Origin of the sequence: Comamonas sp. MYb396, from assembly GCF_037479555.1 — a bacterium.
GTDB lineage: Bacteria > Pseudomonadota > Gammaproteobacteria > Burkholderiales > Burkholderiaceae_C > Comamonas.
Window position 1 is genome coordinate 1 of the sequence record NZ_JBBGYU010000002.1, and the last position, 56,356, is coordinate 56,356.

Genomic DNA, 56,356 nt, shown 5'->3' on the forward strand with positions numbered 1-56,356 from the left:
GCGCTTGGCTCTTTAAGCATTCCCCCATTATGAAGAAAACCCGCCGTTTTTATGGGCGGGTTTGTCAGCAGTCTGAGGACTGCCAAGGCAGTCCTTTGCGCATCACCTCGGCGCCGCAGCAGGGCAGCGGCAGCCATCGGGATTTAGTTGCGGGTCTGGTCGACCAGCTTGTTCTTGGCGATCCAAGGCATCATGGCACGCAGCTGGCCACCGACTTGCTCGATCTGGTGATCGGCGGTGTTGCGGCGGCGGGCGGTCATCGATGGGTAGCTCAGACGGCCTTCCTGGATGAACATCTTGGCGTAGTCGCCGTTCTGGATGCGCTTCAAAGCGTTGCGCATGGCCTTGCGCGACTCTTCGTTGATCACTTCAGGGCCCGTCACGTACTCGCCGTATTCGGCGTTGTTCGAGATCGAGTAGTTCATGTTGGCAATGCCGCCTTCGTAGATCAGGTCCACGATCAGCTTGAGCTCGTGCAGGCACTCGAAGTAGGCCATTTCAGGCGCGTAGCCGGCTTCCACCAAGGTCTCGAAGCCCATCTTGATCAGCTCGACCGCGCCGCCGCACAGAACGGCTTGCTCGCCGAACAGGTCGGTCTCGGTTTCTTCCTTGAAGTTGGTCTCGATGATGCCGGCCTTGCCGCCACCATTGGCCATCGCGTACGACAGAGCCAGGTCACGGGCCTTGCCGGACTTGTCCTGGTGCACAGCGATCAGGTGGGGCACGCCGCCGCCTTGGCTGTAGGTGTTGCGCACGGTGTGGCCAGGGGCCTTGGGCGCCACCATCCACACGTCCAGATCGGCGCGGGGCACAACTTGGTTGTAGTGCACGTTGAAGCCGTGCGCGAACACCAGCGAAGCGCCTTGCTTGATGTTGTCCTTGACGTTGTCGTTGTACACCTTGGCGATGTCTTCGTCAGGCAGCAAGATCATGACCACGTCAGCGGCCTTGACAGCATCGTTGACTTCCATCACGGTCAGGCCGGCCTTCTCGGCCTTGGGCCAGGAAGCGCCAGACTTGCGCAGACCGACGATGACCTTCACGCCACTGTCGTTCAGGTTCTGCGCGTGCGCATGGCCTTGCGAGCCGTAGCCGATGATGGCGACGGTCTTGCCTTTGATGAGGGACAGGTCACAGTCCTTGTCGTAAAAAACTTTCATGCTTCGCTCCGTTGGTATCAGTCAAAAATTCAGAAATTCAAACAAACATTCTCAAGAATCTGCATCGTCAGGGGGCCTTGCCGCAGGTCCTGAAGCCAGCAAATAAGCTCCCGCTACAAAAGCGCCCAATCCTACTATGAGTACTAGCCAGGGGTTGGTGCGCCTCGAAGCGTTTTCGTCGGGCTCGCCAAAGATGCCATCACACAAGCGCTGCTGTGTGAAAAGGTCCTGGGACAGACTGCAATCGGGGTCATCCGTCTGCACCCAGGCCACCACCAGCACAAGCCCCACCAGCAGCAGCACCACCCCCACCGCCTGGCGGGCATGGCGTCGCAGCCGGTGACACCAGCGCATTACACGCGCAAGATGCGTTCACCGCGCCCGATGCCGCTGGCTCCGGTACGCACGGTCTCCAGGATGGCCGACCGGTCGATCGCGCTCAGGAAGGCATCGTTCTTGGCCTGGTCGCCGGTCACCTCGATGGTGTAGCTCTTCTCGGTCACATCGATGATGCGGCCGCGGAAGATATCGGCCATGCGCTTCATCTCCTCGCGCTCCTTGCCGACCGCCCGCACCTTGATCATCATCAGCTCGCGCTCGGTGTAGGCGCCTTCGGTCAGATCGACCACCTTGACCACTTCAATGAGGCGGTTGAGGTGCTTGGTGATCTGCTCGATGACGTCGTCCGAGCCGGTGGTAGTGATGGTCATGCGCGACAGCGAGGCATCCTCGGTGGGTGCCACGGTGAGCGACTCGATGTTGTAGCCACGGGCCGAAAACAGGCCCACCACGCGCGACAGGGCGCCTGGTTCGTTCTCCAGGAGAACCGCAATGATGTGTTTCATAAGAACAGATTCCTCTTTTCGCTACCCTCCCCCGGCGCCGGTAAGCGCTGGGCTCGGTAGACAATAGATTCGTCAGAAAGGGAAAACCCAAGGGAAGGCTGGACGCGCGCTTGCCACAAGGTGCGCCAAGCCAGAAAGGCGTTTACAGATCGTCCGCGCCCAGCAGCATCTCGGTGATGCCCTTGCCGGCCTGGACCATCGGGAAGACGTTCTCGGTAGGATCGGTGCGGAAATCGAGGAACACGCTCTTGCGCTCTTCGCGGGCAATGCGCCGCGCCTCACGCAGCGCGGGCTCCACATCCTCGGGCTTCTCGATCAGAATGCCCGCATGGCCATAGGCTTCAGCCAGCTTGACGAAGTCAGGCAGCGAATCCATGTAGCTGTGGCTGTAGCGGCCCGAGTATTCGATCTCTTGCCACTGGCGCACCATGCCCAGGAAGCGGTTGTTGAGCGCGCAGATGATGATCGGCGTCTCGTACTGGCGGCAGGTGGCCAGCTCCTGGATGTTCATCTGCACCGAGCCTTCGCCGGTGATGCAGAACACCTCGGCATCGGGTTTGGCCAGCTTGATGCCCATCGCATAGGGGATACCCACGCCCATCGTGCCCAGGCCGCCCGAGTTGATCCAGCGGCGCGATTCCTCAAAGCGGTAGTACTGCGCCGCCCACATCTGGTGCTGGCCCACGTCCGAGGTCACATAGCAGTCCGCATCGCGGGTCATCTGCCACAGCGTCTCGACGACGAACTGGGGCTTGATCACGTCCTTGTTGCCACGGTCATAGCGCAGGCAATCGCGGCTGCGCCAGCCTTCGATGGTCTTCCACCAGTTCTGCAGTGCCTCGGCATCGGGGCTGGCCACGCTCTCGCGCACCATCGCGATCAGCTCGGTCAGCACTTCCTTGCAGTCGCCCACGATGGGCACATCCACCTTGACGCGTTTGGAGATCGACGAAGGGTCGATATCGACATGGATGATCTTGCGCTCCACCGACATGAAGTGCTTGGGGTTGCCGATCACCCGGTCATCAAAGCGCGCACCGACGGCCAGCAGCACATCGCAGTTCTGCATCGCGTTGTTGGCTTCGATCGTGCCGTGCATGCCCAGCATGCCCAGGAATTTCTTGTCGCTGGCCGGGTAGGCGCCCAGGCCCAGCAAGGTGTGGGTCACCGGGTAGCCCAGCAGGTCCACCAGGGTGCGCAGCTCTTGCTCGGCGCCGCTCAGCAGCACGCCGCCACCGGTGTAGATATAGGGGCGCTTGGCCGACAGCAGCAGCTGCAAGGCCTTGCGGATCTGGCCGCTGTGGCCCTTCTTGACGGGGTTGTAGGAGCGCATCTCCACCGTCGAGGGATAGCCGCTGTAGGCCACCTTCTTGAAGGACACGTCCTTGGGGATATCGATCACCACGGGGCCAGGGCGGCCCGTGCGTGCGATATGGAAAGCTTTTTTCATCGTCAGCGCCAGGTCGCGCACATCCTTGACCAGGAAGTTGTGCTTGACGATGGGGCGCGTGATACCGACAGTATCGCATTCCTGGAAGGCATCCGAGCCAATGGCCGTCGTGGATGTCTGACCGGAGATCACGACGATCGGGATGCTGTCTGTGTAAGCAGTGGCAATACCGGTGACGGCATTCGTCAGGCCGGGGCCGGAAGTGACCAGAGCCACGCCCACCTCACCGGTGGCACGGGCAAAGCCGTCTGCCGCATGCACTGCTGCCTGTTCGTGGCGAACCAGCACATGGTTGATGGTGTCTTGTTTGTAGAGCGCGTCGTAGATGTAGAGAACTGCACCGCCGGGGTAGCCCCACAGCTGCTTGACGCCTTCGGCCTGCAGTGCCTTGACCAGCACTTCAGCGCCCATGAGTTCTTGGGATTTCTGCGCGGACTGATGCGCCGCTTGCGCCGAGTTCTGCTCGGCCTTGGACATTTCCATGATCAACCTTTGTGAATTTCTCTAACGAAAAACCTCTGGTGCTCCTCGCCCAGCTCTTGTGGAGCCTACTTGGAACTTGAGGCCAACGGACATGGGCGAGATGCTTGCGACGCCGGACCGTGACCCTTTTGCTTTTTGATGCTTATACATTATCGCACTGCAGCATTGCTTTGCGACAAACCACGGATTTTTTTTCGATAGGATGCGATAATCTAGGGCTTGATGCGGTGTTTTTTGCCACACTTGGTTTATTTGCCCGGGTAAAAAGCGAGAAATCTCTGAATAACCACGGTGTTGGGTACGATTTGGCCACAGAACGAGAACTGTCCGACTTTCTGAAAAGCGTTGAAAAGCGAGCTTTCAAGCGCTCGCTTTTTCATGTGCGCGACCAGGAAGCAGCGCTCGACATCGTGCAGGACAGCATGATGAAGCTGGCCGAGCACTATGGGGACAAGCCGCCCAACGAGCTGCCGATGCTGTTCCAGCGCATCCTGTCCAACAGCACGCTCGACTGGTTTCGCCGGCAAAAGACGCGCAACGCGCTCTTTACGACGATGAGCGACTTCGAAGGCCCGGATGACGAGGGGGAATTCAACCTCCTCGATATCTACAACGCCGACAATGGAGAGGCCGAGCAGAGTGCCGAGGACCACACCAACCGCAAACAAACCCTTGCATTAATAGAAAAAGAGATACAACAGTTGCCAGCGCGTCAACGCGAAGCGTTTCTGATGCGTTATTGGGAAGAGATGGACATCGCAGAGACTGCAGCAGCCATGGGTTGCTCAGAGGGAAGTGTAAAAACCCACTGCTTTCGCGCCATCCAAACCTTGAGTAAAGTGCTTAAGGCCAAAGGAATCGTGCTATGAACCGCTCAAACACCGCCCAAACCGTTGTCAATGCTGAAATTTTTGCCCGCCGCGTCACCGCTCGGCTGAGCGAAGCCGAGGCTGATCTCGACTACGACATCAGCGAACGTTTGCGAGCGGCCCGCGAGCGCGCGCTGTCCCGCCGCAAGGTGGTGGCTGTGCCGGCGATTGCACGCCAGCCCCAGCAGGAGGCTGCACCTTCTGGCAAACGCAACTGGTGGCGCGCCGTGGTGTCGGCCGTGCCGCTGAGCGCGATGGTGGCCGGCCTGGCCTTCTTCAACGGTGTTCAGGCGGACGAAGGCGCCAGCGAAATGGCCGAGTACGATGCCACCTTGCTGGCTGACGAGCTGCCGCCAAGCGCCTATACTGATCCTGGTTTTACCCAGTTTCTGAAGATTGCTGCCCAAAAGCAGCCCACTGACAAGCGTTGAGACACGATTACGATAACGACGAGGTAGCCGGCAGCACGCCCGCCCCTTCGAGCATCCCCGCCCTGGCAGCCAGTATTTTGCTGGCTGCTTTTGCTGTTGTGGGCATCTACGCCGGCAACAAGGCCGCCAACATCTACGGCAGCGCCGCCAGCGATCTGGTGAGCGCCAACAGCGTCACGCGCTCGAGCAGCCCGCGCAATGAAGGCCCGAGCTGGGAAGCGCTCGATGACGACCAGCGCACCGTGCTGGCGCCGCTCGAAGAGCAGTGGAACTGGCTGACCACCCAGCAAAAAAGCCGCTGGACGATGATCGCCGACAGCTTTGACGATTTCTCCCCCGAAGAGCAGCTGCGCATTGCCGAGCACATGAAGGAATGGGCCAAGTTCAGCCTGTCCGACCAAAGCCAGGCGCGGCTCAACTACTCGAACATCAGCAGCCTGTCGGCCGAGGAAAAGCGCAAGCTCTGGGAAGACTACCAGGCACTCAACGCCCGTGAGCGCAAGCGCCTGGCCCAGGGCGGCGTGCTCTACCACGGTGGCGTGGCCCTGGCGCCCCGCCCCACCGCCCGCAGCACCGGGCGCCTGGTCAAGGTGCCCGCTGCCGCCATCAACCCCAACCGCGCCAACCCGCCCAAGATCCTGCCGCCGCCCGAGATCCGTGTGCAGTCGCGCGGCATGGTGACGCCAGTGGAAGTAGGTCCCCTCAGCGGACCTGCCCCGGCCGCTAACGGCGCAGCCCACGCACCAGCGCCCGCGTTGCCACCGGCGCCGCCGCCAGCCTTGCCGCCTGCCCCGGTGGTGGAGACCGCGCCGGTGCAAATGCCCGCGCCTGTTACCTCTTCGCCGCTGCCCCCGCTCGACGCCCCCAGCCGGCCACCAGCGGGCGAATCACAGTCGCGCAACAGCGACAGCCCGGTGCACCCACCGACCTGATACTGTTCGCATGCAGACCCCCTCCAGCACAACAGCGCTCCCCCCGGGCCCTCTCGCCACCAGCGCGCTGTTGCGCGCACCGCGCCTGGCGCGGCGCATGGCCTGCTGGTTGTATGAAGGCATGCTGATGTTTGGCGTGGTCTTCATGTCGGGCTACCTCTACAGCTCGCTGAGCCAGACCCGCAATGCGATGGACAACCGCCATGGCCTGCAGCTGTTCCTGTTCATCATCTTTGGCATCTACTTCACCTGGTTCTGGCACAAGGGCCAGACCCTGGCGATGAAGACCTGGCAGATCCGCATCGTGGATCGAAACGGCCAGCCGCTGACCCAGGGCCGCGCGCTGCTGCGCTATGTCTGCAGCTGGCTGTGGTTTCTGCCGCCGCTGGTCGTCAGCATGCCCTTTGGCCTGCCGGTAGGCGAAATCGTCGTGCTGCTGAGCGGCTGGATCGTGGTCTGGGCGCTGGCCAGCCGGCTGCACCCGCTGCAGCAGTTCTGGCACGATGCGCTCGCGGGTACCCGCCTGGTCAGCGCCGAGCGCCCTGCGCCAAAAAGCACGGCGCCTGGTCCGTCTGACTAGATGCACCCCTGTTGCGCCAGCGATGCTGGGCGCAAGCGCCACGCAGCGCGCCGATCAAATGCTGCAGTGCAATAATATGCTTTGTGTCGCCCGCGCTGTGCCATGATGGGCGACTACCACGCTCCCTATGAACCAGCCCGATCCCCGCCCCCCCTCCGAGCCCGCCGCGCCAGCGCCCAGCCTGGCCGACATCCACGCCGCCAACCCGCAAAAAAGCCGCACGGGCCTGACACGGGTCTGGCATGCCGCTGGTTATTCGCTGCAAGGCCTGCGGGCCGGCTGGGGCGAAAAGGCCTTCCGCATGGAAGCCCTACTCGCGCTGCTGATGCTGCCCGCCTCCGTATGGCTGGCACGCGACTGGCGCGACTGGGCCTTGCTGATCACCCCGGTTTTTCTGGTGCTGATCGCCGAGCTGCTCAACACCGGGATCGAGATGGCGATGGACCGCTTTGGCCCCCAGTGGCATGCACTGGCCAAGAAGGCCAAGGACATGGGCAGTGCTGCCGTGTTCCTGGCGCTGGTGCTGTGCGCGGCGGTGTGGCTGCCTGCCTTGTATGAAAGATTGCTGAAATGACCAACTCCCCAAGCTTTTCGATGTGCGTTTATTGCGGCTCGCGCCCCGGCAAGGCCGACGCCTTTGGCGAGGCCGCCCAGGCCGTGGGCCACTGGATCGGCAGCCATGGCGGCCAGCTGGTCTATGGCGGCGGCAAATCGGGCCTGATGGGCACGGTGGCCCGCGCCACGCGCGAGGCAGGCGGCCGCGTGGTCGGCGTGATCCCCAAGGCGCTGGTGGACCGCGAGCTGGCCAATGAGCTCTGCGACGAGCTGCATGTGGTCACCACGATGCACGAGCGCAAGGCGATGATGGCCGAGCGCAGCAATGCCTTTATCGCCATCCCTGGCGGCATCGGCACCTTCGAAGAGCTGTATGAAATCTGGACCTGGCGCCAGCTGGGCTACCACGACAAGCCCATCGGCATCCTCAACGCCCATGGCTACTACGACGGCATGCTGCAGTTCCTGCAGCAGTGCGTGGGCCAGGGCTTTATGGACGAGTGGCAGATGGGCCTGATCAAGAGCGGCGACGACCATGCCGCACTGCTCGCCCAGCTGGTCGAAGAGGCCGGTCTGTCGCAGCAAAGCGATGCGCTGCGTGCCGTGATCTAAACCGCGCCCCGCAGACACCAAAAAGCGGCCCGTTGAACGGGCCGCTTTGCTTTTGTGGGGTCAACGCCGCCGCTTTGGAATGAAGCGGCAGCGGTGTTGGGGAGCAAACGCTTAGTCGTTGTCCGCCACCGTTTTGGCAAACGCAATGCCGATCAGCGAGATCACTGCGGTGCCCACGATGTACCAGGCCACCGGCACCCAGGAGCCGTTGTATTTGTTGAGCAGCCAGGTGGCGAGCAGGGGCGCAGTGCCGCCGGCCAGCGCCGCGCCAATCTGGTAGCCCAGCGTGATGCCGGTGTAGCGCACACGGGTCGAGAAAATCTCCGAGAACAAGGTGCCCAGCACGGCGGTGATGGGCGCCCAGACGAGACCCAGGCCGACGACGGTGGCGATGACCAGGCTGGTCATCGTGCGCTGCTCGAGCAGCATGAAGTACGGGAAGGTGAAGGCGGCCATTACCAGGGTGCCCGCCACAAACATGCGCTTGCGGCCAATGCTGTCCGACAGCCGCCCCATCAGCGGGATCATCAAGGTGGTGAGCAGGGTGGCGATGGTCACCGCATTGAGCACCGAGATGCGCTCAAAGCCCAAGGTAGCCGTGGCGTAGCTGACGATAAAGGTCGAGAAGATATAGAACGGCGCCGTTTCGACAAACTTGATGGCGACGGCCACCAGCACCGCGCGCCAGTGGTAGCGCAGCGTTTCGACCAGCGGGATCTTGGCCACATTGCCGCTGGCCTTGGCCTGCTTGAACGCAGGGGTCTCATCAATGCCCTTGCGGATCCACAGGCCCAGGAACACCAGGATGGCGCTCAGCAGGAACGGCACGCGCCAGCCCCAGGCCAGGAACTGGTCATCGGGCAGGGTGCTCATCACGGTGATAGCCAAGGTGGCCAGCACCATGCCGATGGTCACGCCCATCTGCGGCACGCTGCCAAACAGGCCCTTGCGGTTCTTGGGCGCGTATTCGTAGGCCAGCAGCAGCGCGCCGCCCCATTCGCCACCAATGCCCAGGCCCTGCACCAGGCGCAGCACGATCAGCAGGATTGGCGCCCATATGCCAATTTGCTCATAGCCCGGCAGCAGGCCGATCAGCACCGTGGCGCCACCCATCAGCGACAAGGTAATCACCAAGGTCTTCTTGCGCCCGATGCGGTCCCCGATGTGCGAGAAGATAAAGCCGCCCAGCGGCCGGATGAAAAAGGTCAGCGAGAAGGTCAGGTAGGACAGCATCAGCCCCACGACCGGGTCGGTGGTTGGGAAGAACACCTTCCCGAACACCAGCGCCGCCGTGGTCGCATAGAGGAAATAGTCAAACCACTCGATGGAGCTGCCCATCAGACTGGCAATCAGTACTCGCTTGTTGGTGGCCGCAGACGCTGCTGGCTCGGTCGAAGATGTGCGCATGGAAGGGATGTGAACAGGTAGCAAAGGAAAGGGGGGAAGAGTGGCCGGGCCCGCACAGGGCCCGGCGCAGCAGATCAGGTGGCCGAGGCGCCCGAGGTACCCGCAGCGCTAAAGGCGTCAAAGGCCAGCGAGGCGGCGGCCAGGTCCTCCAGCGCCGTGCCCACGGCCTTGAACAGCGTGATCTCCTCGGCGCTGCGGCGGCCCGCATGCTGGCTGCGGCACAGCTGCTCCAAGGTGGCAGCCAGGCGGCTGGCCTCCCAGGCGCCGCTGGCGATAGGCGCCAGAATATCGCCCGCCTTCATCAGCGCTTCGGGCGTATCGACAAAGACGGTGGCGCGGGCAAAGCAGGCGTCATCGCTCTCGCGCATCGCCGGGGTAAAGCTGCCGATCAGGTCCAGGTGCACACCCGGCTGCAGCCACTCGCCACGCACCAGGGGCGCGTTGGACAAGGTGGCGCAGCTGATGATGTCGGCCTGGCGCGCCGCCTGCTCCAGGTCGGTGGCGACCGAGGCTTGCAGGCCCTGCGCCTGCAGGCGCGCCACCATCGCTTGTGCGGCCTCGGGGCGGATATCCCAGACCTGCACCTCCTGGATATCGCGCACGCAGCGGTAGGCATCGGGCAGCAGGCTGGCCACGCGGCCGGCGCCCAGCACCAGCAGACGGCGGGCATCGGGACGGCTGAGCCAGCGCGCGGCCAAGGCCGATGCCGCAGCGGTGCGGCGCGAGGTGATGGCATCACCATCGAGCACCGCCAGCGGGGCGCCGGTGGTCGCGTCATACAGGATAAAGACCGAATGCAGACCCGGCAGGCCCCGCGACTGGTTGCCCGGGAAGATGGACACCGTCTTGACCCCCATGCGCTTGCCGGTCTGCCAGGCGGGCATCAGCAGCAGGATGCCGTCGTCGGCGCCCGTCTGGCTGGCGATCTGGTGGTTGTGGCGCAGTGGCACTTCGCAGCCGGCGATGAACATCTGTTCCAGACAGTCGATCAGGGCCGCCATGGGAAGGTGTTGCGTGGTGTGGGTGGAGTCCAGGATCTGCATGTGGCGCAATAAATCTACTAAAGAGAATTAATTTTCGTATACGAAATTTAATGCAGTTTGAGACAATAAATTTCTTAAATCCGTTCTTTCTGTCTAGGGTTTACCCGAGAATTGGGCCTAAAACGCGGCCGCCACGGCTGCGCTGCGCCACGGGCCAGCGCAGCGCCCCCTACACTGGCGAGCACCACAAGAGCCTGCCATGCCCCACGCCCCCCTGCCCCACCACAACGCCGGCGCCGATGCCACCACCGATGTGCTGGCCACCAAGCTGCGCCTGCTGCGGCGCGATGCCGATCTGACCTTGCAGCAGCTGAGCCAGCGCTGCGGCATCTCGGCCTCGGCGCTGTCCAAGATCGAGCACGGCCAGCTCTCGCCCACCTATGAAAAGATTGCGGCGCTCGCGCGCGGGCTGGATGTGGACGTGGGCGAGCTCTTCAGCCCGCTGCAGCAAACGGGCCTGCGCGCGCGGCGCAGCATCACCCGCCAGGGTGATGGCCTGGTGCACCGCACGCCGCAATACGTCTATGAGCTGCTGCATGCCGACCTGGCCAACAAGCGCTTTATTCCGCTGCTCACCACCATCAAGGCCCATGAGCGCAGCGCCTTTCCGCAGTTGCTGAGCCACGATGGCGAGGAGATGCTGTATGTGATGCGCGGCAGCGTGGTCATCCACACCGACAGCTATGCGCCGCTGGAGCTGGCCGCTGGCGACTCCTGCTATTTCGACAGCGTCATGGGCCATGCCTGCATCTCGGGCGGCGATGAGGATGCGCAGGTGCTGTGGATTTGCTCGCACATCACGATCAAGCCCTGAACCCGCTGCCCAGCAACCGTTGGCAGACATGAAAAAAGCGCCTGGCTTGCCAAGGCGCTTGTGCGGATGCGGGTGCGGCCCTGATCAGACCGCCGCTTCGTCCAGATCACCGGTACGGATACGGATCACGCGCTCGACCTCGGTGACGAAAATCTTGCCATCACCGATCTTGCCGGTGCGGGCGGCGTTGACGATCGCGTCCACACAGCGGTCCACATCCTCGTCCTTCACGGCGACTTCGATCTTCACCTTGGGCAGAAAGTCCACGACATATTCCGCACCACGGTAGAGCTCGGTATGGCCCTTCTGGCGGCCAAAGCCCTTGACTTCGCTGACGGTCAGACCGGTCACGCCCACATCCGCCAGAGCTTCACGCACCTCGTCCATCTTGAAAGGTTTGATAACGGCGGTAATCATTTTCATAAAGCTCTCCTGGGATGGGCATATACACGCTGCGCAGGCGATGCGCGCAGCAACTGGGGCTATTGTGCGTCAAGATTCCGGCTTCGGCACCTCCGGGGCCAAATCTCCAGGCAATGGCAGTCCAAGCCCTGGCCCCATCCGGTGTCTAAACGCCGTCCAGCCGCAGGTCCAAACGGGCAGCCAGCGCCTGGCTTTGGGCGTTGAGGCCGGTCACCTGCAAGGCGCTGCCATGCTTGCGCAGCCGCGCGCAGACCTTGGCGAGCGCCTTCACCGCCGTGATGTCCCAAAGATGCGCCTGCGCCATGTCGATGCGCACCGGCCGGCCCTCGATCTCGCGCACATCAAAGGCATCGACCAGCAGATCGGCCGACGCAAAGAACAGCTGGCCGCGCACGGCGTAGACCAGCTCGGCATCGCCGCTGCGCTGCACCTGCAGCAGCCTGGACACCTTGAACATGAAGAATACGCCGCTCAGCAGCACGCCCACCGCCACACCAGCGGCCAGGTTGTGGGTGGCGATGGTGACCACCACGGTGGCAAGCATCACCAGGCTCGACAGCTTGGGATGTTTGAGCAGCGCACGGGCCGATCCCCAGTCCAGGGTCGAGGCCGACACCATGACCATGATCGCGACCAGCGCCACCACCGGCACCTGGGCCACCCAGGGCTTGAGCAGCACCATCAAGCCCAGCAAAAAGGCACCGGCAAACAAGGTGGACAGCCGGCCGCGCCCGCCATAGCGCACATTGCTCACGCTCTGGCCGATCATGCCGCAGCCCGCAATGCCACCAAAGCAGCTGGCCGCTACATTGGCCAGGCCCAGGCCGCTGCATTCGCGGTTCTTCGCGCTCGGGGTATCGGTCTGCTCATCGACCACGCTGGCGGTCATCAAGGATTCGAGCAGACCCACCATCGCAATGGCCAGCGCCGGCAGCGCAATCAGCTGCAGGGTCTGCAGTGAGAACGGCACATCGGGCAGCGCCCAGCTGGGCAAGGTATCGGGCAGGTGGCCCAGGTCGGCCACGGTCTTGAGCGGCAAATCCAGCGCATGGGCTGCGCCCGTCAGCACCAGGATGCAGATCAGCGGCGAGGGGATGGCCGTGCTGATGCGTGGCAGCCCATAGATGACCACCAGGCCCAGCGCCAGCATGGCCCAGGTCGCGCCATTGGCCCCCACCAGGTGCGGCAGCTGGGCCGCAAAAATAAGAATGGCCAGCGCATTGACAAAACCGGTGCGCACCGAGCCCGAGACAAAGCGCAGCAGCACGCCCAGGCGCAGCCAGCCAAACAGCACCTGCATGGCGCCCGCGAGCAGGCCGGCGGCAAACAAATACTGCACGCCATGCGCCTGCACCAGCGGCGCAGCGACCAGGGCCACCGAGCCGGCAGCGGCCGACACCATGGCCGGCCGCCCGCCCGCAAAGGCAATGACGATGCTGATGACAAAGGAGGCGAACAGGCCCACCGATGGATCAACCCCGGCGACAAAGGAAAAGGCGATGACCTCGGGGATCAGCGCAAAGGTGGCGACCGCGCCGGCCATCAGCTCGCGCGGCACGCTCGGCGCCCACTGGGCACGAAAATAATGAACAAAAGGGGACATGGCAAAGCGCGCACCCGGCAGCGCCGGGTACAGCTCCAAAAAGACGAAGGAAGGGCGGCGGCGCAGGCGGGCCGCGCGATGCCGCGATCAAAGGAATTGAGGGACGCGCGCCGCGCTATGGCGGATTGAGCCGCGAAAAGCCTGACTGGCGCGTAGCCACCTGGCGCGCGATGCGTGCACGCACAAAGCTCAGGAAACGCGCAGCCCCCAGCCGCCCCGCGTCAGGCGCGAGGGGTGGGCAGGCGCAGCGCATCAAGGACATGGGCAAGGGGTGGGTCACAGGCACGGGAGTGGCCTGACCGCTCAGCCCCGGAAACCGTTGGTGATGGGGTAGCGCCAGTCGCGGCCAAAACCCCGGGCCGACAGGCGCGGGCCCACGGCGGCCTGGCGGCGCTTGTATTCGTTGATGCGGATCAGGCGCACCACCCGCTCCACATCGGCGCGGGGGTAGCCGGCGGCCACAATGCTGTCGATGTCGGCGTCCTGCTCCATATAGCGCGCAATGATCGCATCCAGCACTTCATAGGGCGGCAGGCTGTCCTGGTCCTTCTGGTCGGGGCGCAGCTCGGCGCTGGGCGGGCGGGTGATGATGCGCTCGGGGATCGGGTTGCGGCCAGTGCCATAGGGGTCATGGGCATTGCGCCAGCGCGCCAGCTCAAACACACGGGTCTTGGGCACATCGCGCAGCACCGCAAAGCCGCCCGCCATGTCGCCGTACAAGGTGCAGTAGCCAGTGGCCATCTCGCTCTTGTTGCCGGTGGTCAGCACAATGGAGCCAAACTTGTTGGACAGCGCCATCAGCAAGGTGCCGCGAATGCGGGCCTGCAGGTTTTCCTCGGTCGTGTCTTCGGCACGGCCGGCAAAATCCTGCGCCAGTGCGGCCTTGAAGGCTTCGAACTGGGGCGCAATCGAGATCTCTTCATAGGCCACCGACAGGCGCTCGGCCATCTCGCGCGCATCGATCCAGCTGATGTCGGCCGTATAGGGCGAGGGCATCATCACCGTGCGGACCTTGTCGGCCCCCAGCGCATCGACCGCAATGGCCAGCACCAGGGCCGAATCGATACCGCCCGACAAACCCAGCACCGCACCGGGGAAACCGGTCTTGCCCAGGTAGTCGCGCACCGCCACCACCAAGGCCTGCCACAGCTGCTGGTTGGTGTCGCCAGGCTGGGCGATGAGGCCGGACAGCTGCAGGCCCGTGGCCGTGGCCTCGACCTGCACCGACAGCAGATGTTCCTCAAAACCCGGCGCGCGGGCGGCCACCTGGCCATCGGCATTCAACGCAAACGAGTGGCCATCGAACACCAGCTCATCCTGCCCACCCACCAGGTGGGCATAGACCAGCGGCAAGCCGGTCTCGCGCGTGCGCTCGGCCAGCAGGGCCTCGCGGTGGCCGGGCTTGTCCATCTGGAACGGCGAGGCATTGATGACCGCCAGCAGCTGCGCGCCGGCCGCCTTGGCCGCCCGCGCGGGCTGGCTGGCCCAGGCGTCTTCACAGATCAGCAGGCCAATGCGGCTGCCCGCCACCTCGAACACACAGGTCTGCGTGCCTTCGACAAAGTAGCGGGTCTCGTCAAATTCACGGTAGTTGGGCAGCAGCTGCTTGCGGTAGCAATCCAGCACCTGGCCGGCGCGCAGCACGCTGGCGGCGTTGTAGCAGCGGCCATGGGCGGCATGCTGCGCCGCCTGCGGGTGGCCCAACACCACCGTCAGATCCGGCCACTGGCGGCTGGCCTCCAGCACCTGCGCCACGGCGGCATCGCAGGCCGCCAGGAACGAGGGGCGCTGGAACAGGTCCTCGGCGGCATAGCCGCAAATGCCCAGCTCGGGGGTCAGCAAGAGCTGCACCCCCTGGGCCGCAGCCTGGGCCGCCGCATCAATGATCTTGCGGGCGTTGCCCGGCATATCGCCCACAACAAAGTTCAGCTGGGCGCTTGCAATGGAAAAATGGGACATGGATGACTCGATGGCAAAGGGGCAGTGCACCAGGGCCACAAGGGGGCTGGGCAGGGCCCGCACCTGGCGCAGCCAAAGAGTCTAGCCTACAAAGCCCCAGGGCTGGAAAGCGGCGCGCAAATCCCGCCAATCCGGGACAGCTGGCGCGCGGTTTGCGGGCAGAATCAGGCTTTTGCACCACTACCTGCAGCGTCCCATGAACTTTGGCAGCGACAACCAAGCCGGCGTCTCCCCCCGCATCCTGCAAACCCTGGTGGAGGCCGCCAGCGGCATCCAGTCTGCCTACGGCAACGACGAATGGAGCCAGCGCGCCGAGCAGATGCTAGGCGAGGCCTTTGGCACCCCTGTGAAAGTGTTCTTCGTCACCACCGGCACAGCGGCCAACTGCCTGGCGCTGTCCACCATCGCCCAGCCCTGGAACGCCGTGGTCTGCCACAACATGGCCCATATCGCGGTCGATGAGAACAGCGCCCCGGCCCTGTTTACCGGCGGCGCCAGCCTGCTGCCGATGGCCACGGACAACGGCAAGATCAGCGCCGAAGACCTGGCCGCGTTTGTGGAACGCACCCCCCATGACGCGCCCCACAACATGGTGATCAGCGGTTTGAGCATCTCCCAGGTGACCGAGAACGGCCTGGTCTACCAGCCCCAAGAGATTGCCGCACTGGCCGCCCAGGCGCATGCGCTGGGCCTGCGCCTGCATATGGATGGCGCGCGCCTGGCCAATGCGATTGCCGCGCTGCAGTGCCACCCGGGCGATATCACCTGGCGCGCAGGTGTCGATGTGCTGAGCCTGGGCGCGTCCAAGAACGGCGCGCTGATGGCCGAGGCGGTGGTGTTCTTCGACCCGGCGCTGGCCCAGAACTTCTCGCTGCGCATCAAGCGCAGCGGCCAGTTGGTGTCCAAGAGCCGAACCATCGGCGCGCAGTTCTGCGCCTGGCTGGAGGGCGGCCACTGGATGGAGCTGGCCCGCCATGCCAATGCAATGGCAGCCAAGCTGTCGGCCGCACTCGTCGCCACGCCCGGCGTGCGCCTGAGCTGGCCCACCCAGGCCAATGAAGTGTTTGTGCGGATGCCCATTGCGCTCTATGAACATCTGCGCGCCCAGGGCGTGCGCTGCTCCGACTGGTATGCGACCAGCGTGCCGGCAGGCACCCAGTTGCAGGCGGGCGAGGTGGTGGTGCGCTTTGTCGCTTCCTGGTCCAGCAGCGATGAGGAGATCGCCGCGCTGATGGACCTGGTGCACAGCCACCAGCGCCAAGCCGCATAACCTGCCCCCTGCAGCGGCGCTGCAGGCAGACCACAATCGGGCCATGACCTCGCTGCCCGCTGACCCCATGCCCGCACCCCACCCCGGCCCCAGCCTGGAGCTGCGCATTCTGCCCAGCATGGCGGAGTTCGATGCCACCGCCTGGGATGGGCTGCTGGCCTTGCAAGAGCGCCCCACCCCCTTCATGCGCCACGCCTACCTGCAGGCGCTGGAGGACAGCGGCAGCGCCACTGTGGAGAGCGGCTGGCAGCCTTGCCACCTGAGCCTGTGGCAGGACGATGCGCTGGTGGGCGCCTGCCCGATGTACCTCAAAAGCCATTCCTATGGCGAGTATGTGTTTGACTTTGCCTGGGCGCGGGCCTATGCCGAGCATGGCCTGGATTACTTCCCCAAGGCAGTCATCGCCGTGCCCTTTACCCCCGTGCCTGGCAGCCGCCTGCTGGTGGCCGATGACCGCTTTCGCGCGCCCTTGCTGCATGCCGCTACCCAGTTTTGCGAGCAGCAGGAGGTCTCGTCGCTGCACCTGCTGTTTGGTGCTGCGCCTGATCTGCAGGCGGCGGATGACATTGCGCTGATGCAGCGCGAAAACGTGCAGTTCCACTGGCGCAACCGCGATGCTGCGCAGGCCGGCGATGCCGGGCCCTACGCCGACTTTGATGATTTTCTGGCCGAGCTGCAGCAGGACAAGCGCAAAAAGATTCGCCAGGAGCGGCGCAAGGTGCAGGCCGCTGGCGTCACCTTCCGCCATGCCAGTGGAGCGCAGATCAGCGCTGCCGATTGGGACTTCTTCTACCAGTGCTATGAGCGCACCTATCTGGAGCATGGCAACGCGCCCTACCTGACCCCGGCCTTCTTTGCCGCGATGCGCACGCAGATGGCGGAGCACTGGCTGCTCTTTATCGCCGAGCGCGAGGGCCGCCCCATCGCCGCCAGCCTGATCGCCATCGATGCGCCAGGCAGCGGGCCGCGCCATGCCTATGGCCGCTACTGGGGTGCGATGGAGCGGGTGGACTGCCTGCACTTTGAGGCCTGCTACTACCAGCCCATTGCATGGTGCATACGCCATGGATTGCAGTGCTTTGAAGGCGGCGCGCAGGGCGAGCACAAGATGGCGCGCGCCCTCCTGCCGGTGCGCACCCCCAGCGCCCACTGGCTGGCCCATGCCGGTTTTGCCCAGGCGGTAGAGCGCTATCTGACGCGCGAATCACAAGGCATGGCCGAGTACCAGCGCGCGCTGCAGGACCACAGCCCGCTCAAACAGCGGCCATGAGCCCGGCCCGGGTTGGTTCGGGCTGCACCCAAGTTGTAATTAATCTTGTCGCTGTTGGCCGCGCGCTGAATGCTGTCGGCGATACCGCACAACAAGCACGACTGCGCACTGACAGCCCCTGGCAGGCCCGCTGCGCACAATGGCTACACCTCAACCAAGCAAGGAGTGACACCATGAACAAGGACCAAGTCGTAGGCAAGATCAAGGACCTGGCAGGCGAAGCACAGGCCGGTGTCGGCAAGGCCATCAACAGCCCCAGCCAGATCGCCAAGGGCAAGGCGCTGGAGGCCGAAGGCGAAATCCAGAAAAAGGCCGGTGATGTGAAAGAGAGCTTGAAGGACGCCGCCGACGCGGCCAAGAAGCGCCTCTGAGCCTGATCGACCGCCGGGGTGTAACAGTGGCCTTGATGAACGTCACTAACACATACAAATTACCGACATTGAGGCGCTCAATTTAAGGCAATATAAGCCTATTGATTCAACCGAACCCCTCCTTGGCCAGCATTCGTTGCTGGCATTTTTTTGCCCGCAGCCAAAGTGCAGGCAGCGCAAAAGCTGACTGCATGCACCTATGCAGAAATGCCAGGCATGGAGGCGGAAAAAAGGGACTGGGGGGCGCGAATCAGGCTGCTTGCGCTTGCACCGGCGCCAACGATGCCAAGGCACCCAGCAAGGCCCAGCCCAGCGGCCATTCGCCATGGCCCGATTCCACATTGATATGGCCGGCCGCGGGCACGCGCACAAAGGTGCTGCCCCAGCTTTTGGCATAGGCGCTGGCCATGCGGATCGGACAATAGGGGTCGTTGCTGCTGGCAGCCACAATGCTGGCAAAGGGCAGCGGGTTCGCGGGCACGGGTGTGAAGTCTTCAAACAGCGCGCGGCGTTCCGGATCGGCCGGTGCCACCAGCAAGGCCCCGGCAATGCGGCCGCTTTGCTGGTTGCGCAGTTGTTCGACCGCATGCACGCTGGTGATGCAGCCCAGCGAATGGGCCACCAGGATGACCGGGTGCGGCGCGGCCTCAATGGCCTCTTGCACACTGGCCACCCAGGGGCTGCGGTGGGGTTGCAACCAATCCTCCTGCTCCACACGCAAGGCACCGGCAATGCGCTCGGCCCACAGGCTTTGCCAATGGCCGGGGCCGGAGTTGCGCCAGCCCGGCACGATCACCACCGAGACCGGCGCACCCGTCTCGGCTTCACCACGCCACCCCGGCTGCACAGGCCGCTGGCCATTGCGCTGTGCGGCCGCAATGGCCGCATGGCGTGGCGGGGTGGAGGGGTTGATCGTGACAAGACAGGCACCGGACATGCATGCATTGTCAAAGCAGGCCCTTAGATCAACAACGACTATTTTTTAGTATTGTTATTTCTAAAACTAATATGAAGCAGCGCCAGGCATTCAGGTGCCATCGGTTTGGCCAATGCGCTGCAGCGGCAGGTTCTCGCCCATGAAGTCCAGAAACGCGCGCTGCGCAGGCGCCATATTGCGGCGCGAGACAAAGGCCGCATGCAAGATGCCTTCGGGGATGCTCCAGCCGGCCAGCAGCTCGACCAGGTCGCCATTGGCGACCTCATCGCGCACCATGGCCGCGGGCATCCAGCAGGCGCCAATGCCGTCGAGCACCGCATATTTCAAGGTCACCAGGTCATCGGCCACATAGCGGGCCTGGTGGTGGATGGTCACATGCTCGCCTTCGGGGCCCACCAGCTGCAAGGTGCTGTTGCCATCGGCGCTGGTCAGCGACATCGTCGGGATCTTGCTGCCCAGGTCCTGCGGGGTCTGGGGCACCCCATGCACGGCCAGCAGCTCGGGGCTGGCCACCAGGCGCTGGCGCGTCATGCCCAGGCGCTTGACCACCAGGCTGCCGCTGTCATTGAGATTGGCACGCACCCGCAGCGCCACATCAATGCCCTCTTCGATCAGGTTGATGGTGCGGTTGGTCACCAGCATCTCGATGCGCACCTTGGCATAGGTGCGCAAAAAGGCCGGCAGCAGCTTGCCCACCGCGCCCTGGGCCAGGGTGACAGGGCAGGACACGCGCACCGTGCCCGACGGCTCGCGCTGGGTCTGTTCCATCTCGGCCTGCGCATTCTGTGCCGCCTCGCGCGCCGTTTGCGCATGGCGCAAAAAGGTCTCGCCGGCATCGGTCAACGACAGCCTTCGCGTCGTGCGCTGCAGCAGCCGCACGCCCAGCTGCGCCTCCAGATCGGCAATGCGGCGCGAGAGGCGCGACTTGGGCACGCCCAGCGCGCGGCCTGCCGCAGCAAAGCCGCCGCGCTCGACCACTTCGGCAAAGTAGTACATGTCGTTGAGGTCGTATTTCATCGTGAGAGGCAGCGTTAGCGCGGTCTGCGCGGGCACAGGCGGCAAAAAAGTCTGCCCATCATAGTTCTAAAAATAGAACAATCCAACCCAATTCCAGCCCTCAATCCGGCCCGCCAGCAGTGACAGAATTCAGCCATTGGCAAAAATGCTGCGAGTGCAGCAAAAGCCGTCACCTGATTGAAGGACTGACCATGAAACTGCTGCATATCGATTCGTCCATCCTGGGCGCCAACTCCGTCTCCCGCCAACTGAGCGCCGAAGCCGTCAAGGCCTGGGTCGCGGTACACCCCAACACCCAGGTCGAGTACCTGGACCTGGCCGTCAACACCCCGCCCCACCTGAGCGCCGAGGCCATGGGCTTTCGCACCGGCCAGGATGCCAAAACCGAAGCCGAGCGCGAGCAAAATGCCATCTCCGAAACCCTGGTGAGCCAGCTGCTCGAAGCCGATGTGATCGTCATCGGCGCGCCTTTCTACAACTTCAGCATTCCCACCCAGCTGCGCAGCTGGATCGACCGTGTGCTGCAAGGCGGCCGCACCTTCCGCTACACCGCCAATGGCCCTGAAGGCCTGGCCGGTGGCAAGAAGGTGATCGTGGTGGAATCGCGTGGCGGTATCTACTCGACCAGCGAAGGCGGCCGTGCGATGGAACACCAGGAAACCTACCTGCAGACCATCTTCGGCTTTATCGGCATCACCGATGTGCACTTTGCCCGCGCCGAAGGCCTGGCCATGGGCCCCGAAGCCCGCGCCGCCGCCATCAGCAAGGCCGAGGCCGAGATTGCCCAGGCGGTGGCCACGCCCATGCAGCAGACCGTCGCGGCCTGATTGCCTGGCATTTGAACAGCAGGAGGCTGGGCGCGCTACGCCCCATCCTCCCACTGCGGCCCGGCACCCACCACCCAGTGCCGGGCTTTATCGCCGATCTGAAGAAGAGTCTTCCGATCGGCTTTTTTGCGTCTGCATGACAAGGCAAGCCGCTGAATCAGCCTATTCAAACGATGACTGAAAAATGCTCAACCCGTGGTTACAATCGGCCGCCTCTGCTGCGCTAAAACTGCCTTTTCATGAGCCAACTCGGTATCGTCCTGCATGTCTGCGGGCTGTGGATTCTCTCTAGCCTCGATGCGAGCGGCAAGCTGCTGGTCCTGGCGGGGGTGCCGGTGTTGATGGTGGCCTGGTTCCGCTATGTCGGCCATGTGGTGCTGATGGGCGTGTTTGTGCTGCCCAAGCGCGGCATGGGCCTGTTTCGCACGCAGTCGCTGTCGCGCCAGATCCAGCGCTCGGTACTGATGATTGCCACCACCTTGCTGTTCTTCCATGTGCTGAGCATGGTGCCGCTGGCCGAGGGCACGGCAATGAACTTCATGGCGCCGCTGCTGGTGATGGTGCTGGCGCCCTGGCTGCTGGGCGAGCGGCCGCGCTGGCACCGCTGGGCAGGCGTGCTGCTGGGCTTTGTCGGCATGCTGGTGGTCATCCGCCCGGGCGGGCAGCTGTCCACCGAGGGGGCCATCTGGGGCGTGGTGACGGCCAGCACCTTCGCACTGTTCCAGATCAGCACGCGCCGCGTGGCAGCGGACGACCCGCTCACCAGCAACCTCTACGGGGGCCTGTTTGGCGCACTGGTGCTGAGTGCCTTGCTGCCCTTTTTCTGGAAGCAGCTCGATCTGAGCATCTGGCAATGGCTGCTGCTGGCCTCCACCGGCCTGTCCGGCTTTGTCGGCCACTGGCTGCAGATCACTGCCTACAGCAAGACCAGCGCCACCTTGCTGGCGCCATTCAACTACCTGCAGATCGTCTCGGCCACCACCTTGGGCTGGCTGATTTTTGGCCAGCTGCCCGATGCGGCCACGGCCGCCGGCATGGCCTTGATCTGCTGCGCAGGCCTGGGTGTGGTGCTGGTCGAAGTGTGGCAGCAGCGCCTGCGCAAGCGCCTGGCGGCCTGAAAAAGCGGGCTCATACAAGAGGGAAAGCGCTGGGAGCGTTGGCCCCAATACCCCAGCATTTAAGACCAGCTTCACCATTGAAGAAGTACCCCTTCGTCATTCGCGCACACCGGGGAAACCCAAATATCAAATTGATAGCGATATATGCAAACCCAATGAGCATATAGCGCCTATTCCTTGCTGCTGCGCAGGTTGCAAAAACGGACAACTTGGATTGCCGCACGCCTGAGGGGCTCGGGTGACAATTAACAATTTGGCGGCAATGCTATACATTCGGTGATGACCGTCGCACAAGCGACAAAATTCATAATTCCAGTCACCGAGACGACATGCCATGGACGATCCAATCCTGACCCCCGAAGAGCGCGAAGCCATCAACACAGGGCGCTGGTTCAGCACCCTCTCGCCGACTTTGCGCCATGACATTCTGCGCTGTGCCTATGTCAAGCGCTTCAAGGATGGCGGGTTGATCTTCTCCCGCGGCGATGAGCCCGAAGAGTGGGTGTCCGTGGCCCGGGGTTCCGCCCGCGTCAGTTCGGCATCGCTCACCGGCAAGCAGATTACCTTGACCTATGTCGAGCCAGGCACCTGGTTTGGCGATGTGGGCCTGTTCGACGACGACAGCCGCACCCATGACGTCTATGCCCATGGCGAGACCACGCTGGTCTGCGTGAGCAAGGCCGACTTCCAGCGCATCTTGCAGACCCATGTGGAGTTCTACCAGGCGCTGGCACGCATGCATGCGCGCCGCATCCGCAGCCTCTACGGCATGGTCGAAGACCTCAACACCCTGCCACTGCGCGCGCGCCTGGCCAAGCAGCTGCTGCACCTCTCGCGCAGCTACGGCGTGCCCGGCAAGGAAAGCAGCGAAACCCGCATCGGCCTGCAACTGGCCCAGGAAGAGCTGGCCCAGCTGCTGGGCGCCTCGCGCCAGCGGGTGAACCAGGAGCTCAAATCGATGGAGCGCGAGTCCTCCATCCGCATCGAGCCCTCGGGCCTGACGGTGCGCGACAGCAATGCGCTGCGCCGCATTGCGGCGTCCGAGTAAGCACGCGATAGCGACTCGATACCCTGGCCCACCTCTTGCGCTTAGTGGTGGGTCCCAGGTCGAACCACCTGTTTAAAACACGCCGTAGCGGTAGGCCACATACAAAGCGGCCAACACACCGACAACGGCCAGAATGCGCATGATGCGTCCCATCGCTCGCTCTCCCTGCTTGTATTGCTAAAAGTCAGCCCCGGCTCGTTAGCCCCGGCCCAGCGCCATCGCCACACCCCGGTTGGCCAGCGCGTCAGCCCGTTCATTGCCGGGGTCACCGGCATGGCCCTTGACCCAGTGCCAGGTGATGCGGTGCTCGCCGCCATGCACCAGCGCATCGAGGCGCTGCCAGAGATCGACATTCTTCACAGGCTCCTTGCTGGCAGTGCGCCAGCCCTTGGCCTTCCAGCCCGTGATCCATTCGGTGATGCCTTTGCGCACGTACTGGCTGTCCAGATACAGCTGCACATCACAGGGGCGCTTCAAGGCTTCGAGCGCCTGGATCACCGCCATCAGCTCCATGCGGTTGTTGGTCGTGCCCAGCTCGCCACCAAACAGCTCCTTTTGCGCAGTGCCAGCGCTCAGCAAAGCGCCCCAGCCGCCAGGGCCAGGGTTGCCCTTGCAGGCACCGTCCGTATAAATCACCACTTGGTTCACACCCACTCCTTGGCACTTGCCGCAATTACAGGGGGCCACTATAAGCGCATTTGCTCGCCATGTTCGGCCCCGGTGCACAGCGCACTGCCGCCTGGCACCGCAACGCTATTCCACGCCGCGCTGCGTCTGGCTCAGCCGCTCACGGGCGGCCACCGCAGGGCGCGCAGCGCCGCTGGGCGCCGGCGCCTTCCACGGCGCAGCCAGTTTGTGCATGCTGGGCACTTTTTTCACCGCCTCGGCAAAATACACCCCGCCCAGCACCGGCCAGGCCGTGGGCCCGACCCGGTCCATCCATTCCCAGCGGCTCAGCCAGGCGTCACTGCGCATCGCTGGGCGAAAACAGCCAAAGCTGGCGCTTTGCAGCTCCAGCCCCAGCAGCTTGAGCCAGTCGCGCAAACGCCCATAGCCAATCAGATTGTGGTCATCGGGCATCGGCGGGAGCTTTTGCAGGCCCGGAATGCGGCGGCTCCAGGTGTGCATGCCCCAGAGGCTGGCCGGATTGATGCCGCTGATCAGCACCCGGCCCTCGGGCACCAGCACACGGGCCACTTCGCGCAGCACCGCATGCGGGTCGGCGCTCAGCTCCAAGGTATGGGGCAGCAGCACCAGGTCCAGGGTATCGGGGCCAAACGGCAGTGCATGGGCATCACACAGCAGGCTGGCGGTGGTGGCCTCTGCGGCGGCCGTGGCCAGGCCCGGCTCGCTTTGTAAAGGCGGTGCAAAGCTCTGTACATCTGCCAGGCGGCTTTGTTGCCACTGCGCGGCCTGCTCGGTCGAGTCGAGCGCCAGCCAGCGGTGGGGCGTGCGATTGTTGCGCAGCCCCTGCAGCGGGAAAAGCCCGATCTGCAGGCTATGGAAGCCAAAAATATCGGCCACGGCATCGTCGTAACATGTTTGCTCCCAGGACAGCATGTAGCTGCCCAGCGGCGTCTGCCACCAATTTTGCGTGCCTATAATTTGGTCATTCATGCATCTGTTACCTCTGCCCGCTTTCAACGACAACTACATCTGGCTGCTGCACGACGGACAGCGCGCGCTGGTCGTCGACCCAGGCCAGGCCGCGCCCGCGCTGGATGCGCTGCGCCGCCTGGGTCTGCAGCTGCAAGCCATTGTAGTGACCCACCACCATGGCGACCATACCGGCGGCGTGGCCGAGCTGCGCGAGGCCACCGGCGCCCGGGTCTACGGCCCGGCCACCGAGGACATTCCCCAGCCTTGCCAGCCCATGCAGGGCGGCGACAGGCTGGAGCTGCTGGGCCTGCCGTGGCAGGTGATCGATGTGCCCGGCCATACCGCCGGGCATATCGCTTATTACTGCGCCGATGTGGCCGGGCAGCCGGTGCTGTTCTGTGGCGATACCTTGTTCTCAGGCGGCTGCGGCCGCCTTTTTGAAGGCACGCCCGCGCAGATGCATACATCGCTGTCGGCGCTCGCTGCGCTGCCCGCCAACACGCGGGTCTGCGCCGCCCATGAGTACACGCTGTCCAACCTGCGTTTTGCCCAGGCGGTAGAGCCCGACAACCCCGACATCGCCCATTACCTGGCGCACTGCGAGCAGCTGCGTGAGCGGGGCGCGCCCACCTTGCCTGCGCAACTTGGCAACGAGCTGCGCATCAACCCTTTCCTGCGCTGCAGCCTGGCCACCGTGGCCCGCGCTGCGCAGCAGTTTGATCCCTCCACCCCTGGCAGCGACCCGGTCGCCGTTTTTGCCGCGCTGCGTCGCTGGAAGAACCAATTCTGATGAAGTATCTGTACCTGTGGAGCCTCAGCGCCCTGCTCGCCCTGACTGGCTGCGCCACGACCGAGACCGGCGGCCCGCCCACCGCCAATGCGAACGATGCACCGAAGATCAGCTCGGTACCGCACACCCCCAACTACCCCAGCGGCCCCTTGAGCCCCATCAATGCGGCCAGCCTGCAGGGCAATGGCGCCGTCACCAGCCTGGCCGTGCCCGATGACCTCTGGGACCGCATCCGCCGGGGCTTTGCAATGCCCGATCTGGAAAACGACCTGGTCAGCAACCAGGAGCAGTGGTATTCCAGCCGCCCCGACTACATCCAGCGCATGACCGAGCGCTCCTCCAAGTACATGTTCCACATCGTCGAGGAGCTCGAGCGCCGGGGCATGCCCACCGAGCTGGCCCTGCTGCCCTACATCGAGAGCGCCTACAACCCGCAGGCAGTCTCCAGCGCCAAGGCGGCCGGCATGTGGCAGTTCATGCCCGCCACCGGCACCTATTTCGACCTCAAGCAGAACATGTTCCGCGACGACCGGCGCGACGTGCTGGCCTCGACTCGCGCAGCTCTGGACTACCTGCAAAAGCTCTACAACATGTTTGGCGACTGGCACCTGGCACTGGCCGCCTACAACTGGGGCGAAGGCAGCGTGGGCCGCGCCATTGCGCGCAACCAAAAGCAAGGCCTGGGCGGCGCCTACACCGACCTGAGCATGCCCGACGAGACGCGCAACTACGTGCCCAAGCTGCAGGCGGTCAAGAACATCATTGCCCACCCCGAGCGCTTCCAGGCCGAGCTGCCGCTGATCGAGAACCACCCCTACTTCCAGGCCGTGACCCTGGACCGCGACATCGACACCGCCCAGGTGGCCGAGATGGCCGGTGTCACGATGGATGAGCTCAAGTCGCTCAACCCCTCGTTCAATCGCCCGGTGATCTTCAAGGCCGGCACGCCGCAGGTGCTGCTGCCCTGGGACAATGCCAATGTGTTCCGGCGCAACCTGCAGGCCCATGAAAAAGGCCAGTACGCGAGCTGGACGGTCTGGACCGTGCCCAGCACCATGACCGTGGCCACGGCTGCCGGCATGGTCGGCATGAGCGAGAACGACCTGCGCGCGGTCAACAATATTCCGCCGCGCATGATGGTCAAGGGCGGCTCCTCGCTGATGGTGCCGCGCTCGGCCGCCGTCAAGCAGGATGTCTCCAGCCACCTGGCCGACAACGCCCACATCGCGCTGACCCCGGAAGTGGTCACCCGCCGCACCACCGTCAAGGCGCGCAAGGGCGACACCGTCGCCCGCGTGGCCCAGCGCTACCGCGTCACCGCCGCGCAGGTGGCCGACTGGAACGATGTCGGCGTCAAGACTGCCTTCAAGGTGGGCCACCAGGTCGTCCTGTACATGCCCGTGCGCGTAGGCGCAGCACCCGCCACCAGCGGCGGCCATGCAGCCCGTGGCAGCCGCAGCAGCAATGCCAAAAAGCCCGCCGTGCGCCAGACCGCCACCAAGAAGGCCCCGTCCAAGCGCAGCACCAGCACCACGAAGAAAAAGCGCTGAGGCAGCCCGCGCCACCCCAGCACAAGACGCTCCCCGGAGCGTCTTTTTTTATGCGCACAGACTCTGCGGACAAAGGCCTGGCACTATGCTGGGCGCAATACAAAGGAGAGCGCATGCGCGAAGGATTGGAAAAACTGCTGGCCAAGGGGCAAGACAGCGCGGTGCTGCGCTTTGGCCTGGGCCAGGCCTGCTGGAAGGACGAAGACTATGCGGCCGCCGCGCTGCACCTGGCGCAGGCCGTCGCCCAGAACCCGCAGTACTCGGCCGCCTGGAAGCTGCTGGGCAAGGCCCAGCTCGAATCAGGCGCAACGGACGCCCGCGCGCAAGCGCAGGCCAGCTGGCAGCAAGGCCTGCAGGTGGCAGAGCAGCAGGGTGATACGCAGACCGCCAAGGAGCTCACGGTGTTCTTGAAGCGGCTGCAGAAACTGGGTGCCTCACCGGCCTAAGTTGGCCGGCCAACAAAAAAAGCGGCAAGCAGCCCAAGGCGCTTGCCGCTTTTGCTTGGCAGATGATCTGCCCAGGTGCTCAGTTGTCCAGCTTGGGGTCCAGCGCATCGCGCAGGCCATCGCCCAGCAGGTTGAAGGCCAGCACCGTCACAAAGATCGCCAGGCTCGGGAACAGCGCCACATGCGGCGCGTTGAGCATATCGCTGCGCGCCTCGTTCAGCATCGCGCCCCACTCCGGCGTTGGTGGCTGCGCGCCCATACCCAGAAAGGACAGGCTCGCTGCCGTGATGATCGAGGTGCCGATACGCATGGTGAGGTAGACGACCACCGACGAGACGGTGCCCGGCAGCAGGTGGCGCAGCATGATGACCCGATCGGGCGCGCCGATGGAGCGCACCGCCTCGATATAGGTCTGCTGCTTGAGCGCCAGCACATTGCCGCGCACCAGGCGGGCAAAGGCGGGCACGCTGAACACCGCGACGGCCATGATCACATTGATCATGCCGTTGCCCAGGATGGCAACGATACCGATGGCCAGCAGGATGCCGGGGAAGGCAAACAGCACATCGGACATGCGCATCACGCAGCGGTCCCACCAGCCTTCGTAGTAGCCGGCCAGCAAGCCCAGGATGGCGCCGATGACCGCGCCAATGGCGACCGACACAAAGCCGGCCGCCAGCGAGATGCGCGCGCCCACCAGGATGCGGCTGAAGATATCGCGGCCCAGCGAATCGACACCGAACCAGTGCTTGGCCGTGGGGGGCGAATTCAGCGCGTCGTAGTCAAAGAAGTTCTCGGCATCGTAGGGCACGATCCAGGGCGCCAGGACGGCCACCAGCACCAGTGCGATGATGAAGATGCCAGCGAACAGGGCCAGCTTCTGGCGCTTGAACTTGCGCCAAAACTCGGCCATCGGCGTGCGCATGCGCGTTGATGCGGCCAGGTTGGCAGGCAGGGACGGCGCAGCAGCGCCAGCGGTAGAGACCGTGGTGGCGGCCGCCACGGCGCGGTCGGCAGATTCAGGAGCGTTCGGAGTAGTCATGGCCAAAGCACCTGCTTAGCGGTAACGGATGGTGGGGTTGATCCATGCATAAAGCAGGTCGACCACCAGATTGATCAGGATGAATTCCAGCGAGAACAGCAGCACCAGGGCCTGGATGATGGGGTAGTCGCGCATCTCGACGGCGTCGACCAGCAAGCGGCCCATGCCCGGCCAGTTGAACACCACCTCGACAACGATGGAGCCGCCCAGCAAAAAGCCGAACTGCAGGCCCATCATGGTCACCACCGGAATCATCGCATTGCGCAGGCCATGCTTGATGACGACCACGGTCTCCTTCAAGCCCTTGGCACGTGCGGTGCGCACATAGTCCTCTTTGAGGATGTCGATGAAGGAGCTGCGGGTAAAGCGCGCCATCACGGCCGCCACGGCCGCACCCAGGGTCAGCGATGGCAGCACATAGTGCTTCCAGCTGTCCGCGCCCACGGTGGGCAGCCAGCCGAGCTTGACCGAGAAATACTGCATCAGCAGCATGCCCAGCGCAAACGACGGGAACGAGATGCCCGACACCGCCAGGGTCATGCCCAGCCGGTCAGGCCACTGGTTGCGCCAGACGGCCGAGACAATGCCCAAAAACATGCCCAGCACCACCGACCAGGCCATGGCCATCACGGTGAGCCAGAAAGTGGGGCCAAAGCGCTCGGCAATCTCTTGCGAGACCGGGCGCTTGGTCCGGATGGATTTTCCAAAATCGCCCTGCAACGCATTGCTGAAGAAACGCACGAACTGCTGGTGCAGGGGCAGGTCCAGCCCCAGGTCCTTGCGGACCAGTTCGATCGTCTCCGGGCCGGCTTCGGGGCCAGCAGCCAGGCGCGCGGGGTCACCGGGCAGCATGTGCACAAAACCGAACACCAGCACCGCCACGATGAGCAGTGTCGGTATCAGCCCGAGCAAGCGTTTGAGCAGGTAGCGATACATGGATTACTTCAGGTCCAGGTCAACAAAGTTGAAGTTGCCGTCAGGGATGACGTAGAAGCCAGACAGGTTCTTGGCACGCACGGACACCAGTTGCTCGGTGTTCAGGAAGATCCAGGGCGCATCCTTCCAGATCTTTTGCTGGGCATCGGCGTAGATCTTGCCGCGCGCAGCGGTGTCGGTGGTCACCAGCGCCTTGGCGATGTCGGCATTGACTTCGGCGTTGTTGTAGTAGGCAGTGTTGAAGCCCCGTGGAGGCGCGCTCTCACCGGCCAGCAGCGGACGCATGGCCCAGTCTGCCTCGCCGGTGGACGAGGACCAGCCCACGTAGTACATGCGCACCGCAGCCTTCGCTGGATCCTGCACCGATTCCACTTCAGCGACGCGCTGGCCTGCTTCGAGCGCACGCACCGTCACCTTCACTCCCACCTGGGCGAGTTGCTGCTGGGCAAACTGGATGACCTTCTGCGCGGTGGAGTGGTTGTAGGCCGACCACAGGGTGCTCTCAAAGCCATTGGGGTAGCCCGCCTCCTTCAGCAAGGCCTTGGCCTTGGCAGGATCGTAGGGCCAGGGGCCCAGCTTGGTGGCAAATTCCACGCCCTTGGGCAGCACGCCTTCGGCAGGAATGGCCGAGCCAGCAAACGCCACCTTGGACAACGCCTCCTTGTTGATCGCGTAGTTCAGCGCCTCACGCACCTTGGGGTTGTCAAACGGCTTTTGCGTCACATTCATCGAGATGTAGCGATGGATGATGGACGGGGCCTTGGTGACTTCCAGGCTTGGCTTCTTTTCCAGATTGGCCACGGCTTCGGGGGGCACCGGGAACGCGAAATGCGCTTCGTTGGTCTGCATCATCGAGGCGCGGGTGTTGTTGTCCACCACCGGGCGCCAGGTGATCGAATCGACCTTGGGCAGGCCCTTTTGCCAGTAGCCATCAAACTTGGCGACCTTCATATAGTCGGAGGGCTTCCACTCGACGAACTTGAAGGGGCCGGTGCCCACGGGGTGCTGCACGATGTCCTTGCCATACTGCTTGAGCGCAGCGGGCGAGATGATCACGCCCGAGGGGTGGGCCAGCGAGTTGACGAAAGGCGCAAACGGCTCCTTGAGCGTGAACTTGGCGGTGAGCTCGTCCACCGCTTCGATCTTGGCGATGTTCTTGTACAGGTTGTAGCGCTTGAGCTTGTTGTCCGGGTTGATCACGCGCTCGAAGGTCTGCTTCACCGCTTCTGCGTTGAAGGGCGTGCCGTCGTGGAACTTCACGCCGCTGCGCAGCTTGAAGGTGTAGACCAGGCCGTCCTTGCTCACCTCAAAACCGGTAGCGAGCACCGGGATCATCTTCATGTCCTTGTCGAAGCCGTACAGGCCTTCGTAGAAGGACTTGGCCACGGCTTGCGACAAGGTGTCGTTGGCGTCATAGGGGTCGGTGGTCGTGAAGGTGGAAGCCACCGCTACCACCACGTCCTTGGCCGCATGGGCCGAAAACGCAGTACCCGCCAGCAGCATGGCGGCGGCGATCGAAGTCAAACGTCGTTGCATATCAACTCTCCTCTTCAGGTTTTGCATCGGCTGGCCCACCACGGCGGCGACCAGACCCACTACATTCTTGGCGTTACTCAGCTGGGCACTCCTGCGCAGGCTCAAGCCGGCTGCAGATCCTGCACCTGGCCGGCAGGCACCGCAGGCTGCGGCATCTCTTGGGCCACCCAGTGGCCCGGTCCCACCTCGCGCATCGGCAGCACGCGCGGCGGGTCGTCCACCCCGCGCACGGGGCTGGGGATCTCGGCCACATTCAAGGTGTGCTGGCGGCGCTGCGTGGGGTCGGCAATCGGCACGGCCGCCATCAGGCGCTTGGTATAGGGGTGCTGCGGGTTCTCGAACACCGCGCGGCGCGGGCCGATCTCGACGATCTGGCCCAGGTACATGACAGCGACGCGGTGGCTGACACGCTCGACCACGGCCATGTCGTGCGAGATAAACAAAAAGGCAATGCCAAACTCCCGCTGCAGGTCCATCATCAGGTTGATGATCTGCGCGCGGATCGACACATCGAGCGCAGAGACCGCCTCATCGGCAATCACCACCTTGGGGTTCAGGGCCAGCGCGCGGGCAATGGCGATGCGCTGGCGCTGGCCGCCCGAGAATTCATGCGGGTAGCGGTTGGCGGCAACCGGGGGCAGGCCCACCTTCTCCAGCAGCCACTCCACCTTTTTCTCGGCCTGCTCGCGCGGCAGCAGCTTGTGAATCAGCATGGGCTCCAGAATGCTGTAGCCCACGGTCAGGCGCGGATCGAGCGAGGCAAACGGGTCCTGGAAAATGAACTGGATATCGCGGCGCAGCGCCTGCAGCTGCGCGCCTTGCAGCTTGGCAATATCGCGCCCGGCCACCTGCACATCACCGGACTGGAAGTCGATCAAACGGGCCAGCGCGCGGCCCGTGGTGGATTTGCCGCAACCGGATTCGCCCACCACCGCCAGGGTCTCGCCCGGCTGCAGGCTCAGGCTCACCTGCTCGACCGCATAGACCTGGCGCTTGACGCCGCCAAACAGGCCTTCCTTGATCGGAAAACGCGTCACGAGCTTGTTGACCTGCAGCACCGGCTCACCGGCTTGCACGGTCGATGTCTCGGGCGCGGCGGCCTCGGCCTGCGTGCCCTGGCCCAGCAGGCTGAAGCGCTCTGGCAAATCCTTGCCACGCATGGCGCCCAGCTGCGGCACGGCAGCCAGCAGGTTGCGGGTATAGGTCTGCTGCGGGTTGGCAAACAGCTGCACGCAGTCCTGCTCTTCGACCTTGTCGCCGCGGTACATCACCAGCACGCGGTCGGCCACCTCGGCCACCACGCCCATATCGTGGGTGATGAAGATCACGCCCATGGACATCTCGCGCTGCAGCTCCTGCACCAGCGCCAGAATCTGGGCCTGGATGGTCACATCCAGCGCCGTCGTCGGTTCATCGGCAATCAGCAGCGAGGGCTTGCAGGACAGCGCCATCGCGATCATCACGCGCTGGCGCATGCCGCCCGACAGCTGGTGCGGGTGGCGCGTGAGCACATTGCGGGCCTCGGGAATGCGCACCAGCTCCATCATGCGCAGCGCCTCGGCCATCGCCGCGCTGTTGGACTTGCGCTGGTGCAAGCGAATCGATTCGGCAATCTGCTCGCCCACGGTGAACACCGGGTTGAGCGAGGTCATCGGCTCCTGGAACACCATCGCCATATCGGCCCCACGCACCTGGCGCATCTGGGCGGACGTGGCCTTGGCCAGGTCGATCGTGCCGGCATGGCGGCCGCGCAGCAGCATCGAGCCGCTGTCGATCTGGCCCCCTCCGGTCTCCACCAGCCGCATCAGCGCCAGCGACGTGACCGACTTGCCCGAGCCCGACTCGCCCACCACCGCCAGGGTCTGGCCGGCGTAGACATCGAGGTTCAGGTTCTTGACCACCTGCACCCGCCCCTGCTCGGTCTTGAAGCTCACGGACAGATCGCGCACCTGCAAAACGGGCGGCGTCAGGTCATCGTGCACGGGAGTAGAACTGGGGTTGGACATAGGTAGAAGGGGCAGTGCGGGGCTTCGCGAAGAAGGCACAGGCCGTTATGCAGGACAGGCACCCGGGTTGGGACAAATCCTTGAGAAAAATCCCCGTGTTGGCAAGAACACTGAGGCATAGATATTCACCTGGGTGACAGTGTTTGCAATTGTAGAAAGCCGGGGGGCGGGTTTGGATGCAAAACGGCCTATGGTTTTCACCTACGCAATTCCCGCAGAGGCGCGCACCATTGTGGTGCGGCGGCCTGCCCGTTGCAGGCAAACCACTCCGTCATCGCCGGGGTCGGGCCGGAGCCCGTTGGTGGGCCCCTGGCTCAGCGATGCACGATCACGCTGGAGCCAAGGCGTCGTTGGCATAAATGGCGACCAGCGCCTCGCCATCGATGCCGATCTGGCCCCGGTACATGCCCTCGGAGTTGAAGCACAGCGAGACCTCACCGTCGGCACCCACGGCGATCAGGCCGCCATCGCCGCCCAGCGGCGGCAGCACGCGGTGGATGACCTCGGCCGTGGCCTGGGCCACCGACTCGCCCAGCAGCTCGATGCGTGCGGCCACGGTGTGAGCGGCCGAGCCCCGGATAAAGGCCTCGCCCACGCCGGTGCAGGAGACAGCCACCACACCATGCTTGGCATAGGTGCCCGCGCCCACCACGGGCGAGTCACCGACGCGGCCGGGCTTCTTGTTGGTCAGGCCACCGGTCGAGGTGGCGGCAGCCAGCTGGCCATGCACATCCAGCACCACCGCACCGACCGTGCCCATCTTCTTGCGCTCATCGAGCGGCGCAGCCTGGGCCTGGGTCTGGCTTTGCGCGCTGTGGTCCAACGCCACCTGTTCGCGGCCCGACGCCAGCGCTGCGGCCTGCACGGTGCGCAGCTGGGCCAGGCGCTGCTCGGTCGAGAACCAGTCGCGCGCCACCATCTCGCAGCCCTGGGCCTGGGCAAAGCGCTCGGCCGCTTCGCCAATCATGAACACCGGCCCGCCCGCCTCCATCAGCGCCAGGGCCGCACGCACCGGGTTGCGCACGGTGCTGACACCGGCGAGCGAGCCGCAGGCCAGGTCGCGCCCGCGCATCACACAGGCATCCATCTCATGCGTGGCATCGGCCGTGAACACGGCGCCGCGCCCGGCGTTGAACAGCGGGCATTCTTCGAGCAGGCGCACGGCCTCCACCGCCACTGCTTCGGCAGGCGCGCCTGCCGCCAGTTTTTGCTGCGCGCCTTGCAGCACATCGCGCAAGGCATCGCGGTAGGCCTGCTGTTGCGCGGGGGTGATGGAGGCGCGGGTGATGGTGCCGGCGCCGCCATGGATGGCGATCACGGGGCGAAAGGAAGAGGTAGAGGTGGTCATAGTGCTTGGGCCGGTCGCGCCGTTGCGCGGCCAGCCGGTTCCAGGTAGGTCAATCAGGAAGAGAGCAGCGGCAGCAGCGTGGCCATAAAGGCCTCGGGCTGCTCATACTGCACCCAATGGCCGGCGTCGGGCAGCCGCACAAAGGCCTGCAGATGGGGCGTGACCGCGCGGTATTGGTGCTCCAGCGCGGGCATATAGCTTTTGTACAGCGCGTCATAGGCGCCATAGATCGCAGCGACCGGGCAGGCAATCTGCGGCAGCGACTGCGCCAGGATATCGGTGTTGGCCAGGCGCCGGCGTGGCAGGCGGTCCCGCACAACATTGTGCTGGTGCACCGCCAGGGCCTGGTCGTCGATCTTGGCGGCATCCCAGAGCATCAACGCGCCGAGGTTGTAGCGGTGCATCTCCAGCTGCTCGGCCGGGTCGCTCAGATGGCGCCAGCCCTTCAAGCTGAACTGCTTCTCCGGCACCACGCCCATGGCAGGGGCCCCCACCAGCACCAGGCGCTCTACCGCCTGCGGGTAGGCAGCGGTCAGCATGGCCGCCGTCATACCGCCAAAGGAGAAACCCATCAGCTGGCAAGGCAGCAGCCCCAGCTGCGCCATGCCGGCATGCAAAGGTGCGAGCATGGCATCGGCGTCCGTTCCCACGGCCGGCGGGTCGGAATCCCCAAAGCCCGGCAGATCGGGCAGCCAGAGTTCATGGCCTTGGGCGAGCAGCGCATCGATATTGCGGATCCAGTGGGTCCAGCTGCCGCTGCCGCCATGGAGCATCACCAAGGGCAGCCTGCCAGGGCGGCGCGCGCCCCAGCTATGCCAGACCACGGTCTGGCCTTCAAAAACGGTGGTCCGCCGCGCCGCCTTGGCCAGCAGCGTCTCGTAGAGCGCAGGCAGCGGCAGCAAGCCCGCAGCGCTGGTGTCTAGAACATCGGACATCGCAGCACTCAGGCGGTGGGCGCCAGCAGCACCTGGGCCACCGCATCGATCGCAATGCTGTAGCCCTGCACGCCCAGGCCGCAGATGACCGCCTTGGCCACGGGCGCAATATAGGAATGGTGGCGGAAGGCCTCGCGGGCATGGACATTGCTGATATGCAGCTCGATCACCGGCAGCGCCGCGCCCTTGATCGCATCCATCAAGGCCACGCTGGTGTGGGTGTAGGCGGCGGCATTGAGCACCACGCCGGCCAGCCGGCCTTCGCGCTGCAGCTGGCCTGCCTCGTGCAGCCAGTCGATCAAGGCGCCTTCATGGTTGCTCTGGTGAAAACGCAGCGCCAGCTGGTTGCGGGCAGCCGCCTGGGCACAGAGCTGCTCGACATCAGCCAAGGTGTGGGCACCATAGATGGTGGGCTCGCGCAGGCCCAGCAGGTTCAGGTTCGGGCCGTTCAGTACAAAAACAGTTTTCATCTCAGCTTCCACAACGGACAACAGCTGTGGATTATCCGAGCATTCGGCACCCCAGCGCACAGCCCAAGCGACAGCTGGGCGGTTGGGAGCCCCGGCAAACGCGCATAAAAAAGCCCTGGCGGGCCAGGGCATCGGTTGCGCAAGCTGCCAAGCAGCTCAATAGCGGTAGTAATCGCGGTCGTGGCGATGGTGGCGGTAGTAGCGGCCGGGAGGTGGGCCGTAGTACACGGGCGCTGGGCGGTACACCGGAGCGGGGCGATAAACGACGGCAGGGGGCGGAGGCGCCACATACACGGGTTGAGGCGCATACACAGGGGGAGGCGCCACATACACGGGCTGGGGTGCGTACACCGGCGCGGGGGCCACGTACACCGGCGCGGGCACATTGATGCCCACCGACCAGGACACCCGGCTGGCATGGGCGCCAGCACTCATCAGCGCCAAGCCAGTCAGCACCGCAGCAGCGGCCCAGCGAGAGCCTTGTTTCAGCATCGAATTGCGCATATTGATCTCCTTGCGAGAATCCCTGAAAAATGTCATTGGACTTTCAACGCGGCAAGCAGGCAGAAAGATACCAAAGGCGCTGCAAATTATGGTTTCAAGACAAGATATCCTGTTGCAAAGCGTAAATGGCATACCCAACATTGGGTCAGAGCCCCAGAAACCGCAATACGTTCCAGCCATCAGGGTACTCCCTTAGAATACACAACTATGAATGCATCTGCCCCGAGCGCTTCGCACAACGGTAGTGACGAAGTGGTCAAACCCACCAATTTCCTGCGACAAATCATCGAGTCCGACCTCGAAAAAGGCAGCTACGCCCAGCGCCACTGGGGTGGCACGCCTGGCGATGCCCAGCACCACCAGCAGGGCCCCATCGACCAGGCCAAGATCCGCACCCGCTTTCCGCCTGAGCCCAACGGCTACCTGCACGTGGGCCACGCCAAGTCGATCTGCCTGAACTTTGGTCTCGCACGCGACTTTGGCGGCGTCTGCCACCTGCGCTTTGACGACACCAACCCGGAAAAGGAAGACCAGGAGTACGTGGACGGCATCATCGATGCCGTGCGCTGGCTGGGCTTTGACTGGAAGGACCCGAGCGGCGAGCAAAACCTCTACTACGCCAGCAACTACTTCGACTTCATGTACCGCTGCGCGGTCTACCTGATCGAGCAAGGCCTGGCCTATGTCGACGAGCAGTCGGCCGACGAGATGCGCGCCAACCGGGGCGATTTCACGCGCCCTGGCGTCAACAGCCCGTTCCGCGACCGCAGCGTGGCCAAGAACCTGCAGCGCTTTGCCGACATGAAAGAGGGCAAGCTGCCCGATGGCGCGGCCGTGCTGCGCGCCAAGATCGACATGACGGCGCCCAATATCAACCTGCGCGATCCTGCGATCTACCGGGTGCGCCATGCCGAGCACCACAACACCGGCAACCAATGGTGCATCTACCCGATGTACACCTTTGCACACCCGATCGAGGACGCCTACGAGCACATCACCCACTCGATCTGCACCCTGGAGTTCGAGGACCAGCGCCCCTTCTACGACTGGTTGCTGGACCACCTGCGCACGGGCGGCCTGATCGATGCGCCGCAGCCGCGCCAGTACGAGTTCTCGCGCCTGAACCTGACCTATGTGATCACCAGCAAGCGCAAGCTCAAGCACCTGGTGGACAACCAATTGGTCAGCGGCTGGGACGACCCACGCATGCCCACCGTCGTCGGCCTGCGCCGCCGTGGCTACACGCCCGCATCCATCCGCAATTTCTGCGAACGCATTGGTGTGACCAAGGACTACGCCTGGATCGACTACGCCACCTTGGACGGCTGCCTGCGCGAAGACCTGGAAAACCAGGCCCACCGCGCGATGGTGGTACTGGACCCGGTCAAGCTGGAGCTGAGCAACTGGGCCGAGGTATTTGGCAGTGCCGAGCACCTCGAAGCCGGCAGCCTGCCCGCCCTGCCCCACCCGGCAGAAGGCCAGGTCGCGCCTGAGCGCCACTTCAGCCTGGGCCGCGAGGTCTGGATCGAGCGCGAAGACTTTGCCGAAGTACCCCCCAAGGGCTATAAGCGCCTCTTCCCCGGCAACAAGGTACGTCTCAAGGGCGGCTATGTGATCGAGTGCACCGGCTGCGAGAAGGATGCCGATGGCGTGATCACCAAGGTGCTGGCCACCGTGGTGCCCGACACCAAGAGCGGCACCCCTGGTGCGGACAGCGTCAAGGTCAAGGCCGCCATCACCTGGGTGGGCGTGGCCGATGGCGTGCAAGCCGAAGTGCGCCTCTACGACCGTTTGTTCACCGATCCGCAGCCCGATGCCGGCGGCAAGGACTTCCTGGCGCTGCTCAACCCGGACAGCCTGAAGGTCGTGACCGCCTATGTCGAGCCCTCGCTCAAGGCCGCGCAGCCCGACGACAAGTTCCAGTTCGAGCGCTTTGGCTACTTTGTGGCCGACCGCCATGACCACCGCAGCGACAAGCCGGTGTTCAACAAGATCACCGGCTTGAAGGACTCCTGGGGCAAGTAAGCGCCAGGCCTGATCCGCTGAACCCAACCCGCCCCAGCTAGCTGCGGCGGGTTTTTTCATGGGTGTTCAGGCTGGATCAGCTGTCTATCGCGTCTGCAGACCCCGCCTGCTTGCGCAGCTCGAACTTCTGGATCTTGCCGGTGCTGGTCTTGGGCAGCTCGCCAAACACCACCGCACGCGGGATCTTGAAGCCAGCCAAATGCTTTTTGCAGTGGGCAATGATGTCCTCGGCGCTCACCTGCGCGCCGGGCTTGAGCTCGACAAAGGCGCAAGGCGTCTCGCCCCAGCGCGCATCGGGCTTGGCCACCACGGCCGCAGCCAGCACGGCGGGGTGGCGGTAGAGGACATCCTCGACCTCGATCGACGAGATGTTTTCGCCGCCCGAGATAATGATGTCCTTGCTGCGGTCCTTGATCTTGATATAGCCATCGGGGTCCTGCACCGCCAGGTCACCGGTGTGGAACCAGCCACCGCGAAACGCCTCCTGAGTGGCCTCGGGGTTTTTCAGGTAACCCTTCATCGCGATATTGCCGCGCAGCATGATCTCGCCCATGGTCTGGCCGTCCTGCGGCACGGCTGCCATCGTCTCCGGGTCGCGCACCTGGGCATCGCGCTGCAGGTGGTAGCGCAGACCCTGGCGGGCGTTGAGGCGGGCACGTTCGCCCACATCCATGCCCTGCCAGTCAGGCTGCTGCGCGCAGACCATCACCGGGCCATAGACCTCGGTCAGCCCATAGACATGGGTCAGGTCAAAGCCCAGCTGCTCCATGCCCTCGATCATGGCCGCAGGCGGCGCAGCACCGGCCACCATGCATTTGACGCCAGCGGGCACGCCCTCCTTCAAGGCCGCCGGCGCATTGACCAGCAGGCTGTGCACAATCGGCGCGCCGCAGTAGTGGCTCACGCCATGGCGCTTGATCGCCGCAAAAATGGCCTGTGCATCGACCCGGCGCAGGCAGACATTGACGCCGGCGCGCAGCGCCACGGTCCAGGGAAAGCACCAGCCATTGCAGTGGAACATCGGCAGGGTCCACAGGTAGACCGCAAACTTGGGCATGTCCCATTCCAGCACATTGCTGATGGCATTCACCGCCGCGCCCCGGTGGTGGTAGACAACGCCCTTGGGGTTGCCGGTGGTGCCACTGGTGTAGTTCAGTGCAATCGCGTCCCACTCATCGCCGGGCAGCTGCCAGTCAAAGCTGGCATCGCCCTGGGCCAGCAAGGCCTCGTAGCTGAGGTTCCCCAGCCGCTCGCTGGCCTCGCCGTACAGCGCATCTTCCACATCCACCAGCAGGATTGGCGCCTGCGATTGGCGCAGCGCCAGGGCCTTGGCCACCACACTGGCGTATTCGGGGTCCACGATCAGCGCCTTGGCCTCGCCGTGGTCGAGCATGAAGGCAATCGTCTGCGGATCGAGCCGGGTGTTGAGGGTGTTGAGCACGGCCCCTGCCATCGGCACGCCAAAATGCGCCTCCACCATCGGCGGCGTGTTGGGCAGCATCACCGCCACCGTGTCGTTCTTGCCAATGCCATGCTGCTGCAAGGCGCTGGCCAGCTGGCGGCAGCGCGCATAGGTCTGCGCCCAGGTCTGGCGCAGCTCGCCATGGATGATGGCGAGGCGCTCCGGGTAGACCTCGGCGCTGCGGGCGATAAAGCCCAGCGGGGTCATCGGCGTGTGGTTGGCCCCGTTTTGCTCGAGCCCGGTGTCAAAAATGCTGTTCATCAGTGCTTGTCTCCTCTGCAAACACTGTGCCACAAGCGGCTGACGCGAAGATTGCGCGCTGTCACACGATCGATAGCCGGGATTGGCCATTGACCCGGGGGCAGATTGGGGTGGCGCTGCGGCGGCGCAGCCCTGCATGCGCGACAATAGCCGGGTGTCCATCCCCCAGTCATTTATCCAGGAGCTGCTCTCCCGCGTCGACGTTGTCGACGTGGTCGGCCGCTATGTGCAGCTGAAAAAAGGCGGCGCCAACCTCATGGGGCTGTGCCCCTTCCATGGCGAGAAATCGCCCTCCTTCAGCGTCAGCCCCTCCAAGCAGTTCTACCACTGCTTTGGCTGCGGCAAAAACGGCAATGCCATCGGCTTTCTGATGGACCATACCGGCATGGGCTTTCGCGAAGCGGTGACCGACCTGGCCCAGAGCGTGGGCCTGCCGGTGCCCGAGGACGATGTCTCGCCCCAGCAGCGCGAGCGCGCCGCGCAGGCGCGCGAAAAGCAGGCCTCGCTCACCGATCTGCTCGAAAAAGCCGGTGACGCCTACCGCAAGCAGCTGTCGCAGTCGCCCAAGGCCATTGCCTACCTCAAAGGCCGGGGCGTCAGCGGCGTCACCGCCAAGCGCTTTGGCCTGGGTTACGCGCCCGAAGGCTGGCGCAGCCTGGCGAGTATCTTCCCCGCCTATGACGATGCCAAGCTGGTCGAATCGGGCCTGGTGATTGAATCGGACGACGGCGAAGGCAAACGCTACGACCGCTTCCGCGACCGGGTGATGTTCCCCATCCGCAATATCAAGGGCGAATGCATCGGCTTTGGCGGCCGCGTATTTGGCGATGAAAAGCCTAAATACCTGAACTCGCCCGAAACCCCGGTCTTCCACAAGGGCCGCGAGCTCTATGGCCTGTTCGAGGCCCGCACCGCCATCCGCGAGCATGGCTATGTGCTGGTGACCGAGGGCTATATGGATGTCGTGGCTCTCGCCCAACTCGGCTTTCCGAATGCGGTGGCCACCCTGGGCACCGCCTGCACGCCCGACCATGTGCACAAGCTCTTCCGCTTTACCGACACCGTGGTCTTCAGCTTTGACGGCGATGCCGCCGGCCGCCGCGCCGCCCGCAAGGCGCTCGATGGCGCGCTCGCCTATGCCAGCGACACCCGCAGCATCAAGTTTCTCTTTTTGCCCGCCGAGCACGACCCGGACAGCTTTGTGCGCGAATACGGCGCCGACGCCTTTGCCCGCCATGTGCATGACGCCACGCCGCTGTCGCGTTTCTTGCTCGAAGCAGCCAGCGAGCTCTGCGACCTGGGCCAGGCCGAAGGCCGGGCGCGTATGTCAAGCAACGCCCGCCCACTGTGGAACCTGCTGCCAGACGGTGCCCTCAAGCGCCAGCTGCTCGGCGAGATCGCCGACAAGGCCCAGTTGCCTGCCGCCGAGCTGGAGGGCCTGTGGCAAAAGACTACGGCCCAGGAGCAAGCCCGCCAAAGCGGCGCTGGCCAGGCAGCGGCCAGCAGCGGCCCGCGCCATGCGCCCTCCTGGGATGCGCCGCCGGTGGGCGCTGACAGCATGCCCGCCTATGGCGATGCGCCGCCCTGGGGCAGCGACACGGCCATGGACCGCTACCCCGGCCAGCGCAACGACAGCTTTGGCGAGCCGCGCAGCGCCCATGGCGGCGGCAACGGCTACACCAAGCGCAGCGGCGAGTGGCGCCCGGGCCAAGGCGGCCGCAAAGGCGGCTGGCAGCCCCGCCCCGAGCCGCAACCGCCGATGCCCAGCGTGGCCGTGACCCGCGAAGACCAGGCCGCGCGCCTGCTTCTGTCGCACATGGCCTTTTTGGAGAATTTCTCGCCCGAGGACGCCGCCACCCTGGCCCAGCTGCCCGCCCCCCATGGACCGCTGTTCGCCTGGGTGGAGCAGCAGTTCCTGGCCCACGGCGCCCAGTCCTGGGCGGTGCTGCGCGAGCACCTGCGCGGCCATGCGGTCGAGGCCTTCGCCACCGCGCTGATGCGGGGCCAGCATGCCCAGATTGACGGCCCGCTCGATGAGATCCGCGCCGAGCTGCGCGACTCCCTCAGCCGCATCGTGCTCGACCAGCTCGAAGAGCAAAACCGCCAGCTGGTCACCCAGGCCTCCGACCCGCAAGCGCTGCGCCGCTATCAGAGCAATTTTCACCGTATCGGCCTGCTCAAGCGCCAGGTCAATAAATAGGCGCGGCTCCAAATACCCAGAGGGCATATAAAAATATTTGCCCCGATTGCCGCACAGGCCCTTGACATTGGCCAAAAAGGTATAATATTTGACACATCGGCAAGAGCGACAGCAGCACCTCCGGACCGGGCCCGTATGAAGAATCATGCGATTTGCCACCAGCGCAAGTGCCCAAAATACCGCAAGGACTGCATTCCAAATGTTCGCCCCCACATCTTGCCTTGAGGCTTAGCGCCTCGTGCAGCCGCGTTGTTCGCCACAGTTTCGTGGTGATCGACCACTGCAGTTTCAATGCGCCGGTGATGGCGCTTGCCAGTTTTCTTTGTGTGTTCTCTTTGCTCTGAGGGTGTCCATGCCAGCTACAAAGTCCGCGAAGTCGTCCGTCAAGTCGTCCACTACCACCAGCGCGGCCAAAAGTGCCAAAGCTACAGCAGCCAGCCCTGCCGCCAAACCGGCGGCCAAACGCGCTACTGCTGCAGCAGGCAAAACCGTAAAAGCCAGTGCTGCGCCCACCCCAGCCAAGGCAGCGACGAAGAAGGTTAGCTCCGTGTCCGAAAAACAACGCCTGTCCCAGGCCGAACTGCTCAAGGCAGCCGATGCCCTGCTCAACGCAGGTGCCCCCAAAAAGCGCGCCGCCAAGAAAAGCGAAGCCGCCGAAGAAGATACCCCGGTGAAAGCCAAGGCCGCCACCAAGACTGCGACCAAGGCCAAGACCGCCAAGGCCGAAGACGACAAGCCCAAGGCGCCGCGCAAGACCGCCGCCAAGACCACCAAGGCCAAAGCCAAGGACAAGGGCGATGAAGATATCGACGATACCGATTTCTCGGACATCGAAGAGGACATCGCGGGCGACAGCGAAGAGGTCGTAGAGGTCTCCGCATCGCCAGACGCTCCGACCGAAAAGGTCAAGCCGCTGCGCATGAAGGTCTCCAAGGCCAAGGAGCGCGCCTTGATGAAGGAGTTCGGCCTCGACGAAGCCGTGCTGACCGAAGAGGAAATGTCCACCCGCCGTCAGCGCCTCAAGGCCCTGATCAAGCTGGGCAAGACCCGTGGCTACCTGACCAATGCCGAAATCTCCGACCACTTGCCCGACAAGCTGGTCGATGCCGAGACGCTGGAAGTGGTGATCTCCATGTTGAACGACATGGGCGTGGCCGTCTACGAACAGACGCCTGACGCAGAGACCCTGCTGCTGAACAACACCGGCCAGTCCGCCACCACCGAAGAAGAAGCCGAAGAAGAAGCCGAAGCGGCTTTGTCGACGGTGGATTCCGAGTTCGGCCGCACCACCGACCCGGTCCGCATGTACATGCGTGAAATGGGCACGGTCGAGCTCTTGACCCGCGAAGGCGAAATTGAAATCGCCAAGCGCATCGAAGGCGGCCTGCAGGACATGATGCTGGCCATCAGCGCATCGCCCGCGACCATTGCCGAGATTCTGGCAATGGGCGAAGAGATCCGCGAAGGCAAGGTCGTCATCTCCACCGTGGTGGACGGCTTCTCCGACGCTGATGAAAACGACGACTACGTGGCCGAAGAAGACTTCGACGAATACGACGAAGAAGACGACGACGACGGCAAGGGCGGCTCCAAGGCGCTGACCAAGAAGTTGGAAGAGCTGAAGAACGAAGCGCTGTCGCGCTTTGCCAAGCTGCAGTCGCTGTTCGAGCAGCTGCACGCCGCCTATGACAAGAGCGGCTACGGCACGGCCCAGTACACCAAGGTGCAGGGCCAGTTGTCGGCCGAGCTGATGACCATCCGCTTCACCGCCAAGACCATTGAGAAGCTCTGCGACATGCTGCGCGAGCAGGTCGACAGCGTGCGCCAGAAAGAGCGTGCCCTGCGCAAGATCATTGTCGAGAAGTGCGGTCTGCCCCAGGAGAAGTTCATCCAACTGTTCCCTGCCAACCTGCTCAACCTGCAATGGATCGAGAAGGAAGCGCAAGCGGGCAACAGCTGGAGCGCCATCATGGGCCGCAATATCCCGCCGGTGCAGGAGCTGCAGCAGAACCTGATCGATCTGCAAGCCCGCGTGGTGGTGCCGCTCGATGAGCTCAAGCTCATCAACAAGCGCATGAACGACGGCGAGCGCGCATCGCGCAATGCCAAGAAGGAAATGATCGAGGCGAACTTGCGCCTGGTGATCTCGATTGCCAAGAAGTACACCAACCGGGGCCTGCAGTTCCTGGACCTGATCCAGGAAGGCAACATCGGCTTGATGAAGGCCGTGGACAAGTTCGAATACCGCCGCGGCTACAAGTTCTCGACCTATGCGACCTGGTGGATTCGCCAGGCGATCACGCGCTCGATTGCGGACCAGGCCCGTACCATCCGTATTCCGGTGCACATGATCGAGACCATCAACAAGATGAACCGCATCAGCCGCCAGCACTTGCAGGAGTTCGGCTTCGAGCCCGATGCCTCCATCCTGGCCGAGAAGATGGAGATCCCGGAAGACAAGATCCGCAAGATCATGAAGATCGCCAAAGAGCCGATCTCGATGGAAACGCCGATCGGTGATGATGACGACAGCCACCTGGGTGACTTCATCGAAGACAGCGCCAACACAGCGCCGGTCGATGCGGCGATGCAGGCCGGCCTGCGCGACGTCGTCAAGGACATCTTGGATGGCCTGACCCCGCGCGAAGCCAAGGTGCTGCGCATGCGCTTCGGTATTGAAATGTCCACCGACCACACGCTGGAAGAAGTGGGCAAGCAATTTGACGTGACGCGCGAGCGCATCCGCCAGATCGAAGCCAAGGCGCTGCGCAAGCTCAAGCACCCCAGCCGCTCGGACAAGCTGCGCAGCTTCATCTAAGCGCTTGCCCAGCCCTGCAAGACCTGCGGATCGCAAGACCCAGGTCTTCCCACCCAACCCCGCCTCGGCGGGGTTTGTTTTTGGCCGCGCCTGCCCACGGCGCAGACGCCGTCATTCGCTTTGCGTCACAATCAGCGCCATGCCTTCCGATCTGCCAAGCGCTGTCCAGCCCCTGCCCGCCACCGTGATCACGCCAGAGGCCTCGGTCTCGCGGCTGGATGCGGTTGCGGCCGAAGTACCGGTGGCGCTGGTGTTCAACGGCATCTCGCATGCGGTGATGATGTGCAGCCCGCAGGACCTGGAAGTGTTTGCACTGGGCTTTGCACTCTCCGAAGGCATCATCGACCAGGCAGCCGATTGCTATGGCATCGAGGTACAGCCGCTGGCCACCTGCGGCACGGACCCGGAGGCACCGGGCATCAGCGTGGAGATGGAGATCGCCAGCCGCTGCTTTGTGCGCCTCAAGGAGCGGCGCCGCGCCCTCACCGGCCGCACCGGCTGCGGCATCTGCGGCATCGATTCGATGGACGCCCTCGATCTGGTGCCCGAGCCCCTGCCGCAGCTGCCCGACTGGGCCCAGCGCGTGGATCTGGCGGCCTTGCAGATGGCGTTTTCTCAGCTGCCCCAGCTGCAGCTGCTCAACCAGCAGGCCGGCGCCGTCCATGCTGCCGGCTGGGCCACGACGGCTGGGCAATTGCAGGTGGCGCTGGAGGACGTAGGCCGCCACAACGCGCTGGACAAGCTGCTGGGCCATATGGCGCAGCAGCAGATGCTAGGCCAGCCCGGCTTGGTGGTGATGACCAGCCGCGCCAGCTACGAGCTGGTGCGCAAATGCGCCCGCATGGGCCTGCCGGTGCTGGCCACCATCTCCGCGCCCACCACGCTCGCCATCCAGGTGGCCAACCAGGCCGGCATGCGTCTGTTTGGCCTGTGCCGGGGCCCCCGTGTGGTGCGCTACAGCGCCCTCTGACAAGTTCCAGACTGGCACCAGACAGCTGCCAGACCGCTATAAAACCGGGCGCCCGCCCGGCTGCGCACAGGTGCCACTTCTGCGCTGCAGCGCCTTGCGGACGGCCTTTGCACACTCAAAAACCGTAGCAATTGAACAACACTTCCGCTGCCGCCTGGGTCCAATCGTCAGCTGCGCCTATACATCGTGGATGAAGAGCTATTAAACTTGTAGCAGATGTTGCCGCGACGCTGATCGCACCCTCTCAGTGGATTTGCATGCGAAGGCCTGGGCCTCGCTCCTCAACACAGCGCAAGGAGACCCTTACATGAGCGCCAAGGAAAACACCGCCATCAACCAGCTCTTCGAGCGGTTGGAGTGCCGCTACGCTTTGCGTGTGCTCTGGGCATTGCGGGACGGACATCCCCAGACCTTCCGCTTGCTGCAAGACAGCGTGGGCGGCATCACGCCCAATACGCTCAACACCCGCATCAAGGAGCTGCGCGAGGCCGGCTTTCTCGACCACAACAGCGACGGCTACACCGTCACCCCCTCGGGGCAGGACCTGCTCAAGCGCCTGTCCGATGTGCAGGCCTTTGCCACGCGCTGGGTGGCAGCGCAGACCAAGAAGTAAATTCCTGCCCGCCGAGGCCCTTTTTTGCCCCCTGGAGCCCGCCTTGTGCGGGCTCTGTGTTTGGCAGACGGGTATGATCGCTGCTGGTAGCAAAGCACTCACAAAGGATTTACATGACCACCGTCACCACCCCCTCCGGCCTGCAGTACGAAGACACGGAAGTTGGCACCGGCGCCGAAGCGGCCAAGGGCCAACAAGTCACCGTGCACTACACCGGCTGGCTCTTCAACAATGGCGAGCAAGGCGCCAAGTTCGACTCCAGCAAGGACCGCAATGACCCCTTCGTGTTCCCCCTGGGCGCCGGCATGGTCATCAAGGGCTGGGACGAAGGCGTGCAGGGCATGAAGGTGGGCGGCAAGCGCACGCTGATCATCCCCGCTGAATTGGGCTATGGTGCACGCGGCGCAGGCGGCGTGATTCCTCCCAACGCCACGCTCAAGTTTGACGTGGAACTGCTGAAGGTCTAAGCGACGCAGGGCCCCTGGCCTGTGATCCACACCGTCCCAAAAACTGCACATGGCGCCCAGCCTGTGCAGTTTTTTCATATCCGGGCCCGCCTGGTGGAGGCTATTTGGCCAGGGGCGCGGACTGCCTGGTGCAGCAGCTCACCGCCCAGGTCACGAACACGCCCAATGGCACGCCAAACACCGCCGCCAGCGTGGGCTGGATGCCCCACCACAGATGGGCCGAGGCCTGCGCCCCGGGCGCCAGGCTGTTGATTGGCATGTTGACGACCATGTAGTACAAGGTGATGCCCAGGCCCGCAGCCATGCCGCACACGGCGCCCCGCCGCGTCGCGCCGCGCCAGTACAGGCCCAGCAGCATGGCCGGCACAAAGGCCGCAGCAGCGATCGAGAACGAGGCCGACACCAGCACCAAAATGCCCGAGCTGCGCACCGAGGCGACGGCCGCGGCCGCAAGCGCCACCAGCAGCAAAGTGAACTTGGACAGAATCACGCGCTGCTGCGGCGTGACCGACTTGCCCCGCTCGACCAGGTAGAGATCGCGCACCAGCGCATTGCTGATGGTCAGCAGCAGACCGTCGGCCGTCGATAGCGCAGCGGCCAGCCCGCCGGCCGCCACCAGGCCCGAGACCACAAACGGCAGGCCGCCCAGCTCGGGCGTGGCCAGCATGATCAGGTCGGCACCCAAATGGATCTCGCCCCACTGCACAATGCCGTCGCCGTTCACATCCTCGATCGACAGCAAGGCGTTGTCCATGCGTGTCCACTGCGCAATCCAGGCCGGCAGCGCATCGAAATGGCTGCCCACCAGGCTTTGCATGACCTCCAGCTTGACCAGGGCCGCAAGCGCCGGCGCGCTGGTGTAGAGCAGCACCACAAAGAACAGGGTCCAGACCACCGAGCTGCGCGCAGCGGCCGGGCTGGGCAAGGTGTAGTAGCGGGTGAGCAGATGCGGCAGACCGGCGGTGCCCAGCATCAGGCAGAACATCAGCGCCATGAAGTTGCGCCGCGACAGGCCTTCTTGCTCCTGCGCGCTTTGCTCGGAGCCCAGCATCGGCGCATAGGGCAAGGTGTGCTGCGGCATGCCGCCCAGCGGCTGGGCGCGGGCATAGTTCTCACGCATCGCCGCCGTCCACAGCTCGCGCGCGCTCGCCTCGTCGTGCGGCAGCGCTGCCAGCTCGCGCCCGGCAGCCAGCACCTGGTTCAGGTCGGCATTGCTGATGCGCAGCTGCTGCACCTTCTCCTGCAGGCGCGTGCGCTCGGCCTCCAGCGCGGCGGGAATATTGCGCAGCCGCGATTCATACAGCATGCCCTTTTGCAAAAACACCAGCTCCACATCGCGCTCGGCCGAATCGCTCAGCAGCCCCTTCTCGTAATCGGCGATTTTGCCCAGATCCTGGGTGTAGGCCACGGCTGCGACCGGGCTGCCCAGGCGCTGGTAGGCCAGCCAGGAGACCGGAATCAGAAAGGCCAGCAGGATCATCACGTACTGCGCGACCTGGGTCCAGGTGATGGCGCGCATGCCGCCCAGAAAGGAGCAGACCAGCACGCCGCCCAGGCCCAGCATGATGCCGATTTCGAACTGCACGCCGGTCAGCCGCGAGGCGATCAGGCCCACCGCATAGATCTGCGCCACCACATAGGAAAACGAGCACATCACCGCAGCGACGGCGGCAATCACGCGCGGCCAGCGCCCGCCATAACGCAGCTGGAAAAAATCAGGCAAGGTGTAGAGATTGAGCGCGCGCAGCTGCGGCGCAATCAGCAGCGCCACCAGCACAAAGCCGCCGCTCCAGCCCAGCAGATAGGCCAGTCCCCCGGCTTGCTGGCTGGTGCCGGCAAAGCCCTGCAAATACAGCGCACCCGACAGCGACAAAAAGGACGCCGCGCTCATCCAGTCGGCCGCGGTGGCCATGCCGTTGTAGACCGGCGGAATGCGGCGCCCCGCGACGTAGTACTCCTCCGAATCGGCCGTGCGCCCCCAGACACCAATGGCCGCATACATCATCACCGGCACAAACAGAAAGAGCGGCCCGATCCACTGGCGCGACAGACCGGCGCGCTCGGCCCAGGCCACCAGGCCGATGAAGCAGCCCAGGCCCAGCAGGTACAGCACAAAGAACTTATGGTTTCGTGCCATGGTCAGTGCGGGCAACCTGCACGTCTTTCTCCGGATGGCGGTGCATGTACAAGGCATAGCCGGCAACCAGCAGCACATACAGCACCGGCAGCACCGATGCCCCATACAGGTAGGCCGTGCCATGGCCCCAGATCGCATCGATCTCGGGCGCCCAGTACAGGCCGCCAAAGGTGCTGAGCACCAGCACCAGCAAGACCAGCAGCTTCATCGCGTTGAGCGGCATGGGTTCAAAAGGGGCAGGGTTGGGGTGCGAGGAATCCATCGGGGCCTTTCAAGCCGAATGACTGAGACAGCAGCGGGCTGCAGCCAGCATTCTTGCATTTTGTCGCAGATGGGACTGGTTTGCCCAGCGCCCTAGGGGAAGCACCGTGATCACCCGCGACATCGCTTTTGATAATGCCTGCACAGGCCTGGGCCGCGCTGCAGCAAAGCCCGGCACTGCCAACGACGACAAAAAACAGACAGGAGACAAGCATGACCCTTCGCACATCCACCGCTGCTGCCAGCTTGCTGGCATGCGCCACCTTGGCCGTCCAGGCCGCCGGCATCTCCGATGACAAGGTCAGGATCGGCGTGCTCAGCGACATGTCGGGCCAGTACGCAGACTCGGGCGGCAAAGGCTCGGTCGAGGCGGCCAAGATGGCGGTCGAAGACTTTGGCGCCAAGGTACTGGGCAAGCCGGTGGAAGTGGTCTTTGCCGACCACCAGAACAAGGCCGATATCGGCGGCACCAAGGCACGCCAGTGGTGGGATGCCGAAGGCGTGGACATGATCGTCGACATCAACAACTCGGCCATCGCCGGCGCGGTGTTCACGATGGCCAAGGAGCGCGGCAAGGTCGCCATCAGCACGGGCGCGCTGTCCACCGGGCTGACCAATGAATTCTGCGGCCCCACCTCGATCCACTACACGGTCGATTCGTACTCGCTGGGCAAGTCGGCGGTGCAAAGTATCCTGGCCCAGGGCAAGAAGGACTGGTACATCGTGGCCGTCGATTACGCCTACGGCAAGGTGACGGCAGCCACGGTCACCGACTTCGTCAAGGAAGGGGGCGGCAAGGTGCTGGGCACCGTCTACCACCCCTTCAATGCCAGCGATTTCTCGTCCTTCATGATGCAGGCCCAGGCCAGCAAGGCCCAGGTGATCGCGCTGGCCAATGCCACGCAGGACACCGTCAACTCCATCAAGACGGCGCGCGAGTTCGGCATGACCAAGAACCTCACCTTTGTGCCCCAGCTCATCTACATCAACGATGCCCATGCGATGGGGCTGGAGCTGGGCCAGGGCCTGACCTTTGCGACCGCGTTCTACTGGGACCGCAACGATGCCTCGCGCGAATGGGCTAAGAAATACCAGGCCCGCATGAAGAAGATGCCCTCGATGAACCAGGCCAGTGTCTACTCGGCCGTCACCCAGTACCTCAAGGCCATCGAGGCGGCGGGCACCGACGACGGCCTGGCCGTGACCAAGCAGCTCAAGACCATGAAGATCAACGACATGTTCTCGCAAAACGGCTATGTGCGCGAAGACGGCCGCATGGTGCATGACATGTTCCTGGTGCAGATGAAGACGCCCAAGGAATCCAAGGGCCCCTGGGACTACTACAAGATCCTCGACACCATCCCGGGCGAGCAGGCCTTCCAGCCGCTGTCCAAGAGCACCTGCTCGCTGGTCACGCAGAAGTAAGCGGCTGCAGCGCAGGCGCCGTGGGAGCGCCTGCAAGTACACCTGCCAAGGCGACTTACAAATAAATACGATTGCGGGCGGGGTCCTTTAACCCCTTGCGGGCGGGCAGCGCGATTCAGGGCAGACCACCACTTCTGCAGCGCCCTGCCATGCACACCATCCTCCCCCCCGCCCCTGCTTCGTGCCGCGCACGCAAGCCCCGTAGCCTCCACGCACTGGCCTCACTGACCTTGTTTGCCAGCAGCCTGCTGGGCAGCCTGCCCGCGCAGGCCAGCCCACTGGCCGATGTGCAAATCATCGACCGCAGCAGCGGCCAGCGCCTGCCGCTGTACTACCACCAGGGCGAGTACTGGGTGGCAGGCCAGCCGGGCAGCAGCTATGCGGTCGATATCAACAACCGCAGCCGGGGCCGCATCCTGGCTGTGCTCAGCATTGATGGCATCAATGCCATCAGCGGCCAGACTGCGGCGGCCGTGCCCGACGATGGCTATGTGCTGGGCAGCGGCCAGCAATGGGCCATCGCAGGCTGGCGCAAGAGCGACCAGCAGGTGGCGGCCTTCTATTTCTCGCACAGCGAAGACGCGTATGCCGCACGCACCGGCCGGCCGCGCGATATTGGCGTGATTGGGGTGGCGGTGTTCCGCGAGCGCGAACCCCGGCCCCAGCCGCCCATCCTGCGCAACCGCGAGGCGCAAAAAAGCACGGCACCGGCCGCCGAAGCCAGCAGCGCCGATAGCGCAGCGCCCGCGATGCCCAGCGCCTCGGTGCAGCCGCCACCAGCCGCTCCTGCGGCATCTGCTGCTCCCAGTGCCTCGGCTGCTGCCCCATCGCGCCAGGCCAGCGCGCCGGCCGCCGCGCCCACACCGGTGGCGCCGCGCCTGGGCACGGGCCATGGCGCGCTGGAGCGCTCCGTCACGCGGACCACGGCGTTCCACAGCGCCAGCAGCAGCCCGGCGCAGATCATCCGCATCCGCTACGACAGCTATGCCAACCTGGTGGCCCAGGGCGTCATCCGCGCGCCGCAGCCCGCCGTGGAGCCAGCGCCCCGCCCCTTTCCAGCATCGCCCTCTGGCTATGTACCTGATCCGCCCGCCTATTGAGGTCTTGCCGCCGCAGGCATCACCGCGCTGCGGCGTGCGATTTTCTCCACAAGGGCCACCAGCGGGTGCAGGCTTTTGCATAATCTGCCGCATGGTAGATGCACTGCAAGACGACCAAGCGCTGATGCTGGCCTACGCTGGCGGCCAAGTCGCGGCGTTCGAGCAGCTCTACCATCGCCACAGCCAGCGCCTGTGGCGCTATTTTTTCCGCAACACCGGCAATGCCGCGCTCGCCGATGACCTGGCGCAGGAGACCTGGTTTGCCGTGGTCGATGGCGCCCAGCGCTACCAACCCCAGGCGCAGTTCACGACCTGGGCTTTTACCCTGGCCCACCACAAACTGGTGGACCACTGGCGCCGCCACAAGGCCCACCGCAGCCTCGATGAAGAGGACAGCGAAGGCATGCGCCTGGCCGAAACCTTGTTTGCCAACTCCGGCTTTGACCCCGAGCGCCTGCAGGGCCGCAAGGACCTGGCGCGTGCTTTGCTCGCTGCCCTGGCCCAGCTGCCGCCCGAACAGCGCGAGGCCTTTTTGCTGCAGGCCGAGGCCGATATGTCGGTGGCCGACATTGCCATGGCTACGCAGGTGACCCAGGAAACCGCCAAAAGCCGCTTGCGCTATGCCCGCGCCAAACTGCGCCAGGCCATCGAGGTGACCGTATGAACGCACCGCAAGAACCCAAGCGGCCCGATGCCCTGGTCGACCTCTACCGCGAGGCCAGCGCGCAGGACGCCGGCCCGAGCGACGCCAGCACGGCGCAGATCCTGGCCCATGCGCGCGCAAAGGCAGCGCAAGGCCCAGCCGCCACGCCCGCCGATCTGGACAGCAGTGGCCAGCAAGGCCAGCACTTCCGAGGCGAAGCCGCCAATGACCGCCGCTGGTGGCTGCAGGCCCTGGGCAGCCTGGCCGCCATTGGCCTGGTCAGCTGGCTGGCGCTGCAGCACCTGAATGAACCCGGCGCGCCGCAGCTGGAGGCGCCCCACATGGACAGCGCGCCCAGCGCTGCGTCGGCACCGCCTCCGCCACCTAGCGCGCCCGCAGCGCCCGCCGCACCTGCTGGTGCTGACAGGGCGGCGAGCCCCGCCAGCGCCAAGATGCGCAGCGAAGCCGCGCCAATGGAAAAGGCAGCAAGCCCTGCCGCCGACGCAGCGCACGCGCCTGCCCCCGCTTCTGCGGCTGGCGCAGGCGCAAGCAGCGCCAACACCGGCCCCGCGCCAGCCATCGCACCTGTGCCGCAGGCAGAGCGCCGCATGCCGTCGGCAGCCGCGCCTACGCCGGTAGCGCCGCCCCTGCCAGCACCTGCGGCCCCCGCTGCAGCCGCCGTTGCACCCGCATACCCTGCTGTCCCACCCGCTGCCAGAACGCAGGCCGCCGAAGAAAAACGCGCGGCCGAACGGCCCGCGCCACCGATGGCCGCAGCACCGGCTGCATCAGAAGCCGCCTCCACACTGCCTGCTGCAGCTACCCTGCCCCCATGCGGCCCCGATCTGGACCCCCAGGCCCTGGCTGAGCAGCGCCGCCGCATCCCTGCCTATGACAAGGCCCTGGCCGCTGGCCTGCCAGCACCTGCGCCGGTGCCGGTATGCCGCCCTGCGCCCGCCCATGAGGCAGAGCCTGCGCAGCCAGTGGACAGCCGCTGAGTCCCCGCCAAGCAGTGTGCAGACATTAAAAAAAACAGGCCCGCATGTCGCAGGCCTGTTGGCTTGGTGTCAGCGAAGATTAGCGAAGGAGTGGCGCAGGATTTAGGCAGCCCTAAGCCATCAGGTCATAAAGCCCATAGCCAAAACCGGCAACGCCAATGGCCAGCAGCAGGCAGGACGCGACCAGCAGGATGCGCTTTTCGCGGGCGGGCGAAATCAAGCTGCGCACCAGGAGCGCAATGAGGCCCAGCATGCTGAAATCCAGCACCACCCAGACAACGGTCAGCACCGCCAGACTGTGGTCGGGCGCAGGCAGCACGCCAATGAACTGCGGCAAGAACGAGGCAAAGAAAATGATGTCCTTGGGGTTGGAGACACCAAGGATAAAGCCCTGGCTGAAGCCGCCTTGCTTGCTGCCGGGGGCCGGTTCCGCAGTCATGGCACTGCCGGGCTCGGCATCCATCGCCCAGGCGTCGCGGATCATGCCCCAGGCGATCCAGACGATGTAGAGGCAGCCCGCCAGGCGCACCAGCTTGAAGGCCGATTCATCGATGACCAGCAAGCCCTTGATCAGCAGCGCCGACAAAAAAATCAGCACCAGCGATGCCAAGTTGGTGCCGCAAATGGTGGCGAATGCATGGCGCATGCCGCCCACCAGGCCGGCTCTAGCCACCAGCAAGGTCACAGGGCCCGGGGTGATCAGCAAGGTAATGACCGACAGCGCAAACAGAAACACCAGCGAAAGATTGAGTTCAGACATGGGCAGCAGAGAGCGGGAAGAACGCGCGCCTGCAGTGCAGGGCAAAAAGGGCGATTGTGCCGCGAAGCACCGCGCAATTCAATGCATTGGGCAGTCACTTGCCGAGCAGCGCCCGCACCCATTAGCCGATAAAAAACCGGGCCGTTTGCCCGGTGAGTGAATGCGGATGGCGCGTGCTTACATCGCCCTGGCGTTAAATCGCAATCCCCAGGTCGTCCCAGTCCGCCAGCTTGCCGCCAGCGGCGGTAAATTTTTGGTAGGCGCTTTGGCGTTCGGCATCGATTTCGGTATTGCTGGCGCCGCGCTTCCAGTAGCCGGCAATCGACACATCGGCCTTGTCCATGCCCAGTTCGGACTGGAAGTACTTGCGCATCGCGCGCATCTCGTCGCGCTCACCCGCACCCCAGACCACATGGCCAGCAGCGTCCTCCAACTGGCGGGCCTGCTGCAGCAGCGGGTCGCGCCCATGACCTGGCAAGCGCTGCAGCTGCAGGCCAGCCACCCGTGGCAGCTCCGCAATCCCATGCAGATCGTCGCTGGCAATCCAGCCTACGCCGCCCAGCCCTGCGGGCCAACGTTGCAAGATCGAGTAGAGCGCGGGCAGGCCCGAATCATCACAGAACAGCGCCACAGGCCGGCCCTTGGCGTCGGGCAGCACGATGTTGACACGGGGGCCTGTCAGCCGTACCTGCTGGCCAATGGCGGCCTGCGCAGCCCAGCGCATCATGGGGCTGTCACCGCCATGCATCACCACATCAAACTCGGCGCAGCGCGTTTGCGGCGCAAAGCTTCGCACGGTATAGACGCGCGAAACCGCAGGGGCCTCAAGATCCGGATAGACGCGAAAAGCCACATTGGCCTCGTCCCAGACCGGGTCGTTGCCGACATCGCCCAGATGCATGCCCACCCGCAAGGTGTGGGGCGACGGGCGCTGCAGCGAGACGATGGTGGCGTCGATCTGGTGCAGGCCGCGCTGGTGCTCCTGGTCACGGGGCGCCTGCACGGCCACTGGGCTGGAAGATGGGTTGGGAGAAGCGGAGGAATGGGACATCGATACACAGACCGCATGGGCCATCGGATGCGTGGAGAAAAGAGCTTGGCTGGCTGACAGACCGCAAGGGCCTGTCGGTGGCTAGCAAAAACGACCTTGGAGACGCTGCGGTCCCGGGTCGCCCCACGATGAAACGGATGCAAAGAGCCGCGCTGTGGCTGACGCTCTCGATGGCTGGATCATAAACCAGTTGAGAATGAATATCATTTAATACCCATGCCTTTCGCGCAGCCTTTGCAGCGGCTTTGCAGCGGCTATGCAGCGGCTATGCAGCGGCTATGCAGCCATCTTACGCCGCCTTGCTGCTCTCGACCATCTCCAGCGCCGCGCCATGCGGCACCCGGATCAGCCGATGGGCATCGACCCCATTGCTGGCGGCGATGGCCACCAGGCGTGTGTAGGCAGCTTCGTCGATGCTCGGCGTGCGCGACAGAATCCAGGCGTACTTGGCCGCATCACCGACCACCACGGCGTGTCCTGCATCATGGTCGACATAGACCACATGGTAGCCCGCATACAAGGGGCGAAAGAACGACACCTTGAGCGAGCCCACCTCGGGGCCGGACAGCAGCTTGGCCACGGCAGTGGCCGACTTCCATTGACCGCGTTCGGGGTCAAAGCCACGGTTGGTGACCTGCACCGTGCCGTCGTCCTGCAGGCAGTAGTCAGCGGTGCAAGAGGTCAGACCGCGCTCAAACACATAGTCAATCCGCGCCAGCTCATACCAGTGGCCCATGTACTGCTCGGCATCAAAGTCCTGCACGGGACGAACATTCTTGGGCACCCGCACCCGCTGGCCGGTGTACCACAGGGCTGACACGGCAGCCGTCAAGGCCATGGCCAGCGGCAGGGAGGAGGTTCTGGAGGAGGCCGATGCCTCAGGTGTGCGGCGCATAAGGGGTTCCTTCATACAAAACCCTTTTGTACCGCCGATGGCAATCCGACTGCGTAGGCCTTGCCACGGCAGCGGCCTAGGTCA

The 56,356-nt window shown here is 64.3% G+C and carries 52 protein-coding genes; 26 read left to right on the forward strand and 26 right to left on the reverse strand.

Features of this window, described 5'->3' with window-relative positions:
- Positions 1-143 precede the first annotated feature (143 nt).
- From ilvC to WH265_RS04040, 3 genes are all read right to left on the reverse strand, one after another.
- Complete coding sequence (gene ilvC, locus WH265_RS04030; RefSeq protein ID WP_230773062.1) at positions 144-1,160, reverse strand: ketol-acid reductoisomerase; 1,017 nt, start codon at positions 1,158-1,160, stop codon at positions 144-146.
- A 353-nt stretch (positions 1,161-1,513) separates the two neighbouring features.
- The gene (ilvN, locus tag WH265_RS04035) at positions 1,514-2,005 is read right to left on the reverse strand and encodes an acetolactate synthase small subunit (RefSeq protein ID WP_021024891.1); all 492 of its coding nucleotides are present in this window, start codon (positions 2,003-2,005) and stop codon (positions 1,514-1,516) included.
- A gap of 142 nt (positions 2,006-2,147) precedes the next feature.
- Complete coding sequence (locus WH265_RS04040; protein ID WP_339536172.1) at positions 2,148-3,938, reverse strand: acetolactate synthase 3 catalytic subunit; 1,791 nt, start codon at positions 3,936-3,938, stop codon at positions 2,148-2,150.
- A 305-nt stretch (positions 3,939-4,243) separates the two neighbouring features.
- On the opposite strand from WH265_RS04040, the gene WH265_RS04045 reads away from it, so the two are divergent.
- The 6 genes from WH265_RS04045 to WH265_RS04070 all read left to right on the forward strand — a co-directional run bounded on the left by WH265_RS04045 (position 4,244) and on the right by WH265_RS04070 (position 7,917).
- The gene (locus WH265_RS04045; RefSeq protein WP_182345611.1) at positions 4,244-4,807 is read left to right on the forward strand and encodes an RNA polymerase sigma factor; all 564 of its coding nucleotides are present in this window, start codon (positions 4,244-4,246) and stop codon (positions 4,805-4,807) included.
- Positions 4,804-5,238: a DUF3619 family protein gene (locus tag WH265_RS04050; RefSeq protein ID WP_021024894.1), complete on the forward strand. Its 435-nt coding sequence runs from the start codon at positions 4,804-4,806 to the stop codon at positions 5,236-5,238. Before WH265_RS04045 ends, WH265_RS04050 begins: the two co-directional genes overlap by 4 nt.
- Positions 5,235-6,170, forward strand: coding sequence for a DUF3106 domain-containing protein (locus WH265_RS04055; RefSeq protein ID WP_339557418.1), 936 nt, complete (start codon positions 5,235-5,237; stop codon positions 6,168-6,170). Before WH265_RS04050 ends, WH265_RS04055 begins: the two co-directional genes overlap by 4 nt.
- Before the next feature lie 10 nt (positions 6,171-6,180).
- On the forward strand, positions 6,181-6,750 hold the full coding sequence (locus tag WH265_RS04060; RefSeq protein WP_339557419.1) for an RDD family protein: 570 nt from the start codon (positions 6,181-6,183) through the stop codon (positions 6,748-6,750).
- Between the two features lie 127 nt (positions 6,751-6,877).
- Complete coding sequence (locus WH265_RS04065; RefSeq protein ID WP_312988725.1) at positions 6,878-7,324, forward strand: diacylglycerol kinase; 447 nt, start codon at positions 6,878-6,880, stop codon at positions 7,322-7,324.
- Entirely contained in the window at positions 7,321-7,917 is a 597-nt protein-coding gene (locus WH265_RS04070; RefSeq protein ID WP_021025145.1) for an LOG family protein, read from the forward strand. Before WH265_RS04065 ends, WH265_RS04070 begins: the two co-directional genes overlap by 4 nt.
- 111 nt (positions 7,918-8,028) lie before the next feature.
- Here WH265_RS04070 and WH265_RS04075 read toward each other — a convergent pair whose 3' ends face one another.
- Entirely contained in the window at positions 8,029-9,324 is a 1,296-nt protein-coding gene (locus WH265_RS04075; protein WP_021025144.1) for an MFS transporter, read from the reverse strand.
- A gap of 74 nt (positions 9,325-9,398) precedes the next feature.
- Positions 9,399-10,367, reverse strand: coding sequence for an ornithine cyclodeaminase family protein (locus tag WH265_RS04080; protein ID WP_339557420.1), 969 nt, complete (start codon positions 10,365-10,367; stop codon positions 9,399-9,401).
- Between the two features lie 199 nt (positions 10,368-10,566).
- Between WH265_RS04080 and WH265_RS04085 the strand changes: the two genes are divergently transcribed.
- The gene (locus tag WH265_RS04085) at positions 10,567-11,181 is read left to right on the forward strand and encodes a helix-turn-helix domain-containing protein (RefSeq protein ID WP_339557421.1); all 615 of its coding nucleotides are present in this window, start codon (positions 10,567-10,569) and stop codon (positions 11,179-11,181) included.
- An 84-nt stretch (positions 11,182-11,265) separates the two neighbouring features.
- Here WH265_RS04085 and WH265_RS04090 read toward each other — a convergent pair whose 3' ends face one another.
- The 3 genes from WH265_RS04090 to WH265_RS04100 all read right to left on the reverse strand — a co-directional run bounded on the left by WH265_RS04090 (position 11,266) and on the right by WH265_RS04100 (position 15,166).
- Positions 11,266-11,604, reverse strand: a complete 339-nt coding sequence (locus WH265_RS04090; protein WP_021025141.1) for a P-II family nitrogen regulator — start codon at positions 11,602-11,604, stop codon at positions 11,266-11,268.
- Between the two features lie 145 nt (positions 11,605-11,749).
- Positions 11,750-13,207 carry a SulP family inorganic anion transporter gene (locus tag WH265_RS04095; RefSeq protein ID WP_339557422.1) on the reverse strand — a complete coding sequence of 486 codons (1,458 nt, stop codon included), beginning with the start codon at positions 13,205-13,207 and terminating at the stop codon, positions 11,750-11,752.
- 303 nt (positions 13,208-13,510) lie between these two features.
- Entirely contained in the window at positions 13,511-15,166 is a 1,656-nt protein-coding gene (locus WH265_RS04100; protein ID WP_339557423.1) for an NAD+ synthase, read from the reverse strand.
- Positions 15,167-15,362: 196 nt separating this feature from the next.
- Here WH265_RS04100 and WH265_RS04105 point away from each other — a divergent pair, with 196 nt between their 5' ends.
- The 3 genes from WH265_RS04105 (at position 15,363) to WH265_RS04115 (ending at position 18,077) form a co-directional block, all read left to right on the forward strand.
- Positions 15,363-16,436 (forward strand): threonine aldolase family protein, encoded by a 1,074-nt coding sequence (locus tag WH265_RS04105; protein WP_021025138.1) that lies wholly within the window; start codon positions 15,363-15,365, stop codon positions 16,434-16,436.
- 43 nt (positions 16,437-16,479) lie between these two features.
- Positions 16,480-17,706, forward strand: a complete 1,227-nt coding sequence (locus WH265_RS04110) for a GNAT family N-acetyltransferase (protein ID WP_339557424.1) — start codon at positions 16,480-16,482, stop codon at positions 17,704-17,706.
- Between the two features lie 173 nt (positions 17,707-17,879).
- Complete coding sequence (locus tag WH265_RS04115) at positions 17,880-18,077, forward strand: CsbD family protein (RefSeq protein WP_021025136.1); 198 nt, start codon at positions 17,880-17,882, stop codon at positions 18,075-18,077.
- Between the two features lie 250 nt (positions 18,078-18,327).
- Here the strand turns inward: WH265_RS04115 and WH265_RS04120 are convergent, their stop codons facing one another.
- Together WH265_RS04120 and WH265_RS04125 are read right to left on the reverse strand one after the other, a co-directional pair.
- Positions 18,328-19,014 carry an RBBP9/YdeN family alpha/beta hydrolase gene (locus tag WH265_RS04120; protein WP_339557425.1) on the reverse strand — a complete coding sequence of 229 codons (687 nt, stop codon included), beginning with the start codon at positions 19,012-19,014 and terminating at the stop codon, positions 18,328-18,330.
- 90 nt (positions 19,015-19,104) lie between these two features.
- The gene (locus tag WH265_RS04125; RefSeq protein WP_021025134.1) at positions 19,105-20,031 is read right to left on the reverse strand and encodes a LysR family transcriptional regulator; all 927 of its coding nucleotides are present in this window, start codon (positions 20,029-20,031) and stop codon (positions 19,105-19,107) included.
- 191 nt (positions 20,032-20,222) lie between these two features.
- On the opposite strand from WH265_RS04125, the gene WH265_RS04130 reads away from it, so the two are divergent.
- The 3 genes from WH265_RS04130 to WH265_RS04140 all read left to right on the forward strand — a co-directional run bounded on the left by WH265_RS04130 (position 20,223) and on the right by WH265_RS04140 (position 23,024).
- Positions 20,223-20,858 carry an FMN-dependent NADH-azoreductase gene (locus WH265_RS04130; protein WP_339557426.1) on the forward strand — a complete coding sequence of 212 codons (636 nt, stop codon included), beginning with the start codon at positions 20,223-20,225 and terminating at the stop codon, positions 20,856-20,858.
- A 239-nt stretch (positions 20,859-21,097) separates the two neighbouring features.
- A complete protein-coding gene (locus WH265_RS04135) occupies positions 21,098-21,976 on the forward strand; it encodes a DMT family transporter (protein WP_339557427.1) in 879 nt (292 codons plus the stop codon).
- 334 nt (positions 21,977-22,310) lie between these two features.
- Positions 22,311-23,024: a Crp/Fnr family transcriptional regulator gene (locus WH265_RS04140; protein WP_021025131.1), complete on the forward strand. Its 714-nt coding sequence runs from the start codon at positions 22,311-22,313 to the stop codon at positions 23,022-23,024.
- Positions 23,025-23,222: 198 nt separating this feature from the next.
- Here the strand turns inward: WH265_RS04140 and rnhA are convergent, their stop codons facing one another.
- Positions 23,223-23,672 carry a ribonuclease HI gene (gene rnhA, locus WH265_RS04145; RefSeq protein WP_027010474.1) on the reverse strand — a complete coding sequence of 150 codons (450 nt, stop codon included), beginning with the start codon at positions 23,670-23,672 and terminating at the stop codon, positions 23,223-23,225.
- Positions 23,673-23,777: 105 nt separating this feature from the next.
- Complete coding sequence (locus WH265_RS04150) at positions 23,778-24,641, reverse strand: class I SAM-dependent methyltransferase (protein ID WP_339557428.1); 864 nt, start codon at positions 24,639-24,641, stop codon at positions 23,778-23,780.
- On the opposite strand from WH265_RS04150, the gene gloB reads away from it, so the two are divergent.
- The 3 genes from gloB (at position 24,640) to WH265_RS04165 (ending at position 27,409) form a co-directional block, all read left to right on the forward strand.
- Positions 24,640-25,413 (forward strand): hydroxyacylglutathione hydrolase, encoded by a 774-nt coding sequence (gene gloB, locus WH265_RS04155; RefSeq protein ID WP_339557429.1) that lies wholly within the window; start codon positions 24,640-24,642, stop codon positions 25,411-25,413. The two genes, WH265_RS04150 and gloB, sit on opposite strands and share 2 nt — an antisense overlap.
- Positions 25,413-26,963 (forward strand): transglycosylase SLT domain-containing protein, encoded by a 1,551-nt coding sequence (locus tag WH265_RS04160; protein WP_339517577.1) that lies wholly within the window; start codon positions 25,413-25,415, stop codon positions 26,961-26,963. Before gloB ends, WH265_RS04160 begins: the two co-directional genes overlap by 1 nt.
- 113 nt (positions 26,964-27,076) lie before the next feature.
- Positions 27,077-27,409 (forward strand): tetratricopeptide repeat protein, encoded by a 333-nt coding sequence (locus WH265_RS04165; RefSeq protein ID WP_339557430.1) that lies wholly within the window; start codon positions 27,077-27,079, stop codon positions 27,407-27,409.
- 79 nt (positions 27,410-27,488) lie between these two features.
- Here the strand turns inward: WH265_RS04165 and gsiD are convergent, their stop codons facing one another.
- From gsiD to WH265_RS04205, 8 genes are all read right to left on the reverse strand, one after another.
- Positions 27,489-28,451, reverse strand: a complete 963-nt coding sequence (gene gsiD / locus WH265_RS04170) for a glutathione ABC transporter permease GsiD (protein WP_339536200.1) — start codon at positions 28,449-28,451, stop codon at positions 27,489-27,491.
- 15 nt (positions 28,452-28,466) lie between these two features.
- Entirely contained in the window at positions 28,467-29,387 is a 921-nt protein-coding gene (gsiC, locus tag WH265_RS04175) for a glutathione ABC transporter permease GsiC (RefSeq protein WP_116925015.1), read from the reverse strand.
- A gap of 3 nt (positions 29,388-29,390) precedes the next feature.
- A complete protein-coding gene (gene gsiB, locus WH265_RS04180; RefSeq protein ID WP_312988703.1) occupies positions 29,391-30,923 on the reverse strand; it encodes a glutathione ABC transporter substrate-binding protein GsiB in 1,533 nt (510 codons plus the stop codon).
- A 101-nt stretch (positions 30,924-31,024) separates the two neighbouring features.
- On the reverse strand, positions 31,025-32,929 hold the full coding sequence (locus tag WH265_RS04185; protein ID WP_052329684.1) for a dipeptide ABC transporter ATP-binding protein: 1,905 nt from the start codon (positions 32,927-32,929) through the stop codon (positions 31,025-31,027).
- Positions 32,930-33,257: 328 nt separating this feature from the next.
- Positions 33,258-34,277 carry an isoaspartyl peptidase/L-asparaginase family protein gene (locus WH265_RS04190; protein WP_339557431.1) on the reverse strand — a complete coding sequence of 340 codons (1,020 nt, stop codon included), beginning with the start codon at positions 34,275-34,277 and terminating at the stop codon, positions 33,258-33,260.
- A 53-nt stretch (positions 34,278-34,330) separates the two neighbouring features.
- Positions 34,331-35,212 (reverse strand): alpha/beta fold hydrolase, encoded by an 882-nt coding sequence (locus tag WH265_RS04195; protein WP_339557432.1) that lies wholly within the window; start codon positions 35,210-35,212, stop codon positions 34,331-34,333.
- Positions 35,213-35,220: 8 nt separating this feature from the next.
- Positions 35,221-35,682 carry a type II 3-dehydroquinate dehydratase gene (gene aroQ / locus WH265_RS04200; RefSeq protein WP_021025119.1) on the reverse strand — a complete coding sequence of 154 codons (462 nt, stop codon included), beginning with the start codon at positions 35,680-35,682 and terminating at the stop codon, positions 35,221-35,223.
- 156 nt (positions 35,683-35,838) lie between these two features.
- Positions 35,839-36,186 carry a hypothetical protein gene (locus tag WH265_RS04205; protein WP_027010469.1) on the reverse strand — a complete coding sequence of 116 codons (348 nt, stop codon included), beginning with the start codon at positions 36,184-36,186 and terminating at the stop codon, positions 35,839-35,841.
- Between the two features lie 207 nt (positions 36,187-36,393).
- Here WH265_RS04205 and WH265_RS04210 point away from each other — a divergent pair, with 207 nt between their 5' ends.
- Positions 36,394-38,211, forward strand: a complete 1,818-nt coding sequence (locus WH265_RS04210) for a glutamine--tRNA ligase/YqeY domain fusion protein (RefSeq protein WP_339557433.1) — start codon at positions 36,394-36,396, stop codon at positions 38,209-38,211.
- Positions 38,212-38,287: 76 nt separating this feature from the next.
- On the opposite strand, the gene WH265_RS04215 is transcribed toward WH265_RS04210, so the two are convergent.
- On the reverse strand, positions 38,288-39,934 hold the full coding sequence (locus tag WH265_RS04215; RefSeq protein ID WP_339557434.1) for an acyl-CoA synthetase: 1,647 nt from the start codon (positions 39,932-39,934) through the stop codon (positions 38,288-38,290).
- Positions 39,935-40,070: 136 nt separating this feature from the next.
- On the opposite strand from WH265_RS04215, the gene dnaG reads away from it, so the two are divergent.
- From dnaG to WH265_RS04240, 5 genes are all read left to right on the forward strand, one after another.
- Positions 40,071-42,134 carry a DNA primase gene (gene dnaG, locus WH265_RS04220; RefSeq protein WP_339557435.1) on the forward strand — a complete coding sequence of 688 codons (2,064 nt, stop codon included), beginning with the start codon at positions 40,071-40,073 and terminating at the stop codon, positions 42,132-42,134.
- A 352-nt stretch (positions 42,135-42,486) separates the two neighbouring features.
- Entirely contained in the window at positions 42,487-44,952 is a 2,466-nt protein-coding gene (rpoD, locus tag WH265_RS04225) for an RNA polymerase sigma factor RpoD (RefSeq protein WP_027010614.1), read from the forward strand.
- Between the two features lie 139 nt (positions 44,953-45,091).
- Positions 45,092-45,922: a formate dehydrogenase accessory sulfurtransferase FdhD gene (gene fdhD / locus WH265_RS04230; protein WP_339557436.1), complete on the forward strand. Its 831-nt coding sequence runs from the start codon at positions 45,092-45,094 to the stop codon at positions 45,920-45,922.
- Between the two features lie 307 nt (positions 45,923-46,229).
- Complete coding sequence (locus WH265_RS04235; protein ID WP_027010615.1) at positions 46,230-46,535, forward strand: winged helix-turn-helix transcriptional regulator; 306 nt, start codon at positions 46,230-46,232, stop codon at positions 46,533-46,535.
- Positions 46,536-46,648: 113 nt separating this feature from the next.
- Entirely contained in the window at positions 46,649-47,002 is a 354-nt protein-coding gene (locus tag WH265_RS04240) for an FKBP-type peptidyl-prolyl cis-trans isomerase (protein ID WP_116925004.1), read from the forward strand.
- A gap of 100 nt (positions 47,003-47,102) precedes the next feature.
- Here the strand turns inward: WH265_RS04240 and WH265_RS04245 are convergent, their stop codons facing one another.
- Complete coding sequence (locus WH265_RS04245) at positions 47,103-49,139, reverse strand: VC_2705 family sodium/solute symporter (RefSeq protein ID WP_339557437.1); 2,037 nt, start codon at positions 49,137-49,139, stop codon at positions 47,103-47,105.
- Positions 49,123-49,401 (reverse strand): hypothetical protein, encoded by a 279-nt coding sequence (locus tag WH265_RS04250; protein WP_312988691.1) that lies wholly within the window; start codon positions 49,399-49,401, stop codon positions 49,123-49,125. Before WH265_RS04250 ends, WH265_RS04245 begins: the two co-directional genes overlap by 17 nt.
- A gap of 212 nt (positions 49,402-49,613) precedes the next feature.
- Here WH265_RS04250 and WH265_RS04255 point away from each other — a divergent pair, with 212 nt between their 5' ends.
- The 4 genes from WH265_RS04255 (at position 49,614) to WH265_RS04270 (ending at position 53,566) form a co-directional block, all read left to right on the forward strand.
- Positions 49,614-50,825 carry an ABC transporter substrate-binding protein gene (locus WH265_RS04255; protein ID WP_027010617.1) on the forward strand — a complete coding sequence of 404 codons (1,212 nt, stop codon included), beginning with the start codon at positions 49,614-49,616 and terminating at the stop codon, positions 50,823-50,825.
- Between the two features lie 149 nt (positions 50,826-50,974).
- Positions 50,975-51,925 carry a hypothetical protein gene (locus WH265_RS04260; RefSeq protein ID WP_339557438.1) on the forward strand — a complete coding sequence of 317 codons (951 nt, stop codon included), beginning with the start codon at positions 50,975-50,977 and terminating at the stop codon, positions 51,923-51,925.
- A gap of 91 nt (positions 51,926-52,016) precedes the next feature.
- Positions 52,017-52,589 carry a sigma-70 family RNA polymerase sigma factor gene (locus WH265_RS04265; RefSeq protein ID WP_339557439.1) on the forward strand — a complete coding sequence of 191 codons (573 nt, stop codon included), beginning with the start codon at positions 52,017-52,019 and terminating at the stop codon, positions 52,587-52,589.
- Positions 52,586-53,566, forward strand: coding sequence for a hypothetical protein (locus WH265_RS04270; RefSeq protein WP_339557440.1), 981 nt, complete (start codon positions 52,586-52,588; stop codon positions 53,564-53,566). Before WH265_RS04265 ends, WH265_RS04270 begins: the two co-directional genes overlap by 4 nt.
- Positions 53,567-53,678: 112 nt before the next feature.
- Here WH265_RS04270 and WH265_RS04275 read toward each other — a convergent pair whose 3' ends face one another.
- The 3 genes from WH265_RS04275 to WH265_RS04285 form a co-directional block, all read right to left on the reverse strand.
- Positions 53,679-54,326, reverse strand: a complete 648-nt coding sequence (locus WH265_RS04275; protein WP_021027395.1) for a LysE family translocator — start codon at positions 54,324-54,326, stop codon at positions 53,679-53,681.
- 193 nt (positions 54,327-54,519) lie between these two features.
- Entirely contained in the window at positions 54,520-55,377 is an 858-nt protein-coding gene (locus WH265_RS04280) for a siderophore-interacting protein (protein WP_339557441.1), read from the reverse strand.
- A gap of 289 nt (positions 55,378-55,666) precedes the next feature.
- Entirely contained in the window at positions 55,667-56,272 is a 606-nt protein-coding gene (locus WH265_RS04285; RefSeq protein WP_339517550.1) for a lipocalin family protein, read from the reverse strand.
- Positions 56,273-56,356: the final 84 nt, after the last annotated feature.

Bases quoted from the DNA above. Each gene is read 5' to 3' on its own strand.
- WH265_RS04120 (WP_339557425.1), bottom strand. From the start codon at position 19,014: ATGTCCGGTGCCTGTCTTGTCACGATCAACCCCTCCACCCCGCCACGC.
- WH265_RS04210 (WP_339557433.1), top strand. From the start codon at position 36,394: ATGAATGCATCTGCCCCGAGCGCTTCGCACAACGGTAGTGACGAAGTG.
- WH265_RS04275 (WP_021027395.1), bottom strand. From the start codon at position 54,326: ATGTCTGAACTCAATCTTTCGCTGGTGTTTCTGTTTGCGCTGTCGGTC.
- WH265_RS04255 (WP_027010617.1), top strand. From the start codon at position 49,614: ATGACCCTTCGCACATCCACCGCTGCTGCCAGCTTGCTGGCATGCGCC.
- WH265_RS04095 (WP_339557422.1), bottom strand. From the start codon at position 13,207: ATGTCCCCTTTTGTTCATTATTTTCGTGCCCAGTGGGCGCCGAGCGTG.
- WH265_RS04125 (WP_021025134.1), bottom strand. From the start codon at position 20,031: ATGAAATACGACCTCAACGACATGTACTACTTTGCCGAAGTGGTCGAG.
- ilvN (WP_021024891.1), bottom strand. From the start codon at position 2,005: ATGAAACACATCATTGCGGTTCTCCTGGAGAACGAACCAGGCGCCCTG.
- WH265_RS04080 (WP_339557420.1), bottom strand. From the start codon at position 10,367: ATGCAGATCCTGGACTCCACCCACACCACGCAACACCTTCCCATGGCG.
- WH265_RS04195 (WP_339557432.1), bottom strand. From the start codon at position 35,212: ATGTCCGATGTTCTAGACACCAGCGCTGCGGGCTTGCTGCCGCTGCCT.
- WH265_RS04065 (WP_312988725.1), top strand. From the start codon at position 6,878: ATGAACCAGCCCGATCCCCGCCCCCCCTCCGAGCCCGCCGCGCCAGCG.
- gsiB (WP_312988703.1), bottom strand. From the start codon at position 30,923: ATGCAACGACGTTTGACTTCGATCGCCGCCGCCATGCTGCTGGCGGGT.
- WH265_RS04160 (WP_339517577.1), top strand. From the start codon at position 25,413: ATGAAGTATCTGTACCTGTGGAGCCTCAGCGCCCTGCTCGCCCTGACT.
- WH265_RS04040 (WP_339536172.1), bottom strand. From the start codon at position 3,938: ATGGAAATGTCCAAGGCCGAGCAGAACTCGGCGCAAGCGGCGCATCAG.
- WH265_RS04135 (WP_339557427.1), top strand. From the start codon at position 21,098: ATGAGCCAACTCGGTATCGTCCTGCATGTCTGCGGGCTGTGGATTCTC.
- WH265_RS04285 (WP_339517550.1), bottom strand. From the start codon at position 56,272: ATGCGCCGCACACCTGAGGCATCGGCCTCCTCCAGAACCTCCTCCCTG.
- WH265_RS04050 (WP_021024894.1), top strand. From the start codon at position 4,804: ATGAACCGCTCAAACACCGCCCAAACCGTTGTCAATGCTGAAATTTTT.
- WH265_RS04215 (WP_339557434.1), bottom strand. From the start codon at position 39,934: ATGAACAGCATTTTTGACACCGGGCTCGAGCAAAACGGGGCCAACCAC.
- WH265_RS04165 (WP_339557430.1), top strand. From the start codon at position 27,077: ATGCGCGAAGGATTGGAAAAACTGCTGGCCAAGGGGCAAGACAGCGCG.
- aroQ (WP_021025119.1), bottom strand. From the start codon at position 35,682: ATGAAAACTGTTTTTGTACTGAACGGCCCGAACCTGAACCTGCTGGGC.
- gsiD (WP_339536200.1), bottom strand. From the start codon at position 28,451: ATGACTACTCCGAACGCTCCTGAATCTGCCGACCGCGCCGTGGCGGCC.
- WH265_RS04060 (WP_339557419.1), top strand. From the start codon at position 6,181: ATGCAGACCCCCTCCAGCACAACAGCGCTCCCCCCGGGCCCTCTCGCC.
- WH265_RS04185 (WP_052329684.1), bottom strand. From the start codon at position 32,929: ATGTCCAACCCCAGTTCTACTCCCGTGCACGATGACCTGACGCCGCCC.
- gloB (WP_339557429.1), top strand. From the start codon at position 24,640: ATGCATCTGTTACCTCTGCCCGCTTTCAACGACAACTACATCTGGCTG.
- WH265_RS04090 (WP_021025141.1), bottom strand. From the start codon at position 11,604: ATGAAAATGATTACCGCCGTTATCAAACCTTTCAAGATGGACGAGGTG.
- WH265_RS04110 (WP_339557424.1), top strand. From the start codon at position 16,480: ATGACCTCGCTGCCCGCTGACCCCATGCCCGCACCCCACCCCGGCCCC.
- WH265_RS04085 (WP_339557421.1), top strand. From the start codon at position 10,567: ATGCCCCACGCCCCCCTGCCCCACCACAACGCCGGCGCCGATGCCACC.
- rpoD (WP_027010614.1), top strand. From the start codon at position 42,487: ATGCCAGCTACAAAGTCCGCGAAGTCGTCCGTCAAGTCGTCCACTACC.
- WH265_RS04075 (WP_021025144.1), bottom strand. From the start codon at position 9,324: ATGCGCACATCTTCGACCGAGCCAGCAGCGTCTGCGGCCACCAACAAG.
- ilvC (WP_230773062.1), bottom strand. From the start codon at position 1,160: ATGAAAGTTTTTTACGACAAGGACTGTGACCTGTCCCTCATCAAAGGC.
- WH265_RS04205 (WP_027010469.1), bottom strand. From the start codon at position 36,186: ATGCGCAATTCGATGCTGAAACAAGGCTCTCGCTGGGCCGCTGCTGCG.
- WH265_RS04280 (WP_339557441.1), bottom strand. From the start codon at position 55,377: ATGTCCCATTCCTCCGCTTCTCCCAACCCATCTTCCAGCCCAGTGGCC.
- WH265_RS04250 (WP_312988691.1), bottom strand. From the start codon at position 49,401: ATGGATTCCTCGCACCCCAACCCTGCCCCTTTTGAACCCATGCCGCTC.
- WH265_RS04190 (WP_339557431.1), bottom strand. From the start codon at position 34,277: ATGACCACCTCTACCTCTTCCTTTCGCCCCGTGATCGCCATCCATGGC.
- WH265_RS04115 (WP_021025136.1), top strand. From the start codon at position 17,880: ATGAACAAGGACCAAGTCGTAGGCAAGATCAAGGACCTGGCAGGCGAA.
- WH265_RS04235 (WP_027010615.1), top strand. From the start codon at position 46,230: ATGAGCGCCAAGGAAAACACCGCCATCAACCAGCTCTTCGAGCGGTTG.
- WH265_RS04070 (WP_021025145.1), top strand. From the start codon at position 7,321: ATGACCAACTCCCCAAGCTTTTCGATGTGCGTTTATTGCGGCTCGCGC.
- WH265_RS04140 (WP_021025131.1), top strand. From the start codon at position 22,311: ATGGACGATCCAATCCTGACCCCCGAAGAGCGCGAAGCCATCAACACA.
- WH265_RS04100 (WP_339557423.1), bottom strand. From the start codon at position 15,166: ATGTCCCATTTTTCCATTGCAAGCGCCCAGCTGAACTTTGTTGTGGGC.
- WH265_RS04105 (WP_021025138.1), top strand. From the start codon at position 15,363: ATGAACTTTGGCAGCGACAACCAAGCCGGCGTCTCCCCCCGCATCCTG.
- dnaG (WP_339557435.1), top strand. From the start codon at position 40,071: ATGCGCGACAATAGCCGGGTGTCCATCCCCCAGTCATTTATCCAGGAG.
- WH265_RS04150 (WP_339557428.1), bottom strand. From the start codon at position 24,641: ATGAATGACCAAATTATAGGCACGCAAAATTGGTGGCAGACGCCGCTG.
- WH265_RS04240 (WP_116925004.1), top strand. From the start codon at position 46,649: ATGACCACCGTCACCACCCCCTCCGGCCTGCAGTACGAAGACACGGAA.
- WH265_RS04265 (WP_339557439.1), top strand. From the start codon at position 52,017: ATGGTAGATGCACTGCAAGACGACCAAGCGCTGATGCTGGCCTACGCT.
- WH265_RS04270 (WP_339557440.1), top strand. From the start codon at position 52,586: ATGAACGCACCGCAAGAACCCAAGCGGCCCGATGCCCTGGTCGACCTC.
- fdhD (WP_339557436.1), top strand. From the start codon at position 45,092: ATGCCTTCCGATCTGCCAAGCGCTGTCCAGCCCCTGCCCGCCACCGTG.
- WH265_RS04260 (WP_339557438.1), top strand. From the start codon at position 50,975: ATGCACACCATCCTCCCCCCCGCCCCTGCTTCGTGCCGCGCACGCAAG.
- gsiC (WP_116925015.1), bottom strand. From the start codon at position 29,387: ATGTATCGCTACCTGCTCAAACGCTTGCTCGGGCTGATACCGACACTG.
- WH265_RS04245 (WP_339557437.1), bottom strand. From the start codon at position 49,139: ATGGCACGAAACCATAAGTTCTTTGTGCTGTACCTGCTGGGCCTGGGC.
- WH265_RS04130 (WP_339557426.1), top strand. From the start codon at position 20,223: ATGAAACTGCTGCATATCGATTCGTCCATCCTGGGCGCCAACTCCGTC.